This is a genomic window from Pseudanabaena sp. Chao 1811 (assembly GCF_027942295.1).
In the GTDB taxonomy this organism is placed as follows: Bacteria; Cyanobacteriota; Cyanobacteriia; order Pseudanabaenales; family Pseudanabaenaceae; genus Pseudanabaena.
Genome location: NZ_CP101416.1, coordinates 1,812,843 through 1,870,513 on the forward strand (window position 1 = coordinate 1,812,843; position 57,671 = coordinate 1,870,513).

Consider the following 57,671-nt stretch of genomic DNA (forward strand, 5'->3'; position numbering starts at 1 on the left):
CGAATTGATTCTCCACCAAAATCTTCAAAGGCAATACAGCGAAACCGTTGATATTTGATAAAGCTGTAGGCTTTGACTACTCCCTCAATCTGACTGAGCCGACTACAGATTTCATATTCTAATTTGTACCTCGCGATCGCCTCAGGGGTTGGGTACTCTAATTTAAGGATTTTCAGAATGATCGGTTGATAATCGTTAGTTCGATATCCTCTATACACTAGCGATAATTCGCTTTCATAAATTAACGAATTAATTTTGTAGTCAGGAATCTCAAACATGACCTCGATTACCTCTCAAGCTTTAAGGATAAATTTTATAGCAGGTTTTTAATGGATGGATGTGCGTTGGCAAACTAACATAAGTATCTGGATGCAATTAAATCTCCCCCCCAAACCTTTAGTGCAGAAGCCGCAAATGCCACAGGTTTTCGCTCTAGTTTGTTAATTATGCCCAACTATCAATTAATTCTGCCTTTAACGGGAATTCGATAATGCCATTTGCGCGGCGCGAAGCGCCGCGCAAATGGCATTATCGAACTGACCTGCCTTTAGTTACTGCGGGGTTGGACACGCACATAAAACCTATTGCTTGGGGAAAGAGTAGGATTGCTAATGGGTTGAATTGTGTAATTGGGAGATTCTAAAGAAAACTCAAACCGATGTAATAGCGTCGCCATTGTGAGCATGATTTGCACTTCCGCCAAACCATTGCCTAGACATAAATGTGCGCCTGCCCCAAAGGGAGCAAAAGCTCCATTTTGCTTATGTTCATTTCGAGGTGGATGAAAGCGATCAATATCGAATGTATGAGGATTTGGGAAATATTGTGGTAAAAAATGCGGCACAGTCGTGGCAATGATCACATGGGTTCCTGCATCCACCCGAAAGCCTTTAAAGGCAAAATCGGCGATCGCATACCGTTGAATTGCCGTCGCCACAGGATACATCCGCAGTGTTTCCATCGCAGCCCCATGCAAAGCGCTCAGACCACGCAATCCTTCAGCATTGGGAATACCATCTTGAAATAGCCCATCAACTTCCTGTATCACTTTTGCCATGATCTCAGGAGATTTGAGTAAAGCATAAAGCATGAAGGAACAGGTATTCGCCACCGTGTCCAAACCTGCGAGATAGGGACCCACGGCGGCAGCAATCATTTCCGATTCCGATAGCAAAGGATGCGGTTGTTGGCAGTCAGTTAGTAACTCATCGATTAAATTCGGCTTTTGTCGCTTAGTCTGAGACATCCGATTTTTTTTGATCGCCAGCTTTGCTAGTTCTAGCACTCTTTTTCGCGATCGCTGATAGGAGGGCAGCCATAGCAAAAAAGATGGCAATTGCTTTACCACTGTCACATTTAAGGCAGTCTGTAAAAATCTGACTAGGTCGCCACGATAGTGACTTGGGGAGCAGTCCGCTAACAACATCCCCAATTGCTCACAGATGATTTGTTGAAAAAAGGGTAAAACTTGGACTCTTTGCCCCGATCGCAAATTTGCAGTCAGCTCAACTATTAATTGGATCGTCTCTGGAAAAGCATGAATGATTGAATTGCGCGAATAACTAGGCTGTAAAAAGCGGCGCTGTTGTAAATGGCGATCGCCATCTAAACTGACCAGCAAGTTATCCGTACCTAACTCTTTGCAAAAATCTTGCCAAAAATCTTGAACACTGAGAAACTCTGTTCCTACCTGATTGACAAATTGGTTTGCCTCAGTTCCTGCGATGACGGTGAATTGACGATTAAGGGCGCGAACTCGAAAAATTGCACCGACTTCATGGTACTGCTTGACAAAGAACCCAAGGTTATCTTTAGCGAGTTCTAAACTACTCCCCAAAATTGGGAATCCTTTGACTAAAGGTGGAAGCGGAATATTATTAACTTCCCGTGACCATAAATTATCAATCATTGTTTTGATTCCTGAAACCTTGGTTATAAAGGATTAACCACGTAGTTGTAGCTAACCCTAAATTCATTCCCTAACACTTCCTAAAATAAGAACTGTGTTCGTAACACTGCTCCCCAAACGGCGGGATTACTACTAAAGTTATTCGCATTAAATGTCCCAAACAGCGAAGGCACAAGTGTCATAAATTTCGTGATGGGATAGGAATAGGTTAATTCCAAATCATATTGTGTACCACCATCCCCATTCCCTGACACCAGAAAGTTGCGCCCAGACAGCACTTGAAAGGGAATCATAAAAGCGACAGTAGCTACAGCCCCTTCCTTACCTAGATCAGGAAAAGCTAAGCCTAATTGAAAGGCTTGCAGATTTACATTCCCCCCAGCGATTGCAGGATTTACAGGTGCAATCTGGTAGCTACTATAGGAATAACGACCAAATAAACCAAAGGATTGATTTAGCAACCAATCAAAGTTAAACACAAAATTGTCGCCTGTGCTGTCTTGTAGCCTACCGCCAAATCCATCATCCACAACACCTCTAGCTGAATAGGTCAAGAAGAAAGGGAAATTGGGTTGTCCCAAGGGAGAAGCGGGAGGTGCTTGGTTATAGGTACGACTGTAGAGAAATCGTAAATTTGTGGAATCACTTGGGGAATAGGTGAGTTCCGCTAGCAGTTGATTAGATCCACCAAACAAACCGCGATTGGGGTTATTAGCACTATCACCACCAAAATAAAGGAAAGAAGCATCGTTACGGGCTAGATAACCTGCTTTAAGCAGCAATTGATCGGACATGCGCCAACTAGCGATCGCGCCTGCTCCCGACAAACCAGTATTAGCAAGGGTACTCTGATAGGAGTTTAAGCCTCCTGCGCCATTAAGCACTGACGTAAAGCGATTAACATCAAACTGTCGAAAAGACAGGATTTTGGGGCCAATTTGGAGCCTCACCGTATCACTAATGGGGAAACTATAGAACAGCTCAAATAAACCAATGCTGTTGGGGGATAAAGGTACAACGGGATTGGAGTCAGCATAGGGAACTCCAAAGGTGCTAGAAAAACCTGCGGAACTATAGGCACTAGCTGGCGGATTGCCATTACCCATCGCCAAAATTAAATTCAGCGTATCTTTACCTGTAAACGAAGAGGTCAAGAGCAGATAGTTAGAATAGCTGAAAGTGGTATTTGGCTTTTCTGTAATTGTGCCGACAATAGGACTTCCTGTAAATGGGTTGCGGGTAGCAAATCGAGCGACAGGTGTACTTCCCGCAATTGGGAATCCTTCTGCAAGGATGTTCCCATTACTAAAAGCACTACTGAGATTAAAGGAACTCAGAATATTGAGTTTGGTCGTGGTGGAGAACTGCTGTGATTCTATTTGACTAGTTTTCGCCTCTAGTGCATCGATCTTTCCCCTTAAGACCGACAATTCAGCCGCAAATTCTTCTTGGAGTTTTTTGAGGGTTGCTAAGTCTTGTTGACTTACCTTGTCGGCTAAACCTGCACTCACGATTTCATTAATTTTATCTAAACAGGCATTCAGTCCTGCGGCAAATTCGTAACGAGCGATCGCTTGTTTGCCCTGATAAGTTCGGTTGGGATAGCCTGCAATACATCCATACCGTTCAACTAAACTTTGGAGGGAGATAAAAGCCCAGTCAGTTGCCTTGACATCTGATAGTTGTGATACAGAGGTAACTTCGGCGATCGCTTGCTTGGGTTCGTCTATGTAACTGCTAATGCGATCGCGTTGCTGAGAATCTAGTGTATTGGAAATAGAAGGCTCAATGAAAATTTTGCTCTCTTTAATTTCTTTTGTTTCTTTAACTTTTGGGACAGGTTCTAACGCCAAGGCTTGAGTACCAAGATCCGCAAAGATATTGAAGATGGCGGATAGTATTATCAAAGTAGCGTAAATCTTGGTATTCATGCAGTCCTCACACCCATCACACAATAATTGATTAATTGGTTATTAATAGAGGTTTCTACGATTTAATAAAGAACCAGATTCTTTATGCCACAGCTTTGCTGCACCCAAAAAATTGTCTTTTATTTTTCTACGCATCCCTCATATCGCAATCCTAAATGGTTTGTGGAAGCGCACCCCTTCGGGGTGCGCTTCCACAAACCTAAAAATCTACAAATGATTTAGGACTGCTATAGAATATTAAATAGCTTTTTTGGTTTATAGCCAAGTTATTGTTTTACAACTTTTATGATCATAGAACTAAGTAGCTGGGTGCAATTAAATCTAAAATCTACAAACCTGTAGTTCAATCTATACGTGAGCCACAGGTTTTGGGGCTGCTTTTTTAATAATGCCCAGCCACTTATTGAAAATATTGATGTCCCATACTTTAATACTTTAGTCGGGGGGCATTATTATGATCATTAACTTAGGATGATCACATTATGGATGGGGAAAGAAATTAAATCTATATTTAAAATTACATCTAAGTATATTTAAGATGAAAATAAATTCTGCCTTTTTAATTGCGATCGCTATGGCATCTATTGTCAATCCCCTTGAGATGCTTCCCCAAGTCTTCGCATCACCTATCCATCCTTCTATGCCACTCCATCAAACAGGAATGGAGCCGACAAATAAGGATTCTGAATGTAAAGCCTTTATAACGATTACGAATAAAGCTGCGGGAGCCGCAAACACGATGGATCTGGCGGTAATCTTACGTTATATCAATGAACTCAAACAAGATTTACTGGTATTGAAAGTCGAAGATAGTCAGCTCAAATCCTTGCAGGAGCGCTACTTGCAATTTTCTGGAGACATGAGTGAGCAATTGACCCAAGCTAAGCGGGATCAAGCACAGGGAGACTATGCTGCCTTTCAATCTGCCTCCGCGAGTTTGACTGCTACTGGTAGCAGAGGCATTGATTTAGAACAAGAGTTACAGCAATATTGTGGAAAATCTTAATCCTTCAAGTAGCTTGACATAATTAAAACCCAAAAGCCCAAAACTGTAGCGCACGCGCAGCGTGCGCTACAGTTTTGGGCTTTGATAAGAAGGATGGTGCAACATGCCACCTTTATTATCTAAAACTTAATCTGGTAATTGGTAATTCCTGTATTTCTAGCTACTGTCAAGAGTGCTGATGATGGACGCTGAGCAAGGTAACTGATAATTTGTTTGGCATCGCTAATTGGTGCGCCATTTAAGCTCACAAGGCGATCGCCTTTTTGTAAACCCATGCGGCTAGCCAGAGAGTTAGGGCGGACTTCATAAACAGTGAGACTATTGGTAAGCACTACTCCTAATAGAGGGCGTTCCGTCGAGGTAGCCGTTGTAGATTTAATGGAAGCTTGAGGAGAAGTGGAAGCTGTAGTTGGTGATGAAATCTGTGGAAGACTAGCGATGTTATTGGCAGCCTTGTTGGTGGGAATGAAGGCAGCACTGCGGGTAAGAAATTCCTTGGTAATAGGAGCGCTAGTTGCAAAACCAATGCCTGTATTCGAGCGACCATCGGGGCTGAGGATTGATTTGTTCACTCCAATAATTTCCCCACGGGAGTTGAGCAAAGGACCTCCAGAATTCCCAGGATTGAGTCGGGCATCGGTTTGAAGATCGCCATTAGCTGCTACACGGCTGAGAATGCCAGTGGTGAGGGTTCCTGACAAACCAAAGGGACTACCGATCGCAAATACTTTTTGCCCAACGAGAAGGCTGTCTCGATCCGCTAGGGATAAGCTAGGAAAGCGATCGCTGCTGATAATTTTTACTAGGGCTAAGTCATTTTTGCGATCAATTGTGAGAACTTGTCCATCATAGGTTTTACCATCGATATTGATTATCTTGACATTGCCATTCTTTGCGTCGTGAATGACATGCTCATTAGTAATGACTAGACCTTCAGGGGTAATGATGCTGCCTGAGCCAGTGCTAGTTGCGGTTTTAATGGTGACTACCGCAGGATTAGATGAACGATAAACTTCCATCGTGATTTTTTCTTCAGGATCAAAATCCTTGGGTGCAGCAGTCGCAGCTTTGCTAAAACTAGGAATGCTAACTAGTAAGGCGGATACAAGGCTCAAGGCGATCGCTGTAGATTTCATAGTCTTCTCTGTCGTCTGCATAATTCCTGTTATGGCAAACTTGACGGGAGTAGCGATCGCGCAGTTCCGAGAAGCATCTACGCTATTTATCGTAGATATGTAGTGCTAAGTAGCTAGGTATAAATGAATAAGCCCGCCGCAGAGCGGCGGAGAATTTACCCTTTAGCTAGATTAAAAAAATAGAACTAAAAGCTGTGGCGCACGCTGCGCGTGCGCCACAGCATTTGGGGTTTATATTTAATTGCGCCTAGCTACTTACTCCTCACAGGTTGCATAAATCGAGCGCTTCTTCAGATTTGTGGGTTAAAATGCTGTTGTAGCAAATAAGGCTTCTCTAAGCTATGTACCCCAAAAGATTTGTCGCGATCGCTTTTTTTTTTGTTGACCTTGGTAAGTTTTATTCTATTCGCAGAACCAGCGAAGACTAAGATCGTTGCCGATGCTAAGTTTACGGACACAAGCCCCAAAAGTGCTCAGGTGAAGCGCCCCAAACCTACAAACCCCACAAATCTTAAACAAAAATCTCAAGAACAAAAAGCTCAATATATTAATTACCAAACTATAAACTTCTCACCAGAAGTTAACCAATTTGCACCCGTCAAAGGATGCGATCTTCAGCCGCCAGCAAATCCGCCTGAGCCGTCACTACCCGCCGCCCTCACCTCTACTCCCATTACCTTAGAGCGATTTCGGAATTCCTTAACTACCGCTACCACAACTTCCACTTCTGCTCAGAAATCAATTGACTATACTCCTAGAGAGATAATTGCCTTAGCGGCATCCTCTAACTATGGCGATCGCTATCTCAAAAATTTATCAGGCAAACCTGTTAATAATTTACCCATTATCGTTCTTCATGAAACGGTTGGCTCTGCTAACAGTGTCGTCAGCTTCTTTCAGGAGTTCCATACCGATGAAGATAATCAAGCGAGTTATCACACTTTAATTTCTAGTGATGGCACGATTATTTACTTTGTCCCACCAGATAAACGCGCTTTTGGTGCAGGCAACTCTGTATTTATAAGTTCTTTAGGACAAGAAGCAGTCCAAACAAATCCTCGCTATCCTAGTTCTGTGAATAATTTTGCCTATCACATCTCCCTAGAAACACCTGAAGATGGAATGCACAATGGATATAGTCATAGCGGATATACGGAAGCTCAATATCAATCTCTGGCATGGTTAGTGGCGAAAACCGATGTTCCATTAGAGCGCATCACAACGCATAGAATTGTTGATCGGTCTGGGTCTCGCATCGATCCGCGCAGCTTTGATTTTAATCTGTTCCAAAAACTACTCAGTAACTACCCTAGAACTAAAGAAATTGCGATCGGTTGTGCATTGTCTACCCCAGAGTCAAAGAAAGTATCAAAGAAGTTAGGATCTAAGTAGCTGGGTGCAGTTAAATATAAAGCTTAAAAGCCTGTAACGAATGCTGTGCGTTCGTTGTAGGCTTTAATTCTGGGTTTTAATTATACCAAGCTACTTAAATAGTTTGAGAGATTGCACCTTAAGGAGTTACATTTTCTCAAACTATAAATTAGTTTGTAAAGTTTAGGCAAATGGCTCTCCACTTTTGGTTAGTTTATTGGTATATGTAGTTGGTTGATCAGTTTCCCAGCGCATTTAATTATGGGCAAAGCTAGTAAACATGAATAAGCCCAAGCAGCCAAAACACCAGTTTATTCGCTTCGATCGCGGGATTAGTCAGTACAATCATGACTACTATGCTGCCTTGGGCTTACCTATTATTAGCAACCCTATGTATATCCGCAATGTATATTTGCGGATCGCCCGCATTCTCCATCCCGATGTGTATGGCTTTTCGGCGGATGAGAAAATCTTGGCTACACAATATCTTGCCAAACTAGTGAATCCTGCCTATAACGGTTTGATGAAGGAGCAAGATCGTAAGGCATATCAACAGATATTTAAATTACTTGCGAAGCGCTTAATGCAGAGATCTCGCAATATTCAGATTCACTCAGAGAGTGCCTGTGAGTTAATTATGACTCCTAGTGATGATGTCTACGAGCGATTGGTTACAGAACTCGCTAAAGTCCAATATCAATCCCTCACTCAAATTCTCGATTTTACCGCACAGATTAGTGAGCTAAATTTGGTTTACATTCTGTGTAAAGAGGGTTATCGACATGGGGCAGCGAATATGCCGCCAGTACTTGCACCAATGGTGACTCCTAAAGGCACTAAAGCTCATACCTTAAATTTCCTCCCTCCCCCCTCAAAACCTAGTTATACCTATAGCCTTCAGTATTCATCTGAACAGTCTTCTAGTAATCTACAAGCTAAAGCTGATGAAACAGTATTTCAGTTGGGCAACGATGGTGATAACACCATACTTCAGTCTAGAAGTGATGGCGATAATACGGTACTTCAGTCTAGGGATGAGCATCCTGATATCAAGATGATTAATGATCGCATCAAAGTCTGTGAAGTCTATATATTGCAGAGTGAGTGGAAAGCGGCAATTCAAGAATTGCGAGCAATTTTGAGAATTGATGAGAACAATAGTAAGTGTCTAGCTCTACTAGGTGTGGTTTATATCAATACTAATCAACTTCAAATGGCAAAAGCAAGCTTTAAGCGATCGCTTTACATTAATCCTCAAGAGGCTATAGCCCTAAAACATCTTTTGGAATTGAGTGAACCTGATGCTAACCAAAGTGGGAAAAGCGCTCATAAATCAAATTCCTCTAAGAAACCTCATCTCAATGAAAAACAAGGTTGGTTAACTAACCTGTTCACATGGTTTTCCTCCTAAGTTTCTCTTGCATTCAGTAGTTAGGGGTAGTACTAAATAGGTAAGTATGGGCTTATTGAATCTGTGCTGTCAGTTTTGTCCGTTCATCAATGTCATTTCGACAACGCCATTTGCGCGGCGCTTCGCGCGGCGCAAATGGCGTTGTCGAACTCACGTTAAATTAGAAATAGTAGACTATTGTAGAATTGTGTCAGAGATTGATCACTGTGTAATCCTCAAGTGAAGTGATGCTAATACCAAACAGCATTTATATAGATTTGGCGATTAATCCCCAACCCATCATCGTTGCCCCCGATGTATCACTATTTGATGTTATTTGTTTAATGAATCAATTGGTTCATGCTGTCAATTTAAGTCAGCCCATGGACTATAGATTCTTAGAGTCGCGAACAAGCTGTGTTTTAGTTGTTGACAAGGACAATCTGCTTGGTCTATTTACAAAGTGGGATGTGCTGAATCTAGTTGCAGAGCAAAAAGATACGCAGAAATTAAAGATTGGAGATGTGATTACTCCACCTTCCATTGTAATTAAGCGATCGCAGATTCAAGATTTGGAGTCAATGCTCAGGCTCTTAGAAGAGTTTCGTTGTTATCAGTTACCTATAGTCAACGACTTTAATCAAACATTTGGTGTTGCTACGCAAGAAAGTATTCTCTTTGCTAAGGATAAGCAAACTGAAGACACTTTAAATCAAGTTGAAGCTCAAAAAAGAGCAGTTTTAATGGCAATTCCAGACTTAATCTATCGTGTAAGTGCCAATGGAACTTACTTAGAATGCTTTTCTAGTAATTATGTCGCAGATTTGCTACCCGCTGACATGAATATAATAGATAAGCAACTGTCTGACGTTTTACCAGCAGATCTAGCCTTTCGCAAATTGCAGGCGATTCAAAGAGCGATCGCTACTGGGATAATTCAGACCTTTGAGCAGCAATGGAATATTGATGGAAAAGTGCAGTACGAAGAGGTGCAAGTCGTTAGAGTTAGTGATCAGGAAGCTTTAACAATTATCCGCAATATTAGCGATCGCAAACAAGCTGAAGAAGCTTTGCGAGAATCAGAAATGCGCTTTAGAAGTGTATTTGATACAGCCGCAGTAGGTATTTCGATTGCGGCTCCTAATGGTAATCATCTTGCGGTTAATCAAGCGCTATGTAATATGTTGGGGTATTCTGAGGAAGAACTACGAAAATTGACCTTTCAAGATATTACCCATCCTGATGATCTCGAAATTGATCTCTATCATCATCAAAAATTACTTAGCAATGAGATTGATAGTTTCCATATTGAAAAGCGATTTCGTCATAAAAATGGTCAATTCATTTGGGGACTGATGAGTGTCTCCCTTGTATGGGACTCACAAAATCATCCCCTGTATGATATTGCTTTAATTCAAAATATTAATGATCTTAAAAATACTCAACAGGAATTATCAAAACTCAATCAAGAATTAGAAGTTAGAATTCAGCAAAGAACTGCTGATCTAGCAGAAAGTGAAACTCGCAAACAACAGTTAATCAATGCAATTCCCGATTTGTTACTAAGACTGAAGCGTGATGGCACATGTATCGACTGTATCTTGCCTAATACTCCCGATAAAGAAGCCTTTGTTCCTATTCATAATCATATTTCCGAACTTTTATTACCCCATGTTTTAGAAGAATTACTTCAAGTATTTAATCGGGCGATCGCTACAGGAGAGGTGCAATTTTATGAACATCAACTCCAAAAATATAACAAATCAATTTATGAAGAAGTACGGATCAGTCCCTGTGGTGAGGATGAGGTATTGGTCTTGGTACGAAATATTAGCGATCGCAAACAAGCAGAAGCTGAACTCCAGTTGAGTAACGAAAAGCTAATATCAGCTAACCAAGAGTTGGAAAGGGTTACGCGCCTCAAAGATGAATTTCTTGCCACAATGAGTCATGAATTACGAACTCCTCTCAATGCCATTTTAGGGATTTCGGAAGGACTGCAAGATCAAGTTTTTGGAGAACTCAATCAAAAGCAAAAAAACTCATTAGCAACCATTCAAAAAAGTGGTCAACATCTCTTAGAACTAATTAATGATATTTTAGATGTTGCCAAAATTGAATCAGGAATGTTTATTCTAGAGCTAACGTCAGTATCACTAACCTATTTATGTGAAAGTAGTCTGAGCTTTGTTAAACACCAAGCGGCACAGAAAAATATTCAATTAAATCTCATAATTCATCCCGATGTCCCCTATGAGATCGTGGTAGATGAACGCAGAATGCGTCAGTTATTGATTAATTTATTGAGTAATGCCGTGAAGTTTACGCCTAAAGATGGCAAAGTAACGTTAGAAGCTAAATTAGTCCATTCACAACCAGAAGAATCCCCTGAATGCTCTATAGAGCAATTGAGAACTGAACTTTGCTTTGTTGTATCGGATACGGGGATTGGGATATCTCAGGTAGATATTGGGAAGTTATTTCAACCCTTTGTCCAAATTCATAGTAACCTCAGTCGTCAGTATGCGGGTACTGGACTGGGGCTAAATTTAGTCAGAAAACTTGCAGAGCTGCATGGGGGCTATGTAAATGTTGAGAGCAAAGTCGGTGTAGGTAGCTCCTTTACTGTTAGTCTGCCCTATGATGCAACCTAAATGGATAAAGCATTTGTTGCCAATAAGTATTAGGTACAGTCTCATCAACTCCATAGGTCTGAGGCATCTTGTTTTTGGGTACATAGTAAGTGCCGAACATTAAATCGATAAGCGGAAACCCAGAGAAATTCTTATCACGAGCTTCTAAATCATTGCTATGATGCCAGTGATGGAAGTCGGGGGTGGCAATTATGCGATTGAGAATAGGAAATTGAAATCTGGTATTAGCATGATTCAAAACTGATAAAACTGTACCAAATACAAGATAAGCGCCGAAGGTTTCTCTAGTAAATCCTAATAGGAATAGAGGAATACCTACGGCAATATTCACCACAATTGTTTCTACAGGATGTAACCTTGCAGATGCTAACCAGTCGAGTTCGGCACTACTATGATGAATGGCATGAAATCGCCATAACCAAGGGACTGTATGGGCTAGGCGATGTACCGTATAAAATGCAAGTTGAGCAATCAAAAAAGCTTCGGCAAATTGGAAGAATGCGGGTTGACTCCTGATCGCTGTTTGTAATGATGGAGAAATCCAGCCTTTAAAAAAGATATATAGAAATGCTACGACTAGATATGTGCCTACGTTGGCAAAAATGTGATTAAAGAAAAAATGGGCAACATCCGTAAGCCAGCCTTGACGAAAGTGTTTCTGCTCTTTTCTAAGGGGAAAGAACCATTCAAGTGTGCCGAATACAAGCCAGAGCAATAAAAAGGCGATCGCAAATTTCATGGCAATGTCTCCACATTCTCCAATCTATGCAATCTAATTGTAACGTGGTTCGATAACGCCATTTGCGCCGCGCAAATGGCGTTATCGAACTGACGTTAATTGTATAGCCCTTGTCTCAGAAATTCGGCACGCTGTCTTGCTTAGATATTTTTAGCGATGTCTGACTAAAAAAGATGGTAAATCAACCTTGGATGAGGGAAAAGGCGATCGCGCAGGTACAGGTCTTGCTTCGGCTATTGGTTCTCGTTCTAGTACATATTCCTGTTCAGCTTGTCGATCATGAATTTGAGGTGATGATGTCGGTGTTAAATGCTTAACGGGTTTTTCTGCTAGTAAGCGCTCTAACGCACCACTTAGTTGCAGCGCATGATGTTGATGACGCACTGACTGTTCTTTCCAATGTTGGATAGCGGCTTCATATTCGGAAGCCTTAGATGCTTGTTGGAGAACTTGATTTTGTAATTCTTCGATTTGCTGTTCTAGGTCTTGGACTCGGTTGAGATCACTAACATATTCATTTTCTAGACCACGCAAAGACTGATGTAATTGCGCTTGATTAGAGAGATGTTTAATTAATTCTTCTTCAAATTGATCGCGTTGAGCTTGTACTTCTGATAATTTTGTTTGGGCAATTTCTAGAGTTTTAGTTGATTCTTTGAGGAGTAATTGTGTCGCTTCTAACTCTTCGGTTAAGGTTTGTTGGGAAATATCAAGGGCAGTATTTTGACATTGCAATTGATTAATCAACTCATTTTTATCGGTAATTTCTTGTAAATATTGCTGAGTAATTTTTTGCGTTTCAATTTCCAAGGCGATCGCTAAACGATGCTGAAATTCTTCCTCAATTTGTAAAACATGAACGGCTAAGCGATCGCTTAATATTTTGTCATCAACAGGTGGATTGGCGCTTAGTTCAGTAACTTGTTTTTGTAGTTGTTCTAATTGCTTGGTGAGTTCGGCGACTTGGCGATCTCGATCATGAGTGACGCTAGTAATTTCTTGTTCTAGCTGATCGACATATTCACATTCAAATTGATGTTGCGATCGCAGTTCCTCTAACTCATTGTGCAGGCGATCGCGATCAGCAATTACTTCATGGATGTTTGGTTGCTGAATATCCTGAGTCCCATGACCATCCGATAGCCAATCATCGGAGAAGGCATCAAGATTATCAAGATTACCGAGCATATTCGTAATTTCAGCGATCGCTTGTGCGTCTAGCAGTCCGCCATCTAAGAGCGCATCTAGATCATCGTCATCATTAACGGTTTCTGCTTTAACCAAAACTTCTCGTAGAGCTGCTTCGCGTTTCAATTCACTCACGGACAACCTCACCGAACAATACCGAGGTATTTTTACAAGACAAACATTAACAGACTTTGTCAAGTTTGCAAGTTTTTTTCTTAGTAATTCTCATGGCTTGCGGGGAAGGTTGCGAATAAAGGTTTGGATTTCCTTGTAAGGGTTTTGAGCAACTATTTCCTTATCAGTCTTTTTGAGGACAGTTTTGTCAGGTAATTTTTTGTTCTCAAATTGCTTACTCACAATGACTGCGGGGATCGTGTTGTCAATTACATCCACATCACATCGCACAGTAAAGGCAGGAATTTTTTCATTGGTTCTTTCGTTGATATAGTCTCCCTCCCGAAAATTAAAACAGTTGATCTGTACAACTGTCTTTACTTCAGCAACTGAGTTGGCATAGAGTTGACCCAAGGCTGCACGATCTTCTGGGAGAAATTCACTCTTGTTGTTGGCTCGTTTATAGACAAAAATCACTTTTCCTTTAATATAGGGTTGATCTACTTCTTGCACTGGTGGGGCAAGAGCGGCAAATTTGTCACTTTGGGATTCCAACTCGTCTAATGCTTTTTTCTTTGCTTGCTCTGCTTGAGCTTTTTTATCTGCAAGCTCTTTATCCAGTTTTGCCTTAGCGGTTTCTTCGGGCGATTGACAGCCTGAAACGATAGTTAGGCAAAATAGTGAAATTAAGAGAAGCCATTGGTATGGGGTATTTTTGAGAGGCATTTTCATGGGTTTCTCTAAAATTGGCTTGTTTGGATAAATTGTTTAGGTAATCATGATGCGATCACTTTAAAGCGTGGAAAACTAATTGCCCAAATATATCAGAATAATTAAATAGATTAATATAATATTGCTCGACAAATGATTAGTATTCAGTCAAACAAGAATCACCATGTTTACAAAACTACGCATTCAGAATTTTAAGTCATGGGCAGATACAGGAGAATTTCGGATGGCTCCTTTGACTAGCTTTTTTGGTACAAATAGTTCTGGAAAAACGGCGATCTTGCAATTTCTAAAATCTGTTAATGATTAAACTAACTGTTGTATGATTCCATTTAACCGTAACAACTATAATAGATTAGCAACGATGTAGCTAATAATATTTAGGTCATTCTAGATCAATATATGTTAAATAGAATATACATAGATAATTTTCGCTCTCTTGTAAACTTTGAGATTTCATTTAATTCTATTAACCTATTCCTAGGAGGAAATGGATCAGGTAAATCCACAGTTTTTGATGCGATAAATAGAGTTAAAGATTTAATTTCTGGTGTATTTAAGGTAGAGAATCTATTTACCATCTTTGATTGCTGTCGTTGGCAGACACTTAAGGAACATAACTTTGAGATCGAAATAGATGGTAATGGAGGTAAATACAAATATGACCTTGCAATACTATATAACGAACAACAGAAGCCATTTATTGCTCATGAAAGATTATGGTTTAATAATCAACCATTATTAAAATTTGAATTAGGTGGTGTATATATATATGATGATGATTATTTGGAAATATCAAAAATCTCCTACTTTGATTCTTCTCAATCATTTCTATCTCTTTTACCACCAACTAATACTAATAAGAAGCTAACTTGGTTTAGAAATTGTATATTGCGTCTCTTAGTTATACAGATTACTCCTTCTCTAATGACTGGAGTTAGCGAACAAGAACTTTCTTACATATCTCCAAGAATGGAAAACTATGTATCTTGGTATCGTCATCTTTCACAAGATCAAGGTAAGGTTCTTAAGATTACAAATGTATTGCGAGAGGTTTTAGATAAATTTACATATTTTAAATTTGATAGGTTTAGTGAAACCAACTATGGATTAAAGCTAATATTTGAAAATGAGATTGACAATAAAAAACCAATTGAATACTACTTTAATGAATTATCAGATGGACAGAAAGTTATTATTGCTTTATACACTTTAATCTATAGTACTCAAGATGAAGACTATACATTATTTATTGATGAGCCAGAAAACTTTTTAGCATTACCAGAAGTACAACCTTGGCTAGATCAGTTGTACGATCTTTGTAGTGAGAAAAAACTGCAAGCTATTCTCATTTCTCATCATCCTAAACTTATTAATTTTCTAGCTGCAGATTCAGGTTACTGGTTTGAGAGAAAGGGCAATTCTCCAGTGCGAGTTAAGAGAATTAAAGACGAGGATGATACTGGATTACCTATATCTGACCTAGTAGAGCGTGGTTGGCTTTATGACCCAGAATAGACAAACTATCGTAATTTTGTGTGAAGATCGTCAACAATATGTCTTTGCTCGTTACTTTCTTCAGAAAAAAGGATTAACTGGAAATTTTATTGATAAAAGTTGTCCTAGTGGTAGGCAAGCTGGAGAGCAATATGTTCGCGAACGTTATGCAGCAGAAGTTAAGGCTCATCGGAGTAAAAACTATCTTAATATTTGCTTGATAGTAGTTATAGATGCTGATAGAAACACTGTAGCCGAACGCATAAAACAGTTAGACTCAGTTCTTGAGGAAAAACGTCATCGTAAAGAAAAAATTGCAATATTTGTTCCGAAGAGAAATATTGAGACTTGGATACATTATCTACAGTCAGGAGAACCTATTGATGAAATTGTTGCGTATAGCAAACTTGCAAACCAAGGAGAATGTAAACCATTTGTTGAAAAGCTTGCCGATCAATGTGTACTAGGTTTACCTACCAATGCACCGCCATCAATGCATGATGCTTGCATTGAAATAAAGAGAATCATTGAGTAGTTATTTGGTTCTTTTGGGACTTAATATATTTATATATCTTTCCAAAGCACCTAAAACCTTTTCAGCAATTAGTAAAATAAAATCTTCTTTATTATTCTCAGATTGCACCTTTTCTAAAGCATCATAATAAGCCATCCGACTATCATAATCACCACCAATAATTGCTAATGGAAAACCATATTGCAACAGAATTAAATTCATAATTAAGCGAGCAGTCCTACCATTACCATCAATAAAAGGATGAATATTTACTAACCTTTCGTGCATTTCGGCTGCTAAAACTACTGGATGTAAATGATCTTTCGATTGAATATAAAATTGGAAATAGCCATCCATCAAATCCTGCAATAAATAGGGTTGTGGAGGTAAATGCTTACTTCCTGCGATAGCTACAGGTAACTTACGATAAACTCCTGCATTTTCGCGATCGATACCGTACAGGACAATTCCATGAATTTGTTTAAGGACATATTCTGATAAATCTACCTTTTGAGAAACAAGATCATCAATAAATAAAATAGCCTCTTTATGATTAATTGCTTCTAAATGCTCGCGCATACTTTTGCCACTAATCGTCATTCCCTCATTAATGACTAATTGAGTTTCACGCAAAGTTAAAGTATTACCTTCGATGCGATTACTTTCGTACAAAAACTCAACTTCTAACGCTTCTTTAATCGTGGCATTGTCTAAAGATTGGCGCAAAATATCTAGCTCTGCTTTGAGTTGATCAATATCAGCAAGGATTGATTCTATTGTTCTCATAAATTGAATGTAAATTAAATTGCGCCCAAAGCCTTTAACAAAGCTGCAAACTTAATCGTGGTTTCACTTTGTTCATTTTCCACTTGCGAATTTGCCACAATCCCTGCACCCGCAAAAATTCTTGCCCGATCGCCTTGAATATATCCCGCTCTAATCCCCACACCAAAAGTTCCTTCACCATTACCATTTAGCCAACCAATGGGGGCAGCATACCAACCGCGATCGCAGGCTTCCCATTGCTGCATGAAACAGACGGCGCGATCCCTTGGCTCACCACCGACTGCGGCAGTTGGATGTAACTGCTGCAAAATATCTAAGGCAATCAACCAATCAGGATCATCAATTTGAGCAGTAATCGGTGTATGTAAATGCTGCACATTCGACAGTTTCAACAGGCTAGTATTTACATGTGGATCGACTGAAGCCCCCATACTTTGCAAGCGATCGCAGATCGAGCGAATTACAATTTGATGTTCGCGCATATCCTTTTCACTATTAAGTAATAGCTCACCCAGCATTTGATCTTCCTGTACCGACTTACCCCGCTCGATCGACCCCGCAAGGGCATCACTGCGTAACCAAAGGCGATCGCTTTGGGCTTTAAATTGCAACACCACTTCAGGAGTCGCACCCAAAAAGGTTTTACCTACGCCATAGTCAAGTAAAAAGGAAATACATTCAGGATATTCGCACCGTAATACATGCAGTACCTGAAATGGATCAAAATCGCGATCGGCTAACACATCTAAAGCTCTAGCCAAGACCACCTTTTCAAAATGCCCTTGATGAATCAAAGTTAAGGCACGCTCGACGATCTCTGTCCAGATTTGTTGTCCCTGTACCTCAATGATTTTATTAACTTCATGGACTGTGGGGGATTCATAATGGGAGCTTTCGGACAAATGCGATCGCAAATTTAGAATACGATCCATGACCTCATCAGCATGATCCCAAGGTTGAATATAGTCATTGAGAGTCAAGGTACAAGCTTGTTGCGTATACCTGACCATCCAACGGGGAATGAAAAATAGTAAAGTCGGAAATTCGATCGCTGGCTGATAGTCCTGTTGATATTGAGATTGATAGTCACTAGGTACAGCTAAATCAACCCACTCGTTAGGGTTGCTACCATTTCGATAAAAAGAAAAAGCACCGAAAATATGTATAGAAAGTTCAGAGCGCTGTAGATCAAGTTCTGGATGCTTCGCGATGATTGCATCCTCTAGATGTGTCCTAATAAACTTTTTGGCACAATCAAAGCGATCGCTCAAATCATGATTTGGCACTGAGACTTCGGCAACCGAACCCGCCGCCGCTAATACCAAATCGGCATTCGGTTGTTCCCAATAAAACTTTGGTTGTTGGGGATCAGACTTACTTGCCAACAACAATAGAGGATTCATGCACTCCCAACTCTGGGAGTAACTAAATAAGATCGGTGATCCCGTGACCTGCGCTTTAGCGATCGCTTTAACAATCCAATCGTGCAGAGATTTAGAATCGATGCTGCTATAGGTGACACTCTGACGAACTTGCATGGTTATATTTTATAGCAGTCGCCAGCACAGTTAATGTCTGAATAAAATATAAAAAGTTATTTGCTTATTCGCTTAGCTAATCAAAATTTTTTCTATGATTAATTGTAGAGTGTTTGTAAAAGTAATCTTCACTCTACACGCACTAAAATACAGCATTAAGTAAATTACGTGAGTTTTAGATAGTGAGATTTAACATTGGGTTTACACTATTAGGTTTATTGGGTTTAGCGACCGCTTTAAACGGATGTTTTTCTGCGTCTCAGTCTAAATTAACTACAAACATCAAAAATTACCAGCACATTGTCTCTAAAACTCAAGCAGTAGCTATTTCAACAAGTTTGTCAAGTAAATTGGGTGAAAAATGCTCCGAACCCAGAAACAAATCACCGCTTCAAAAATTCAAACTGCGAAAATGTAGGCTCGATCATCAATTTAAAGACATATTTATTCTTGAAAAGGATAACAAGGAAATAGCTAAATGGAATGCGGCTACTTACTCTATGGGGTTCAATGCGTTTGAAGCGGATTTGGATGGAGATGGGAGGCAGGAATTAATCGTTGCAAGTCATAATGGCACTAGCAATGGACTAGGAGTTTCCTATTGGACTATTTATGTTCTTGCCGATCCATCGGTTTATCCGATTCAAACACCAATGCGTTTCTCAACTCAGGATTACGGTGGTATACATGGAACTTTTGTGCCTGATGGCGAGCAATTTGAAATATGGACGACAGCATGGGAATGGACGGGTACTGATAACACTCTTGGGATTATCGGACAGCAATGGCGATATCAAGAAGGAGAGTTAATATCAACTACCCACCCAATCTTAAAAAGGTGGTATTCCTATAACTTTCAGTCCGAACGCTCTAAAACTCACGATAATCCACTCATTCCTTACTTATGGTTAGCGAATTCAAAAGTACAAGCCTATGAAGAACATCCACTATTTCAAACAACTACAATTCTCAGTATTGAGGATGGAACTATTCAGAATATTAATGAAAAATGCACCGATGATTTTACTTGTCAATTTACGGTGGATTTGAATCCAAATCAAGGCGTTTTTCAAACCTATATTTACTTTGAGCAGAAAACTGGGTTACCACAAGAATCGGATAAAAACAAAAAATATTTCTCTTATTTTGGTGATTGGTCGAGTAAGAGAATTTATCCAACGGGTTATCTACCATCAGATCCAAACAAATGGCTGAAAAATAAGCAGTATAAAGTTATTACATATACAGACAAATACTCTAGTAAATTCAAAGTACTGTGGATAATGTAAAAATATTACAAAAAATGAGTCAAGCTAAGCATCAAACTTCATAACATTTAGCTAACCAGATCATCACCTGTAGCGATCGCCAATTCCTGCAAGCGCTCCTGTTGATCCTTAGAAATACAGCTTTGAATTACTTCTTCGAGATCACCTTCTAAAATCGGCTGCAATGTAAAGTTCTGACCTAAACGATGCTCAGTTAAACGGCTGTCTTTGTAATTGTAAGTGCGAATTTTTTCAGAACGAGAACCTGTCCCTACCTGCGATCGGCGCATTGACGTAATTTCGGCTTGCTGTTCCCGCAACTTTATTTCATAGAGCTTAGCCCGTAAGATCTGCATGGCTCGCTCTTTGTTTTGGAGCTGCGATCGCTCTTCCGTACAGAAAATTCTAATCCCCGTCGGTTTGTGAAATAGGTCGGCAGCCGTCTCCACCTTGTTGACGTTCTGACCACCAGCTCCGCCCGATCGCGCCGTAGACATTTCAATATCTTTCGGATCGATGTGAATTTCCACTTCATCGACCTCAGGCATGATCGCCACTGTTGCTGTCGATGTATGCACACGTCCCTGTGATTCTGTCGCAGGAACCCGTTGCACGCGATGCACGCCCGACTCAAACTTGAGTTTGCTATAAACGCGATCGCCCTGTACTTCAATGATTGCTTCTTTGAATCCGCCCATTTCGGCGAGGGTCTCACTGACCATCTTCACGCGCCAACCCTGACGCTCGGCATAGCGTGTGTAGAGGCGTACTAAATCTCCAGCCCAAATACCAGCTTCATCACCACCCGTACCCGCACGAATTTCCAACATGATGTTCTTGTCATCATTAGGATCTTGGGGCAGTAGCAGGATCTGTAACTTTTGCTCTAATTCTTCTAGCTTGTTAGATAACTCTTCGACCTCTAGAGCCGCCATCTCCTTTAGTTCAGGATCATTGGACTCTTTGAGGATTTCTTGAGCTTCCTTATAGTCTTGTTCTGCCTTGCGAAAAGTATCGTAGGTTAGAACCGTCTCTTCCAAGGACGCACGCACCTTCGCAATGCGCTGAAACTCGCCGTGATCGGTCGCCACGTCAGGATCACCCATCCGACGAGTCAGTTCATTGAAAGTCTGTTCAACAGATTCAAGTTTCTTAATTAGATAAGCAGCAGGCATGGGTTTGGAAATACCACAAAAGAACGTGAAAAATTAGTAAGCCAACAAAATAATGAATTAATCCTAAAATTAATTCTAATGTGGCTATAACTATGCGTCTTTAGCGTTTTCATCAAACATGCCGTATTTACGCAAGAAGCGCTCTACACGACCTTCGGTGTCAATAATCTTTTGTGTGCCTGTATAGAAGGGGTGGTTGCCCGACCATACGTCAACATTAATTTCAGGATGGGTAGAACCAATAGTGGCTACCACTTCGCCGTTGCAAATTACCTTTGCTTCAGGATACCAAGTCGGGTGAATTCCAGCTTTAGGCATAGTCTTAGCTATAAAAATCAAAAATTAAGCTTTTCTAGACTAACACAGAATTATGCAATCTGAAACAAGATGTAGAGCGAAGCTCTACATCTTACTTTATGGATACCAAAACATACCTTTGATGCCTTCGGGATCGGCGTTGAAACCTAGCTGATTGTAAAACTCGACCACATGGGCATCGGCGAAAAGACTAATATTACTAATGTCAGACTTTCGTAACTCACGGATCATTTCTTCCATGAGGGCTTTGCCTAGACCCCTGCCTTGAAAATCGGGGTGAACTACCACATCCCATAATGTCGCGTTAAAGGCATAGTCAGATGTAGCGCGGGCAAAACCAATCAAACGCTTAAAGCCGCCACGATGCTCCCACATGGAGAGGACGACAAAACTATGCTGTAAAGCAATACGAACCTTACGAATTGGTCGCCTCGCCCAACCAACAGAGTCACATAATTCTTCTAGTTCGTAGAGATCAATATCCTTTTCAGTGCTAAAGAAAATCTGTCCGCTTTGGTTTGGCACTTGGCGAAGTCTTGTTTTTTTTGTAGGTTCGAGGGTGTCAGAACCAAATAAGTTTTTCCAGAACCCCATTTGCCCCATTGGTTGTATACAGCAGCGATCGCCCTGTAGATGACAGAGCTATTACAGATACTTTAAGCACCTATTTATTGTATCTGCATTGTATATGCTTTTGTTGAAAGCAGGCGATCGCAAATACTAAAATAAAATCCCAAAATAGTTTTAATCAAGGTTGGTCTTAGCCTTAGCTCTGACCTTATGTTGGTAAAATTAGAAACATCATTGCGAGATTTTGCTTAAGCTTTTAGTAAACCAAAAATATTAGCCCTTATTTTTTCACTCCTAAGACCTGCAATGTTCAAACCGATCGCGCTATTTCGAGGCTATAAGCATTTAATGTTGATCGAGACATTTTGGATGTGGAAATCTAACCGTGAATACTCAGCAGGAGGTTGTCAATGACATTTGGTCTAAAAACCTCAACGATCGAATTACTAAAACGTTTTAATACGAGTTTTCCACAATTTTACGAGCAGTTTGTTAGTAGTGACATTCAACTGCAAAACTTGCGCTTGGCTTATCAACTTTATCAAACCAAAGAAGCGGTCATTGAACTCAAGTCTGAGAGTAGCAAAAGCGTCCTGTACTTTGCCTATCGAAATCAGTCGTTTCTATTAAATGATATTTTTGGAGTCCTAGCCGCCTATGGTTTAACGATCCATAGCTTGAGCTTGTATGGACAGATCCATACGCCAATGTTGGTATTTATTAAGCTGGTAATTTCCCGTGGTGGGAAAGCTTTGCCGCAGAAGACTGCTGAAAATGTACGGAAGGCAATCAAAGAGACTCTATTAGGGCGCTTTGAGGTTGAGGAAATGCTAGCTCTAGAGTTTAACCTCGATAGTGGACTCAAGAAAGTAGAAACGAATTTTTATGTCGATCGCGTGTTTCATTTGCCTGCATTGCTCGTCGAAGCAGATAGCCAACCGGGGTTGTTTTATAAGGTGATGAATGCGATTTGGCAGGAAGATCTGTTGGTGGTGAATGCCAATTTATTAGTTTGGCGCGGACGCACAAGGTTGATTTTGTACTTATTAGGTCCCAACGAAAATTTAATTCCTGAGTATTTAGGGGTAAAAATTGCTGAGAGTCTGAAACAACGCTTGTCTGATTAATTTAAAAGCGGCGCAAAAGCGGCGCTTTCAAATTTATTTCAAAATATCTTTCAAGGTTATAACGACTCGTTCCTGTTGGTCTTCGCTTAGTTCTGGAAACATGGGTAGAGATAAAACCCGATCGCAAATATCTTCAGTAACAGGAAAATCTCCCCTGTGATAGCCCAAGTTTTGGTAAACGGATTGTAAATGGAGAGGTAGGGGATAGTAGATCATCGTGATGATGTTTTGTTCGCGCAATTGAGTTTGGACATCATTGCGCTTACCATCACCGATACAGATGGTGTATTGATTCCAAACGCTTCCAGGGCAGTGGTGAGGGGGGACTAAATGCGAAATATTTGCCTCTTTGAGCAGATGGGTATAGCGATCGCTAATTTCTCGACGTTGATGGTTCCATTTATCGAGATAGGGCAACTTCACTTGCAATAGGGCAGCCTGTAAACAATCAAGGCGTGAGTTCATCCCAATATATTCATGGTAATAGCGCTGAGGACTGCCATGTTCACGCAAAATCCTGAGCTTTTTATCAATTTCTGGATTATTGGTGGTCATCATCCCCCCATCGCCACAGCCTCCCAAATTTTTGGTCGGATAAAAGCTAAAACAGCCTACATCACCAATATTACCGACTTTTTCGCCGTTGGAGATGGCTCCTGTGGCTTGAGCGCAATCCTCGATTACATAGAGATTATGCTTTTTCGCGATCGCCATTAGCTTTGGCATATCCACAGGACGACCGAACAAATGTACGGGCATAATTGCCTTTGTGCGATCTGTAATTGCTGATTCAATTAACTCAAGATTGAGATTAAAGCTATGCGCCTCAATATCTACAAAGACAGGCTTTGCCCCAGCCATGCTGATTGTCTCGGCACTAGCAAAAAATGTGAATGGTGACGTGATTACTTCATCACCCTCTCCAATATCTAAGGCTCGCATAGCCAAGTACAAAGCATCAGTACCTGAGTTACAAGCGATACCATGCTGTGAGCCAATATATTTGGCAAACTCACTCTCAAACTGACCTACAGTTTGTCCGCCAATATATTGCCCCGATGCTAGTACGTCTAATGCAGCCTGATTTAAGAGATCGCCAATTTGTTGATACTGCTGCGATACATCAAAGGGAGGGATTTTGTTCACGTTGAAACGATTCTAGATTGCCTTAATTATTTTAAACGTTATCAAGCAACAATAGAAATTTCTAGAAATTTTGAGAAATCTTCGAGGCAGTATGGAGTTTTCTCAGTGTTTGCGATCGCATCTTTCTCCTTTGTTGTTTAAATTCAGCATTATGACGCTTGCATCCAACGATATATTTAAACTTTATTCTTACCTATAGCGTTTCCCAGTCTAGTGAAATAACTCTGTACTCTGCTCACTTGAAAAGTGCTATAGGTTCCAAATTATTTATAGATTTTAGGATTTGTAGAAGTGATCCTTCAGAATACTCTTCGATAGATAATTTAGGATTTCCATAGGGAGATTTCTGTTATTTTCCATTTTGTTGAAGTACGGTTTTTCTCGGTAAAGGTGAGAATAGGAGGCTTAGCTCTCCTACTAATTAAGAAATGCTATATGACTGCGAAACCGCTAGATTTATAGCCTTTGCAACGTTATTGATAATGTCTATAACATCTATATAACTTCTATATACCTTTTCAGTAACGAATTGTTCTCAAAAATGCTTTTTAAATCATTAAAACTGTGAATAATATCTATATGAGTAATTTACAGATACTCTCTCAAACTTAACCATCTCAAAATTTTAGGTTTTGAGAACTGCTATACAATATTTGGAAGAATGAAATTACCATGTTCTGGACAGCAGATCGAATTTACTCTCAAGGCATTGAACAAGCTCAGCAAAGAATTTATGAATTCTTTTTAGAAACTGTACGTCATAAATCTCCAGATGCAGTACTTATAGACTTTAAAGACTTATTTATCAACTTTAACGATCAACATAATCTAGAAATTGCCGCAGCATTCGATCAAATTTTAACTGCCTATAACGAAAAAGAATTTTTTTATACCTTAAAGCGCTGTTGCTATATTCTCATTAACAATTGGACTGTTAGTAATCATCGAAGTTATGTCCAATCATTGATTGATCTTTTTGATGATGATTCAATTCACAAAAAACCTAAATCTATCAAGTTGAAAACTTTGAGGATTTGGCTACAAATTTTTATTAAGAGTGAGGATTTTAAATCGTTAAAGTTGTTTGCCATTAGTGTTAATCCATTGTCTGGTGTAGATCAAAATTGGAGTAATCGTTTTGCTTCCTACTTATTAACTGATCAATATACAAATCCTCATAGTTCTTTAGAGCAAAGACAAGCGGCTAACATACTTGCTCAAGAAATGAAGGAAAAGTTTCAGTTTGATTTAGCTATGTACACAGCAAGATTAGGGCATCAATTATCAACACCAAATCCCCATAGCAATCCTACTAGCTTAAGTGATAATGTTCTCAATCTTGTCACACTGATGTTGACAAAAAATAGTATGCTTAATTGTCAAGCACAGGCAGAAAAATTTCTCGCAAGTATTGAAAATTCAACCTACTATGAATTCAAAGTTAAGTTGTTGCAGTATTTAGATTTTGCGATCGCCGATCCAGAAGTGTCTGAAACATTACAAACACAGATATCTGATGGTTTATTTAACTTAAAGTCAGAGCATCATGATCATCTTACTAATCCATATTTGATTTTAAAAACTTCTAAGTACTTAATCTCCCAATTTACAAGTAGTGATCATGAGCATTTAACAGAGCTATTTAACATTTTACTACACCATACAAATCCTTTGAATTTTGTAGTTCTGCTGCTAAAACTATTACTAATTAATGGTTCTGTTCGCTCTCATCTGGAACTCAAAATTGCTTTAATTATTAAGTATTACAGTAAATATAGTGAAGCAAAATGTAAATCGGTAATAGCCTTTATCGATATGCTCAATATTGCCCTTGCCATCTATGCCGGGGAAACAAGATATAACCTTGTATGTATGTATCCCTATGCTGATTCATCTTCGCAAGATCTAGATGTTCGGCAAGATCTACAGATTTCCCAATTTGATAAAAAAAATTATCGAATTTTTTCACAGCTTCGATAAGCTATAGCAATGTCAGTTTTGCTTAGAACTGGTGTTACGTGGAAGCTTCTACAGCCCTCACCCCTAGCCCCTCTCCCGCAGGAGAGGGGAAAAAGAGATTTTGCTCCCCTTCTCCTGCGGGAGAAGGGGTTGGAGGATGAGGGTTGCATGTAACATCAGTTAGAACATAAAGCCCAAAAGATGAGGGGCAGCGCTTTGCGCTGCCCATTCTAGATTAGCAATTATTTGATAAATTTCTTTAAAGCATCGAGAGTCATGGTGTAGGGAGGATAGCGAAACTTGAGATCGAAGCGGAAAGAGTTTTTGAGGATACTCTTGCGGTGAGAGAAGGTGTCAAAGGTTGCTTTGCCATGATAGCTACCGATACCACTATTGCCAACGCCACCAAAGGGAAGTGCAGGATTTCCTAAATGCATAATCGTATCGTTGAAACAGCCGCCACCAAAGGATACTTCTTGGAGAATCTGTTCCTGTTTCTGTTTGTTATTGGAGAATAGGTACAGAGCGAGGGGATTAGGGCGACTGTTGATCAAGGCGATCGCTTCAGAAATATGTTCATATTCTAAAATTGGCAAAATTGGTCCAAAGATTTCCTCTGCCATAATTTTCGATTGGAGCGAAACTTCATCAATGATTGTGGGAGAGATAAAAAGATCGCTTTTATCGCTGTTACCACCAATCAAAATTTTACCTTCATCAAGTAAACCCACAAGGCGATCAAATTGGCGATCGTTCACGATTCTTGCTAAGTCTGGACTTTGTTGAGGCTTGTCTCCAAAAAAGATGTTGATATAGGCGATTAACTTCTCAATTAGTACAGGTTTAATACTTTTCTGAACTAAGAGATAATCAGGTGCAACACAGGTCTGTCCCGCATTGTAGAATTTACCCCAAACAATACGCTTAGCCGTTATGTCCAAATCGCATTCTGCATCAACAATACAGGGACTTTTACCACCAAGTTCCAATGTTACAGGAGTCAGATGTTTCGCCGCAGCTTCCATCACAATTTTGCCGATCGCCGTTCCACCTGTGAAGAAGATATGATCAAATCTTTCGGCAAGTAGAGCTTGATTAGTTTCGATACCGCCTTCAATGGCAAGAATAAAATTAGGATCGAAGTTATCGTTGATAAGTTTGGCGATCGCACTGGAGGTGTGGGGTGTATGCTCAGAAGGCTTGAGAATTGAGCAATTACCTGCGGCGATCGCACCGATGAGAGGTTGAATTGTGAGAGCAAAGGGATAGTTCCAAGGTGCAATGATTAGGACTATACCTAGAGGCTCAGCATAGATATAACTAGAATTTGGAAATAAATTGATGGGAGTACCTACCTTTCGTGGTTTCATCCAAGTTTTGAGATGTTTGAGCGTATATTTAATTTCTGCTAGAGTGATTAAAATTTCACTGCCATAGCCTTCGATCGCAGGTTTTCGGAGATCCGCATAAACAGCATCGAGAATTAACTGCTCATTCTCTTGAATCAAATCTAAGAGTTTATGGAGTTGCGCTATCCGAAAATCATAGCTTTTGGTCTTTCCTGTGGCAAAAAAAGCGCGTTGATTAGCGATCGCTTCTTGAATATTGACATTGCTAATGAAGCTGGCAACCATAAATTTGTAAATTCCGTAAAATTGAGTTTGATCTATCAGGCTCCTATGCTAATTTTAATCCATAGCAAAAGCTTGTAAGTACTGCAAACCTATGGCAATTTTTGGCGGCATTCTCATTGTAATTGGCATCATTCTCTTCTTTGTGCAGAAGAACTACAGCACAAAGTTACAAAGTATTCGTTTAGCAACTTCCTCAACTATTGCGGAATTACAACGAATTGCCAGTGAAATTGCTGGGGAAATCGGAAGTGGGAATTTACGAGAATATGTGAAGGTGCGTGGCATTATTCGTAGCGATCGCCCATTGATTTCAGAATTAAAACAAGAACCCTGTGTGCATTACACCATGCGCGTTGTTAGGGAATATGAGGAACAGCAGACAGTTACAGATAGTGAAGGGAAAAGACGTACTGAGACGCGCCGTAGTTCTGAAACAGTTTCTAGTAATACTCAATCAATTCCCTTTACTTTGCAAGATTCTTCGGGCGAACTGATCGTCAATCTTGATGGTGGCAATATTGATACTGTCCAAGTGTTAGATGAGTTTCGGAAAGAGAATGCTAACGGCTCATCGATATCTTTTGGAGGATTTAGTTTAGCCATTGGTGCAGGTATTGGTGGTAGGCACACGATTGGCTATCGCTATACCGAGTCAATTTTGCCTTGCGATCGCGAGGTATTAGTAATTGGTACGGCAGCAGATGAAGGAGGTAAGTTAACACTTCGTAAACCGATTCAATCTGACAAAAAATTTATCATTTCCCTCAAGAGTGAGGAGGAACTTGCTAAGTCCACCGCAAATGCAGCAAAAGGCTTTTTCTATGGCATGGTTGGGTGCTTTGCAGTAGGTGTAATCTTATTAATTATTGGTTTAGTTTTGAAGAAGTAAGTAGTTAAGCACACCCATATTTCTGTATCTTCCTCCTAGCGGGCGATACAGAAATACATGTTTATAACTATGCCGAGCTACTTAGTTGCTTATTGCTACAGTTTACAAAATTGGCGCGATCGCGAAAAAGCTAATTCTCTAGTTTGCCAACCAAAAGAAAAATGACTAATGGAGTTAATGGCAGCAAATTCTTGATGGATTGCTTGCATCTGTAACTCTAAGGATGGGCGATCGCGAAAAGATTCGTTCCATTGTCCTAGCAGGATTGGAGAGATTTCTGCTCCCTCAGGGGCATATTGGAATACACGACGGATTTGAGCCACGATACATTCTGGCTTGCCACAGATCGCATAAGCCATCGGTCGCCACTCATAGGTTGTCGGTAATAGATGCCAAGGCTGCATCCGCGAATCAAAGCCATCCCCGACAGGTTGATTGCCATCGGAGAAAAAGGCGACACTAGCAGGAATACCTTGCTGCAAAACGGGCTTAGAGACAATCTTAAGATAATGGATAACCCCCATAAAGGCATGACCAACCACCAGTCGCCATAGTTCATTTTGCCAATAGGCGATCGCAGGATTTTTGTCAGAGATACTTTTGCCAGTGGGACGGCGACCTTGCCATAGGGGTTCTAATTCTTCGGGATAGAGCTTTTTTACCGCTTGGAGATCCGTCGGTGTGACATAACCCTGTTTGAGAAATCGATTAATCAGTTCTCTGCCCTGAAAATTCTCAGCGCGATCGCGTAATGCTGCTAATGAGGCTTGCCCATAAATCCATAGGTAGCGCACATTACTGACTACTGAAGCTGCTCCTGCACCACGCTTGTAGCGTACATAGTCAAAGGCTACGCCATCGGGTTGCCGCTTCGCCACTTCATAGGCAGCTAAATATAAATCGCTCTGAGCTTGATAATTATAGGGATCGATAAATAGTTGATTCTTTGTTGGGACTTCCCCATTAGGATTTTTGCCTAGATTTTCAACAATAGATATGGTGCTGTCTCCATTACCATTACGAGCGAGTGCCTGTTGTCGCGCTACTGTTTGCCGTGATACCCCGTTGCGCTCAAAACCTTGTCCATAGCCAATACCAACATTCATTGTAAATAGCCAAGCATGAACCTTGATTCCCCTTTCTCTTCCCTTATCGATCGCCAATTTCAATAAATCGGCATTTTTATACTGTTCTGATTGGACAAGAGAGTTCCATGCTGTAGCATTAGATGTCATTGGTAAGAGAATCGTGCCATTGGAAATAACTTCTACAAATACTTGGTTATAGCCCCGATTGACAATTCGATCCATCACTTCCTCTAGCTTTCCCGATTGCAGATCACAGGGATAGAGACGTAGCCAGATCCCTTGAGTTTTTAGCCAAGATTTTTGACGACAGGTATTGAGATCTTGGTTATGCTGTTGGACAAGCGCCTGATATTCCTTCCTTGCCGCAATTTTGTCACTATTCCCCCTCTTGTCATTTTCTTGAAAAGCCGCCATTCGCAACTGGTCTTTATGCGCGATCGCCTCCTTTTCAAATTGACAATATTCTCCCACCTGAGCAAAGGCTGGCTGGGTAAAGATTCCTGTTAAAGTAAATAGGGTGAGGGCTAAAAGACGAGAGATACGGTTTACTGGCATAGAAAAACTGCGATAATATTTGTTGGTGATGATGTCCTGTGCGGATTGTGGAATACCATCAATTCCTATAGATGAAATTGCGACAATGTTTTGGGGAAATATGGTATTAAATTTTTGACATAGCGCCAAGCACTGTAGCAGAAATCCGACCACCTATCTGAATATTTGACTGTAATTGCCATGAGTGATGCTAGCCGTTCGATCAGCCCATCCGTTGATTCTCCCGAAACCTATGTGCAATTTGGCGATCGCTATCTTGCCTCTAGCAATATTCCCCTCGCGCTGAAAAATTATCAACGGGCTTTAGCGATTAATCCAGATTTTGCGGCTGCCCATGAGCGTATTGGCTCAATCTATCACCAGCAAGGTAATTTCATGGAGGCGATCGCTAGTTTTAGTAAAGCCTTGCAACTCGATCCGCAATCCTTAGAATCTCAATTAGGTTTAGGAAATGCCTATCAACAAATGGGATGGAGCGAATTAGCAATTACCCATTTTCAGAAAGCCCTAGAACTACATCCTGATCGCTTCATCGCCGAATATCATTGCCGATTGGGGGATAGTCTCAAGGAACGGGGCAGACTTACCGATGCGATTGCTAGCTATGAAAGAGCAATTTCTACAAATCCTGATTACGTTGATGGTTATCGAGCGATCGCCCAATTATATTTCCAACAGAACCAGCCCGAATTAGTCCATGCTATCTATGAACGGGCTGAAAACCACAATTTAGAACTATTACAAGCCAAGGATTACAATGCTCTAGGTGTGGCGTATTTGCAAAAAATTACGTTCATTGACTCGGATGACCAATCTCTAAAAGAAGATTTAGAAACTAAAGCGATCGCCTGTTTTGAAAAAGCAATTCAGAGCGATCCCACCTATGCCGATGCCCATTGCAATCTTGGCAGTACCTTCATTCGCAAAAATCAACTTAAAGATGCAATTTTAGCCTACAAAGAAGCGATCGACATTGACCCAAATTTTGCGCAACCCTACTTCAATCTTGGCATTATTTTAAATAATATTGGCAAGGTTGACGAAGCGATCGCCTGTTTTCAATCCGCCGTTGATCTTGTTCCCAATTGGGTTGAGGCAAAACAATATCTCGGTAAGCTTCTAGAACGTCAACTATAACCCATTGCCAATCACCACAAAGGCAGACCAGAAATAAGGGTGATTGTAATTTATTTCACGCTCTTTCATCGGTCGGCGAATCATGCTGAGTTGGGCATCTCGCAGTGCCGCAGAAGTTGCCATATTTCCCTTTTGCACGTTCTTATAGAATTCCTGCATGAGTAGCTTTGTACCATCATCGGATACTATCCATAAAGAAGCAATAGAAGCTTTTGCCCCTGCGCGTTGGACTTGATAGCCAAAGCCTAAGATTTCTGCACCCGTGCCTAATGTACCACCGAGTCCTGTCTGACAGGCACTTAGCACTACTAACTCTGTATTCTTTAAAGGTAAGTCACTAATCTCGGCAAGGGTGATTTTGCTGCCATCACCAAATAGCACATAGGAATCAAAAGGGTTGTCAGAGTTGAATAAAGCATGGGTGGCAAAGTGAATAATCGTGTTGCCAGCTACTTTTTCCTTAGTTGTTTTATCAGTGAAATTTTGTTCGATATATTTTTGACTATTGGGAAAAATAGAAGTTATCAGTTCAACTTCAGGAATAGAAGCGGGAAGCGTATTTTGCCCAAATTTTCTCTCCCCCGCTTTGCCGCCAAATGCACCAGCATAGATGCGGACGTTAGAGATTGCTTTTTGATTGCCGTCAAAGAGGCTATAGGCGATCAAGTTATTAATACGGTATTTCTCTACTAAGTACTGTTTGCCATCATAGAGTGCAGCAAGAGGTATATAGCGTAGAAACCTATCAGGGGCATAGAGAATAGTCATCGTATTGGACTGTTGGAGTTCAGCTTCGATAGGTTTGATCAGGAGGTCGTAGAGTTTTTTACCTGATGTTTTGATGTCTTCAGAACCATAATCTTGTAGAGTACCCCGAAATTCATTTACTAGTTGTTGGAGTTCTTCTTTTTTAATGGGAATGGTGCGATTGATTGGTAAGGTGTTGGGGGTATAGATGATTAGTTCGAGACGATCATCAAGAATAAATGGATAAATTAGGGCTGTGCCTTTGGGGATATTTTGGAAGTATGGGGGGACTTTGTTGATTTCTGATTTGGATAGTTGTTGAATCTGGCTAGCTAGTTGTTGATTTAGTTCAGGAATCTGCTCCAAGCTAATAGCTAATAGCTTATTGCTAATAGCCTTTTCTGGCTCTAAAAGTCTCAATCCTTGTGCAGTGATGTCGTTACCTTTGATATTTTTGAGATAATCTTCAAGTTCTTGAATTTTTAGCAGATCTAGAACTTGTAATGCTTCTGTGATACGTCCTTTTTCGATGAGAAGATCAGCTAAATTCAGATAGGTATAGGTAACAGTACTAGTAAAAGATTGCTGACTTTCTTGAGTGAGATTCTTAATATCTTTGCGAATTGCTTCATAAGTATTGACAGATTTTTTGTAAAAGAGGATTGCGAGTTCTGGTTGTGATTGTAGAAAGAGAACAATGCTCATATTGGCTAGATTATTAGCCTCACTATGGCGATCGCCAACTTTTTGATTAATAGCAATAGCTTGCTGATAAGACTCTATCGCCTTGTTATATTGCTTAAGCTCTCTATACGTGATACCAATATTACCGAGGGTAACACCTTCACCATCGACATCACCAATTTCCTTGGAAATTACAAGAGCTTGCTGGTAAGCATTTAAAGCTTGATCCGATTTTTTAAGATTCCTGTAAGTCCAGCCAAGGTTATTTAGGACTGTACTTTCACTAGAGCGATCGCCAATTTTCTGCGCGATTACAAGGGCTTTTTGATAAAAATTTAGAGCTTGATCATACTTTTCGAGATTACTATAAGCCGAACCTATGTTGGTGAGAGTTGAGGATTCAGCAGCAAGATTTTTAACTTGTTTGTTGATTTCTAAAGCTTGTTGGTAAATATTTAAGGCTTTAGTATACTGACCAAGGTTTTCGTAAATTGAGCCAATTCCATTGAGAATTATGCCTTCAGCATTGCCATCTTTAATTTCCTTAACGATTACAAGAGCTTGCTGATAAGACTCTAAAGCTTTGGCATATTGTCCAAGTTGTTTGTAAGTTGATCCAATATTATTAAGGACAATACTTTCACCAGAGCGATCATTAAGGGCTTTTTTGACTACAAGAGCTTGTTGGTAGAACTCTAGCGCTTTTAAATATTGTCCAACACCTTCGTAAACTACACCAATATTGTTTAGAGTTGTCCCTTCTCCAGATTGATCACGAACTTCTTTCCTAATTCTTAGAGACTGCTGATAAAATTCTAATGCTTTGTTGTATTGTCCAAGGCTGTCATAAACTAAACCAATATTGTTAAGAGAACGCCCTTCTCTAAAGCGATCATTAATCTGTTTGCTAATAGATAAAGCCTGCTGAAAGTTTTCTAATGCCTTCTGGAATTGCCCTTGACGATATTGTTGAAGTCCTTGTTTATTTAACTTCTCAATCTCAGCCTTGCGATCGCTTACTGTTTGTGTCCAGCCATACTCTTGTCTTACCCCAAATATAGGTAAACCAGACAAAAAAATTCCTAACCCTAATAAGCCCAAAACTCTCCGCATAAACATCCTTCCTTAAACCAAATTCAAAGGCGATTTACGATATTTTAAATTAAAAATAAACGTAAATATCTTGAAATAATGTATTTGTTATCCTCGAACCATAGTCAGACTGAAAGCCTTGCTAAAATATGGCAAGATCAACTAACTCAAGATAAAAATCAAGTGAAGACCTATGCAAAAAACAATAACTATCAACCTAACCCCTGAAGGAAACTTACAACTTCCCCTAGAGATTCGCGAGCAGTTCTCTAATGGTGAACAGTACTTGGTTATTACAAGCGAAAATACAATTACATTTAAAAAAGCCACTAAGTTTAATTGGGATGTATGGGAAAGCTCTCTTGAGCAATCAGGAAGTGATCTTAACGAAATTACTACAGAAGAAATTTGTGAACTTGTAAGAGAAGTACGCAGAGAGAACAAAATATGAAAGTGGTTTTGGATACAAATGTCTGGGTGTCAGCTTGGCTGTGGCGAGGATTACCTAACAATCTAATTCACTTAGCTAGAAGAGAAGAGATTCAGATTTGTATATCTGAGTCTTTATTAGCTGAACTAGAAAACACGTTGTCTTACAAAAAACTTCAGCAAAAAATACAATCACTTAATTTGACAAAAGAGCAATTATTGATAGGAACCAGAGAAATTACTTATATCTATCCAATTGAAGAATTAATTGTTCCAGATCTGCGAGATCCAGATGATACTGTTGTTTTAGCTACGGCGATCGCAGCTAGCGTTGAAGTCATTATTACAGGCGATCGCGATTTGTTGATCTTGCAGGAATACCAAAACATGCAGATTATGACTGCTACAGATTTTTTGGAACAGTATTTTAGTTTGTAGAGATGGCGATTGCCATCTGCTTAAAAAGGAACAGGTATTTGCAAATGGATATACTCTTGCGATCGCGGATGTTTGAACGTTAACTCCCGCGCATGGAGATGTAGGCGACTTGTTGCTGCATGACAACCATACAGGCGATCGCCTAAAATTGGTACACCTAAACCTTGAGGATCAGCAGAGTGAACTCGCAATTGATGAGTTCGTCCTGTTAAAGGAATAAATTCTATCCGTGAATAATTCCCGACCTGCCCTAGCAAGCGAAACTTGGTCACGCTAGGCTTACCCCTCTGCCAGTCTACCTGTTGATAGGGGCGATTTTCGGGATTACCCCACAGAGGTAAATCAATTGTCCCCTGCTCACGATCAATCTTTCCTGATAGCAATGCTTCATAAATTTTGTGGATTTCTCGCTTTTGAAATTGTTTACTCAAAGAGCGAAGAGCTTCCAAATCACGGGCAAATAATAAAACACCTGAGGTTTGGCGATCGAGGCGATGTACTGGATAAATGGGAACATCTGTACCGAAGGATTGCCGTAATCTACTTAGCACGCTGTCTTGAGTATCGAAATACCGTCCAGGGATAGAGAGAAGTTCGGTCGGTTTCGCGATCGCAATTAGGTACTCATCTTCATAGATGATTGACAAAGGCTGCTTCGCAGTCTTTGTCGCAGGTGGGATAGTTGAGGCTCTTCTTCCTGACAATAAAAATCCCATTAATGGCTGACATCTCTCTACACAAGCACCATAAAACTCACCTTGGATTTTATAACCATCGGGGGAAGGGTGTCCCCACCAAAACTCTGCCATTGCCAAAGGTATCAGGTCATGGGTTGCGGCATAGTGCAGTAACTTTGGAGCGCAGCAATCTCCCATTCCTGTGGGCATTACTCCTTCCGTAATTAATTCCCGTAGCGATCGCGTTTCTCCTGCGAAATTAGTTAACACATAGGCATTGTGCATTTGGGTTTGCAAAGTGCGCGATAACTCTCGCCGCTGTTGTTTAAGAATTTGCATTTTGCTGTCAGCCTCTACAATCATTGCTTTTAAGGGCAACAAAACCCGATCGCGATCGCGTCTAAAATCGCGCCTTGTTATCTTTTCTTGTTGACTTTCCCTATCCAAATCCTTGAGTGCAATTTCCAACTCTTTTCCTGTTAAGGATGCTAATAATTGCGATCGCTTAACTTGTCGTTCTTGTTTAGAAACTTGATGGCGATCGCGCAAAGCTTGCAACTGGACGGCATATTCCTGAGATTTCTGCTCATATTCTCGACGTTCAGGAATTTCACTTAACTCGATTAATTCCCGTTTAATTGCCGCTAATTTACTTAAAGTAATAGATTCCTCAATGGCAACTTTCTCTCGACCTGCAATGGGAGGAACCCATCCTTCGAGATGGCTTTTGCCATTTAACAACCCCGAAAAAGCCTTTAGAACTAATCTTTCACCCCTTGATGATTTTGCTAGTAGCACTCCATACATTTTCCCTTCTGCATTTTTGGGAGAAATGTGACCAAGTTCCTGCATCAGCCTTTTAGCGATCGCCTCCGCTTGCAAAGTTCGTGGTAAACGCAATAATTCACCGCTATAGGGGCAAATTCCTTCATACCAATAGCTTACCTGATCGCCCTCTGAACCAAGTATCATGGCAGAAGCATCTAATATTTCTCCGCTTATTTCCTCGATATGAGTCACCCTAGCAACCCTTTCCTTAATCTCAACTACGAACCTGCGATCGAATCCCTAGCAGACTATCACGATGTCGTTACTGCTGCCGAATTTCCACTTCATAAATTGAGGTGGCGTAATGATGATATTTTAACAACTCTAGGGCTTGAAAGCTCACGGGTAAGTGATGATGACTTTATCGAAGCCTTTGGGCATTTTCGGGCTGTACGCCCATTCTTAGCCCTACGTTATCACGGCTATCAATTTGGCGAATATAATCCCCAACTCGGCGATGGGCGGGGCTTTATCTATGGACAGGTGCGTGGCATTGATGGTGAACTCTATGATTTTGGAACTAAAGGATCAGGTCGTACTCCCTATTCCCGTACTGCGGATGGTCGGCTCACCCTTAAGGGAGGTGTGCGTGAAATCATTGCCTCAGAAGCCCTCCATCGGATGGGTGTCAAAACTTCTCGATGCCTTAGCCTCGTTGAGACTGGTGAAGAACTCTATCGTGGCGATGAACCATCACCTACTCGATCATCGGTGATGGTGCGCTTTTCGCGATCGCATATTCGTTTCGGTACATTCGAGCGATTGCGCTGGATTGGACGCGATGATCTTGCACGGAAACTACTCGACCATGTTTTGCAGGTTTACTACCCCCATATCTGGGGCAAAGAAAATCAAGATAGTATCTTTTATCTGGAACTAGTGGAACGAGTTGCTAGGCTTTGCGCTCAATGGATGGCAGTAGGATTTTGCCATGCAGTTCTCAATACCGATAATATGTCGATTACGGGTGAAAGTTTTGATTATGGGCCTTTTGCCTTCATTCCCACCTACGATCTGCGTTTTACGGCAGCATATTTTGACTATGCAGGACGCTATAGCTATGCCAATCAACCTGCTGCTTGCTATTGGAACTTAGAAAAGCTACAAGATCCTCTCAGTATGGTGATGGATAAGGATGACATGCAATCCTCATTACAAAAATTCAAAGACTTCTATCGGGAAGCCTATTGCGAAATGATGCTGAAGCGATTGGGTTTTGCCAGTCTCTCTGAACCTGAAACCGAAGATTTAATCGGCGCAACCTTAGAACTATTGTCAAGTGTGCAAGCGATCGGTTATAACCAGTTCTTCGTCAAGCTCCGTCAATCTTTTCAACCCAATTGGCGCGAAGATGCAGGTAATATTTTTGCTGATCATGATTGGGAACTTACGGAGGCGCAGTTACCTTTGTTAGAGAAATGGCGCGAGGTTTATCATCAACTACTGATCCGTCAACCGATCACCGAATTAGAAAATATCGCCAAGCAACTCCAGCAAGCTAATCCTACAGTTATTTTCCTCCGTCCCAAAATTGAGGAGGTTTGGGAACGGATTACCGTTGATGATGATTGGCAACCTTTTTACGATGCGATCGCCCAATTAAAAATTTAGCGAATCCGCAAAACCCAAAAAAGAGTTGCGACGTTTTGCATCGCAACTCTTTTTTGACTTTCTTACTGGCATAGCGATCGCTATGCAAGTAAGAAAGTCAGGTAGATTCTTTTGTGGCGGGTTAGATCTGAATTTGCTGTAAATCGCGACTCTATCAAATAATTTACAATCCATTTCCGATCGCAAAGAAAGCAGACCAGTATTTAGGATGGCTAAATTTCTCTGATTTAATTAAACTAACTTGCGCCCTATGGAGTGCTTCAGTAGTTGAGACATCGCCTTTTTTGAGTTCCTTATAAAAAACTTCCATTAAAGCCTGTGTACCTGCATCATCAACAGACCAGAGTGAGGCGATCGCCTGTTTTGCCCCTGCCTTCTGTACTTGATAACCAAATCCTAAAATTTCTACGCCACTACCAAGTTTGCCTACACCAGTCTGACAAGCACTGAGTACAATCAATTCCACATTAGGGATTTGCCAATCAGTAATTTCACTCAAACGGATTTTATCACCATTGCCAAAGATGATAAATGAATCGTCGGGTTCACCAGTATTAAACTCGGCATGGGTAGCAAAGTGAAGAATATTATGATTTTTGAATTTAGCTTCAGTGCTTTGACGGCTAAAGTTATTTTCTAGCAATGTTACTGCATCGGGGAATGAACTGGCGATCGCTTGTACTTCCTTAATCGTGGCAGGTAAACCCGCTTGTCCCAACTTTCTTTCACCAGCTTTACCGCCAAAGGCTCCTGCTAGAATACTCGGCTGCAATTTGGGCTTAGGGGCAAAGTCAGACAGAGTATAGGCAACCAAGTTATTGATTCGATACTTCTCGCTAAGCCACTGTTTACCATCAGAGAGTGCCGCAAGGGGAACATAGCGAAGAATACCATCGGGAGCGTAGAAGATAGTTTGCGCTTGAGCTTGGGCTAGTTCTGACTCAATCGGTTTAATCAGCAAATTGTAAAGAGCAATGGCTGATACTTGATAATCCTCTGAACCACCATCAATCAGTGTTGCTTTAAACTCACTTACCAAAGCTTCAAGTTTTTCTTTAGTAATTTTAACGGTACGACTAATTGGCAATGTGTTTGGTGAAAAGAGAATCACCTCAAGCCGATCATCCAAGATCAAAGGATAAATGAGAACAGTGTTTTTTGGGATTTTCTGGAGGTAATCAGGAACTTTGTTGATTTCTGATTGAGGAAGCTTTTGGATCTGATTGGCAAGTTGGCTATTGATTTCTTGGCTATTGTCAAAGCTCGCTGATAGTTTATCGCTAATCGCCTTCTCTGGTGCTAATAGGCTTACTCCCTGCGCCGAGCGATCGCTACCTTTAATATTTTTAAGATAATCTTCCAATTCTTGGACTTTCAGCAAATCGAGAACCTGTAAGGCTTCCATGATTCGTCCTTGTTTTAGAAGTAGATCCGCAAGGCGACGGTAAGTAACCTCGACAGTATTTAAGTAGGATTTTTGTTCTTCTTTGGTAAGTCCGCGAATATCTTTACGAATCGATTCGCGGACATTAATTGACTGTTTGTAAAAAAGAATTGCTAATTCCGTTTGATTGAGGTTAGAAAATGTATAGCCCAGATTACTCAGCGATATACCTTCCTTACTGCGATCGCCAGTTTGTTTAAAAATACCTAGAGCCTGTTGATAGAATTCGGCTGCTTTAGAAAACTGATTGAGGCTAATATAAGAATTACCTAGGTTGCCAAGGGATATACCTTCACCATCACGATTACCATTGTTGCGATTAATTGCTAAGGACTGCTGATATAGCTCGATCGCTTTGGGGACTTGTCCTAAACTACGATAGATATTACCAAGATTATTGGATGCCTTAGCTTCGCCCTGTGTATAGCTAAGTTGCTTAGATATGGCTAGGGATCTTTGATGAAAGTCGATCGCTTTTGGATAATCGCCCAAATTACTATAGGAAACGCCGACATTGTTTAGCGATTTGCCCAGCCCTTCACGATCGCCTATTTTTTCAAAGAGCGCGATCGATTGCAAGTTGAACTCGATGGACTTCTTGTAGTTACCAAGGTACTCATAGGTGCTAGCCAAGTTACCGAGTATCTTCGCCTCACCTTGCTGATCACCCTCTTGCTTTTTCAGCGCTAAGGCTTGTTGATAAAACTCAATTGCTTTTTGATATTGACCGAGACTGTTGTAGCCATTTCCAATACCAATCAACGAATTTCCTTCACCGTTGAGATCTTTAACCTGCTGTGCAATTACTAAGGAACGTTGGTAAAAATCAACTGCTTGTCGATAATTCCCTACGATCATATAAGCAGTTCCCAAATCGTTGAGCAAGTTTTTTTCACTATTGCGATCGCCCAACTTGCGCACAACGGCTAAAGCCTTTGTATAGGAATCAATTGATTGCTGATACTGTCCCAAACTACGATAAACATCTCCTAGATCGCTAAGAGCATAGCTTTCGCCTTGCGGATTACCAAGTTGCCGAAACAGGGCTAGCGACTGCTGATAGAGATCAAGCGCTTTTTGGTACTGTCCAAGATTTCTATAGGTACTGCCTAAATCACCAAGCGCACCACTTTCACCATCGCGATCGCCAATTTGTTGAAACACAGCTAAAGCTTGCTGGTAGAAATCGGCTGCTTTTTGATATTGCTTGAGATTTCTATAGGCACTCGCTAAATTATTGAGTGAAGTTCCCTCAGCCTTGCGATCGCCAATTTGCTGTCTAATCACTAAAGACTTCTGAAAGAAATCAATTGCTTTTTCGTATTGTCTAAGGCTGTTATATGCCGCACCAATGTTGCTAAGGGAAGTCCCTTCCCCTTTGTGATCGCCAATTTGCTGTTTGATCACTAAGGATTGCTGATAGAAGTCAATCGCTTTCTGATACTGTCTCTGTCGGAAATGGCTTAACCCGATATTATTGAGCATTACTGACTCAGCACTGCGATCTCTAAGCTCTCGATAAATCTGTAGTGCTTGTTCGTAAGCTTGTAAGGCTTCTGGATAACGGTTGGTGCGAAATAGTTGACTCCCTTGAGTTGCCAATCGATCTGCGTCCATTTGGCGAGATTGGGTAGATTGCGCTTGAGCTAAATCTGTTAATACCATCGGCACAGGAAACCCCAATGCCAAAGTCAAAATTGCCGCACTACAAATCTTCTTCATAAAACAAACCTCTAACTCAACTTTTACTAACGATTTCCCTTACTCAAAGCCGCCTCAATCCGACTGATGCGGACTGCATAGTTCTCAATGCCTCGACCACGGCGATCTTTGCGTCCTGCGGCATGAAGTCCCACAATATGATAAGCACCATCGATTTTACTAATCAGAGCTGAACCTGAAGCCCCAGAATTAGTATCGCAATCATGAACGAGCATTCCATCGGTTTCTCCCAAGATACTGCATTGCCAATGGACACCTGCGGTGTTGCCCTTACCCGTGGTTAGATTGCGGTAGACTTTGGGATCAGGGTAGTCGCCTGAATAACCTGCCACAGATATTTTATTCTTGGCATTCTTTAAAACTGCTAAAGGAAGCGATCTCCATTTGAGAAAGCCATACTTGTTACCTAAAGGCTTATCCAATTCCAAAATTGCCCAATCATCTTCGCTTTCAAGGGCTGGATTTTTGGTTCCCGTGAAAATATTTTTGACTATTGCAACATCAGCCCTTGTGCGTAAACGACCATTGATCAAGTTTGGTAAAAAGAAAATTCTGCCAAAAAATTTATTTTTTTCATAGACACAGTGGGCATTGGTTAGTACCAGCGATTTACTGATCAAGGTTCCTGTGCAGGAATACTCTTTGCCCAGTTCACCAATCATTACAATTTTGCCTACCGTAGACCAAGGGTATTCACGGCTGAGCATGGGCAAACGTTGATCTACGCCAATTACCGCCCGATCTTGTCCGATTGGAGACTCCACCTCCTGCAATTTGGTGGGAATAAATCCATCGAGATTTGTCTGTATCTCCTTAAGGTCATTAATCTGGGTGGGGGCGATCGCCTCCTTGGGTAACAAATCTGAAAGAGGCTGTGCCACAACAGGAGCATAGGCTAGCCAGTTTAATAGCCCAGCCATCACCATTCCCAATACCAATCCGATCCCAACTTTCCACTTCCTGATTTTCATCACTTTAAGCTCTGTTTCTTTTCAGTTAGTTATTGCTTAGTTTAAGCCAAGACTGAAAAAAACAAATTTAGGTTGCAAATTTTGCAACCATCACAAATATGCAATCTGATATAGCTATAGTCACTTGTATAGGGAGTGGCGGCGTAAAACGCCGCCACTCGTCTTCTGGGTTTGTGGCTTAAGACTGGCGACAGCTATACTTTCAAACCGATAAAAGCGCCCCTAAAAAGTTGCTTTCGTCAGTAACCGTCCCTGAGATGTCAGCATTGCGTAAATCTGCCCCACGTAAGTCTGCTCCACGCAAGTCTGCCCATTTTAAATCTGCATGTTGCAAATTTGCCCCGCGCAAGTCTGCCCCACGCAGATTTGCATGTTGGAGATTGGCATGACTGCAATTGGAGCCATTCAGGGCAGCACCACTAAAATCTACCTGCGACAATTCGGCTTCCACAAGATAAGCACCTCGCAAGTTCAAACCTGCAAAGTTACGCTGTCCAATTTGGTATTGATTGAGCAAGGTATTGGCAAGGTTTGGAATAGGGGACGCGGCGAAATTAGCGATCGCATCGGTTCCTGATGACACTATTGCAGATGTTGTCGATGGCTCAAAATGCAATCCATTCGATAAAATGTGAGAGAGGCGATCGCCTAATTCTTCAATAATTCGTAATACGCCAATAATCTTGCCCTCAGCATCATGGACGAGGACCGTGGACATACTAATGCTGATCCAACTACCATCACGAATTTCAATATCCATCTGCACCCGATCTAGGGGTTTACCAGCCAAGGTATCAAGGATCGCGGCTTGTAAGCCCATCACCTGAGAGTCAGAATTACCTTGAAATGGATAACCCAAAGTGGCGATCGTATTTAATGAGAAGAGCTTTTCAGCCGCCGCATTACATAACAATATTTTCCCCTCAGGACTTACAATATCGATCGCCACAGGCACTGCCTTAATTACCGCTCTCAATAGTTCATTAGTGCGTTGCAAGCTCGATTCAGCTTCACCTCTTTCACTAATATCAATACATACGCCATCCGCCAGCACATCCCCTGAGTCTGTACGATAATAGCGCGTGATATTTTGCACCCATTTCACTTCACCAGAGAGTGTAATAATCCGAAACTCATGGCGGAAGGTCGCTAGTTTATCAAAACCTGCCTGAATCAGAGCTTTAAATTGATCGAAGTCTTCAGGATGAATGAAATCCAGCAGTTGGTAGGGATTAGAAATCGCATATCGGGGTGCAATGCCAATCAGATCGATTAAGCCATCATTAATAAATGGAATCGCAATAGTTCCATCAGGTTTCATCGCTAGACGATAGATAGTCGCAGGCATACTAGAAGCGATCGCATCTAATCGCAGATTACTTTCTTGCAATGCTGACTCTGTACGCTTTCGTTCTGTAATATCGCGGGAGTTAATCACTAATCCCTGCACATTCGCATCCTGCAAAAGATTACAGCAAACTGACTCTAGATAAACCCAATTACCATTAATATGCTGATGGCGCATCACAATCGGCGTAGATACAGATAGAGAATCAACTGATTGGGCCAAAAATTCTTGAAAAATTGGGAGGTCTTCAGGATGGATGAATTTGATAAATTTCTTGTCCATCACATCTTCAGGGGCATATCCTAAGGTTTTAAAGATCGCAGGACTACAATAGTGAATTGTTGTATCAATATCGAGAATATTCACGATATCTGAAGAATGCTGCATCATTGCGCGCAGTTTTGCTTCATTACGGGCAAGGTTGCGAGAAATACGTCGTTGTTCTTCTCTCTCTACCCGAACTTGACGATCCATCAGGTTGAGTTTGGCATTCATTTCTGCAACCCGAATCTCTAGGCGTTGATGTGATTGCTGGATTTTGTCAGCTTCCTGTTTGCGTTGGGTCATGTCTTGAATCCACCAACGCATTCCAATCACTTTGCCATCAAGAGCGCGAATGCTAATAATCGTAAAGCTGGCATCAAAGGGTTGACCTGTCGGAAACTGCATCCGAAAGTCCAAGCTTTTAATATTTTGTCCTCTTTGCAACTGTCCAATCAGGCGTTGGAATTGCTCTTTATAGGAAGGATAAACGAAGTTTTCTAGGTTTTTGCCAATCGGTTGCGAACCAAACATCAAGGTTGCGGCACGGTTAGCAGCAGTGATATCGCCATTCGCATCGGTGACAAAATAGCCATCAGGGGCAAAGTCAAAGAGTTCACGGTAGCCCTCTAATTCTCCTGCCAGTGATCGATAGGAATTTTCTAGTTCTGTTAAGCTAGATTGCAGAACGTTAATAGTGTTGCTAAAAGAAAGATTTTTCTCCTCAATTTCGATAGAAGATGTTGCGGGTAATGCTGCAATATTCTCTAGCTCATGCAGTTGCTGAATCGAGTTTGCAAGTAATTCAAGACTAAGGTGCATTCCCATATACGATCCATCTTTTAATCAGTCTTCTAAGACTTATAGTATAGCAATATCAAATCTCAAGATTAGAAGGAGTCTTTGTCCAGAGCCTTACAACATTTTGTGATGAAGTCAACCCCAAACTTTGATTAGAAGTGCCACCAAGTGGCATTTCCTCCCAAAATCTTCGGCTCTATTCTGAATTAACGTAAGTGCGATATAGCCATGCCCAAAGTGGTAAGCATCACTTTGCGATTCTTACCACTTTGGGCAAACTGACGTTGATTAGGAATTTTTACTTATTAAGGTATGTATGGATGGTGTTTGGCATCATCCATACTCAACCTGTTGATGCCTAACGATTGCGATTATGGTGAGAATCTATATGCTCGGATCTGTTGGCTTGAACAGGCTTGGCAACAGCTCTACTAGATTGTTTCTTCTGTGGTTGATTAGGTGATTTGCTTGGTGCAGATGACGTTGATTTGGCGATCGCACTATCCCTTTGTCCACGACGAGGTTGATGCTTCTGTTGCCGTCCCATAATGATTGGCTCAGGCTTAGCACGAGGATCAGGATCAAAGCCATCAACGACTTCTTGGGGTAGCGATCGCTTAATGAGCTTCTCGATATCTGCCAGAAACTTACGCTCATCGACACAAACCAATGAGATCGCCTCCCCTGACAAGCCAGCACGTCCTGTACGACCGATGCGATGCACATAGTCCTCTGGCACATTGGGCAACTCATAGTTAACCACATGGGGAAGTTCGCTAATGTCTAAGCCCCGTGCGGCGATATCAGTGGCGACTAATACTTGCAAGCTACCATCCTTAAATTTACCAAGGGCACGAGTCCGAGCAGCTTGACTCTTGTTCCCATGAATCGCCATCGCGACGATGTCATCTTGGTGCAATTGCTTCACAAGGCGATCAGCTCCATGCTTAGTGCGCGTAAACACTAAGACCTGATACCAGTTATTAGTTTTGATCAGATGGGTGAGTAACTCACGCTTGCGATCGCGATCGACAGGGAAAATTCGCTGCGTCACTAAATCGGCAGTGGCATTCTGACTAGCAACTTCGACGAGAACAGGTTGATTGAGTAAGGTACTGGCAAAAGCTTTAATCTCATTGGAGAAAGTTGCCGAGAAGAGGAGATTTTGGCGTTGTTTTGGTAATAGTGCCAAAATTCGCTTGATATCACGAATGAAGCCCATATCCAACATGCGATCGGCTTCATCTAATACTAAGATTTCGACCTTGGACAAGTCCAATCGTCCTTGCTGGACATGATCCAAGAGACGGCCGGGGGTGGCGACTAAAATCTCCACCCCACCTCTTAGGCGATTAATTTGAGGATTAATATTCACCCCACCATAGATCACCATCGATGTGAGGGGCAGATGTCTGCCGTAGGTCTGGACACTTTCTTCGACTTGGGCAGCGAGTTCACGGGTAGGCGTGAGGATCAGAGCGCGGATCGGAATTTTGCCAGTTGGCGATCGCTTAACTGCTTTGTTAGACAATAAATGCAAAATTGGCAGTGTAAATCCTGCGGTTTTGCCCGTACCCGTTTGAGCGCCCGCTAGTAAATCTTGCCCTGAGAGAACAACGGGGATCGCTTGCGACTGAATCGGTGTGGGCTGGGTATAGCCGCGTGCAGCGACAGCACGGACAATTTGCTCAGATAAACCTAGAGCTGAGAAACCTTTGGCTGATGCGGTTGGGTCAGAAGATTTATGGGGTACAGAAGATTTCTTGACAGGAAAGGTAATTGAAGAAGAAGACATAGAACTCCAAATTTTTGATTCGGTCTGTCGCTGTTAGCGTTGCCATTTGTAGTCGTACCAATTCCTAGAGGTGTTGCGACATTTCTAAGAATCTAAAACCTTACAGAAAAATTAATCAGGGGGATTTTAAAGCTTCAACAGGAATGCTCCCATTGTTGAAAATTGGTGTCAGACGGATCAGAGACAGAAATATATAACGTGTCAGCAGTATCAATAATTGGGAGCCGATACTGTAGATTTAGATTTTAGCAGAGGTTTGGGGTTTATAGTGACTTTGCTGCATCATCTGCCACGATTTGACGTTCAGGAAAATAAAGAACTGATTTTTGTGGCACGGCGAAGCCGAGCCACAAAAATTAAAGCTTTTTAGGCGATCGCATTAGTCTGCGTGATTTTGAGGAGAGCCGTAGTGAGTTCCTCAATGCGAATTGGCTTACTAATGTAATCATTCATTCCTGCTTCTAGACAGTCTTCCCGCGCTTCACCTACAGCATGGGCAGTCATCGCGACAATCCAAGGCTGGGACTTGTAATTAAGACGGATGATTTTTGTTGTTGCTATTCCATCCATATCAGGCATTTGGATATCCATAAAAATTACATCATAAACCTTTTGATTGAGCTGCTCTAAAACTTCCAATCCATTGCTAGCGAGGTCAATGTTGTAACCAATCTTTTTGAACATAAAGAGAGCCAACTTTTGATTTACTTGGTTGTCCTCAGCAACTAAAATCTTTAAAGCTGATTTCTCAGCAGTAGCGATCGCTAATTTTGCCCTTTGGTATGGAGAATCAAAGGGGGATGATAATTCCGCAGCATCCATCAAAATCCTGAAGTAGAATGCAGAACCCTGCGCTAAGTTTCCATTTGAAACCCAATTTAAAGGTGGATTGCCCCCAATATTACCAAGACTCTCCACCCAGATTGTTCCTTCCATCAATTCCACTAAGCGTTTGCAAATCGCCAAACCGAGACCAGTACCACCATATTTACGACTAATCGAAGCATCGGCTTGGGTGAAGGGTTGAAATAGTTTATTTAAGAGATTACGTTCGATCCCAATCCCCGTATCCGTAATCGCAAATGTGAGTTCTTGTTTGCCCTGTGAATGTTTTTGGCTACTAACTGCGATCGCAATATTACCTTGCTGCGTAAATTTAATCGCATTCCCAACCAAATTCAGTAAGATTTGGCGCAGGCGGGAATTGTCTCCCAGTAAGGTGTTAGGAACATTTTCGTCTATATGGTAGCTAAGATTAATCTCTTTTTGTTGAGTTTGTCCAGTGAGAAGGCTGCATACAGATTTCAAGTTATCTTCTAGCCCAAAGACACGTTCTTCTAGCTCTAACATTCCTGCTTCAATCTTAGAGAGATCGAGAATGTCATTAATTAGCGTCAAGAGAGCATCACTACTATATTGAATAGTCTGCACTAAATCCTGCTGTTCCTCCGTCAAAGTCGTCATTGACAGCAACTGGGTCATCCCCATCACCCCATTCATCGGAGTCCGAATTTCATGACTCATATTCGCAAGAAACTCACTCTTGGCTTTGGTGGCGGCTTCAGCATCTTCTTTTGCCTGAGCTAAAACAATCTCAGCAGCCTTGCGATCGGTAATATCGCGAATCAAACCCACTCTAATCCGTTTCTCTCCGTCTTGAATAAAGGATTCTGAGAGTAAGGCAGGGAATGAACCGCCCTGTGCTTTCTGCATCACAATCTCGGACTCGATCGCACAGTTTTGTCCCCGACATGGATCGCCTATATCGACCTTTAGGTCTGGTTGTCCCAAGATCTGCATGGTTTGTCCTATGAGGTCTTTGTCCTCAAGGTTACAAATTTGTTTAAGGGATTCATTAATAAACAGTAATTTCCCTTCTAGATCAGCAATATAAATGCTGTCTTTGGCACTTTGCATCGCATGATTGAGAATTCGTAACTGCTCCTCTGATTGCTTACGGACAATTACCTTCGATACAGTAGCAGGCAAAATTTTGAGGTACTTGAGTTCGGGGTCTTTAATCAAATAATCATAAGCACCTTCATTCATTACTTTGGCAGCAGTTTCCTCATCACCAGTCCCTGTAGCGATGATAAACGGGCAGTTTTTTGCCTTAAGCAGATCAAATAGTTCTAGCGATGTTCCATCCTTTAAGGAATGATCAAGGATGGCAATATCAAAGGAATGTTCCGCTAAAATACTCTTGGCTTCCGATAGAGAACGTGCTGCTACATAGTCATAGGGCAATCCCTCTTGCTTGACAATTCGGGCAAAAGCGAGGCGATCAATCTGATCATCCTCAACGAGGAGCACCCTGATCAGTGGAGATAGTGAGTCATTACAATCTGGGGTCAGCATTTTTACCTTGTCTTATGACATAGATAGAGGTATCCATTAGTGGTAGTCATGGTTAGGCAGTACAAAACACTACCTAACCCTAAAATTCTCTTTAGCTCTATACAATTGAGAGTGGAGACTCGCTCAAACTCCAGTATTGATATATTACCTTCAGATGTTCGACAAATTCAGGGTAGCTTAATGGTTTGACAATATATCCTGCTACACCTAATGCAAAACTTGCTAAACGGTCTTGCTCTTCTTGAGAAGTTGTGAAGACAACAACGGGAATAATCCGCCAATGGGGATCATTTTTAATAATTTGCAGAAATTCAATACCATTCATCCGTGGCATATTCAAATCCAGAAAGATGAGCGCTGGTTTCGGTTCTTTGGGGTCTCGTAAAAACTCTAGAGCTGCTTCACCATCATGCCTCACATAGAGTGGGTTATGGACATGAATTTCTTTTAACCCACGTTTGAGGGTCATGATATCAATGAGATCGTCTTCTACTAACAAAATCGGGTCGCAACTTCTCATTGTTTTAGCCTTAATCCTTAGTATGTATCAAGCAATCTGGGTATTGTGAAGAAGAACGTACTACCTTTACCATACTCTGAAGCTACCCAAATTTTACCACCATAAATTTCGATGATCTTCTTGACGATCGCTAGACCAACACCTGTACTTTCAGATGAGTCACGGGTAGTCAGCGTTTGAAAAATTTGAAAAATCTTATCAAAATGTCTTGCTTCAATGCCAAGCCCCGTATCGCTAACGTAAAATTCCCAGAAGCCCTGTCTTTCAGTATGACCCAGCCGAATTTTTCCCTCTGGCTTACCCATATACTTGACAGCATTACTTAGTAAATTTTGAAATACTTGTTGCATTTGCGTCTTGCCTGCGAACACCATTGGCAACTCTGTTTCGATCGCAATCTCTATGCCAACGGGCAGTGCAATTAGATCAATCACCTCTATAAGCAAATCTTGGAGATTGACGACACTTTTCTCTTCTTGCACCCTGCCTACACGGGAATATTGCAAAATGCCATCGATCAGGTCACTCATCCGTCGCACCCTTCCACCTAACAGATGCAACATCTCTTGTCCCTCTGAGTCAAGGCGATCGCCATAGTCCTGTTCTATCCAAGTGGCGATGGAAGCTATCCCCCTTAGAGGAGCCTTGAGATCATGGGAGACAATGTAGGCAAAGTCTTTGAGTTCTTGGTTAGCTGTGGCAAGCTCAGACATTAGTTCGAGTTGGCGGTTTTCAAACTGTTTGCGATCAATGGCATGGAGAATTGCTCGCTCCAATAAAATTGTGCTGAGCATATGTCCTTTTTCGAGATAGTCCGATGCGCCACTTTTCATCGCCTGTTGATCAATCTCGTGATCACCAAGTCCTGTGAGCAACACAATCGGCTTATTACATCCGATTTTAATTGCTTCTTGCAACAGTTCTAGACCATTCTCTTTCCCAAGACGATAATCGAGCAGATAGACATCATGCTGATTTTTGCTAATCTCTTGCAGTCCTAATTGAAAGTTGTCTACCCAGTCAAGCTGGAAATCAAACTGTTCTGCCTCAACTAAAAAGTCACGAGTAACAACATAGTCATCCTCGTCATCATCTACTAATAAAACTCTGCACTTTGCTCGCACCATAGTTTTTTGAATAGCTATAGCCCCATAAGTGAAGCAATAAAACCGAGAAGAGAGTTGCGGCGCTTTGCGCCGCAACTCTCTTCTCGGTTTTGGTTTTGTCTTAACATAACTGGCTACTACTATATCTCTGCTATTTCTAGTTTTTATCGGGCAATTCCACAATCTCAAACCAATATTTCCCAAGTGCTTTAATAATTTGCACCATAGACTCAAAGATCACGGGCTTGGCAATAAAGGAGCTGACACCAAGATCGTAAGTGCGGAGAATGTCCTCCTCAGCCTTTGATGTGGTCAACACCACTACAGGAATTTGTCTTAGTGCGGGATCGGACTTAATTTCTTTTAATGCTTCCCTGCCGTCTTTGCGGGGCATATTTAAATCCAACAAAATTAAACTGGGTCGTGGGGAAGTTTTGGGATCGTGATATTGACCACGATGCTGTAAATAATCCATCAGCTCTTCCCCATCACAAACAAAATGGAGATCGTTTGCAAGGCGATTTTCTTCTAGGGCATCTTGCATCAGCATCCGATCATCTTCATCGTCTTCAGCAACCAAAATTGTGACTGCTTTGCCTTTTTTAGTCATAATCTTCTATTGTGGCTTGTTTGAGGGGTAGGGTAATAATAAAGGTTGCGCCTTGGTCGATTTGGCTTTCGACTGAGATCATACCACCATGCCGTTCGACGATTTTTCGACAAATTGCCAGACCAATTCCTGTACCTTCGTAGGCATTGCGTCCATGCAGACGTTGAAACATCTGAAAAATGCGATCGCTATATTTTTGGTCAAGTCCGATCCCATTATCAATAACACGGATCTCGCAAGCATCCCTATCATCTTGGTGAGTTTGGCTAGCACGAATCTGGATAATCGGAGCAACATTTTCCTTCCGAAACTTGATTGCATTACTAATCAGGTTTTGCAGCAGTTGCCGCATTTGGCTTGGCTCCGCTTCAATCACTGGTAATGAGTCAAACTCCACAATTGTTCCTGTTTGCTCGATCCTTACCTCTAGATCCGAAAGCACGCCTTCGAGGATCTCGTTGAGGTTAATCGCCACAAAGGACTGTGCCTTAGTAGTCACCCGTGAAAAGGCTAATAGGTCATTGATCAACACTTGCGCTCGGTTAGCGGCATTGAGCATCCTTGCTAGGTAATCTTTTCCTTTGTCGTTGAGGATATCTCCGTTAGTGGTTTTGAGCCGATCGCCAAAGGCTTGAATTTTGCGGAGTGGTTCCTGCAAATCATGGGAGGCGACATAGGCAAAGTCCTGCAACTCTCGGTTATTTAGCTCTAAGCGCTCGGTCAATAACCGCATTTCTTGCTCTGCCCGTTTGCGATCGCTAATGTCTTGGCTAATTGCCAAAAACTGATAGGGAACACCTTGTAAATTGAGTAATGGCACAATCGTGGTATCGATCCAATATAGTGATCCATCTTTGGTGCGATTACGGATGTCTGATCGCCAATCTTGTCCACTGGTAATGGTTTGCCACATCTCGGCAAAAAACGCTGGGGGATGATATCCCGAATTGAGAAGGCGATGGTTCTGACCGATTAATTCTTCACGGTTGTATTTAGAAACCTCACAAAATTTATCATTTACATAGGTGATTTCACCTCTAATGTCGGTAATAGCAACAATGGCACTGCGATCGAGGGCATATTTCATGTCCTGCAAATTGAGCAAGACGGCATCGAGGTAGCGACTCTTCTCCCGTAACTCAAGCTCTACAACCTCTAGCTCCATCTGTTTATAAGCTCTGAGTTGACCAAATACCGCCGCAAAGTTATTGCCTAAAAAACCGATTTCATCGCTGGGTAAATCTGGTAGAGCAAAGTCTTCGGTTTGAGTACTTTGGATGATCGCTTCGTTGAGATTGGCTAAAGGACGCAATACTAATTGTTGAATCAACCAAACGAGAAAGAGCAAAATTATGCCCGTACCAATTGCCATCGTCAGTGTAGAAGATAGAAAACTCTGTCTCGTATCCTGCTCCATTTGATTGAGATCCATAATGGCGATCGCTACACCTCGCTTTCCCTTTTTCCCAAATAGCAAACTACTAAAGGGTAAAACCTCCACCACGACAGGTTTACCCTGTAAGGTGGTGCGCAGATGCAATTCTTTACCCAGTTGTGAGGATTGGTTGACATCCGCTGCGAGGGATGGGCGCATCTCAGCATAACGAGTACCCATACTAAAGGACCGACTATGGGCGATTAAAATCCCATCGGGATCAACAATGGAGACTTCAAGCACCGTGGGCAGCGTGGCATAGTTTTGGACAATCCGTCCTAATAAAATTGTTTCCTTGATTTCAATTAATCCCTCAGAGGCAAATTCTAGTCCTCGTGTAATCGATTCGGCACGTTGTTGTACCTGTTTCTCTAAATCCTGCCGCAGAGATGAGTAAGTTACCCACAATGTCCCTAACCCAATCGTAACTAGAGACAAGCCAAAACCAATCAACAGTTTTTGCGCTAAATTTCGTTTAATGAGGGACGGCAGCTTTTTCACGATTTTTCGATGATGTTGGTTATGTTTGCCAAGGGGCGATCGCTGTAGTCAGTGGTATCGCATTAATTGCCACAAACATAGCAGAAGTTTGTAATTTACCCACGCAAAACTACAGACTTTAAATCGCAGTTGTCTCATGAAAATAGTTGTAATCTAGATAGCGATGTCCATCTTTGCCCATGTGAATTACATCCACAAAACGGCGATCGCATAAAATTTGCGATGCTGAATACATATGCCGCGCATGAATCGTTCCCTCAATCGTTTCATCAACACCCGTCAGCGAAACCAGAACTTGAGCATTTAATCGCAACATTGTTTCCTTATCCATACTGTAGAGAGGACTAGTTTGGTCAATGGTATGCATTACTGTCCATGACAGCAAAAATACAGGGGAATGATCGCGAACTAATTTCAGTTCATGTAAGCGTCGCATCATTTGCCCCTCCGCCGTGATTTCATCAATCATCAAATAAACTCTTAATCTCGCCTCTAGAATGTTATTACGCCGTTCATTAGCAGTGCGGAACATGAGTGTCGGAACGCCATTGTAGTTATGAATAGTTACTACATGGCTAAACATCACGCGGGAAGAGGATTTGGCAAATCGAGTAAAGGCAATTCCCGTAATCACAGCAAACAACATTAAGCTAGCGATCGATTCTAAGGTGACAATGAGATTGGCATAAAGAGTTTGAGGATTCATTACTCCATACCCAATGGAAGCAAGGGTCTGCACACTAAAGAAAAAAGCTTCCCCAAAATTTACTTCTTTCATACCAGCGATCGCATTTCCATCTAGTAAATAGAGGACGGCAAATACAGCATTAAGAAAGATGTCAAATCCGACCACGATCCCCAAAAAGCCAATCCAAGGAACTGTCAACAAAAGATGATAGGGATCGCGCAAATAGGATGACCAATTATTACCACCGACAACTTGGAGAACGCCATCACGTTGTTCTAGTTTGAGTAAAGGTCGATGCAGCTTACGTTTGATTCCCATATTCTGAATTGCCTCCAGAGGCTAAGTAGAACTCACACAACCATGTTAAAGCTAACAATGAGAAGTGGCACAATATACCACCTCCCAAAAACCATATTGTTGTGCCATTCGAGTAGCAGGTGGCACAACAATATGGGTTTGGTTGATAGCTATGCGGAGACACTTAATTTATTTTGATTTATTTTGCCTTCTGCCTGTGGGGCAAAATGGCTTTGTTGTCCAACAGAAGCGTTGGGTAGTTGAACGTACTTTTGCTTGGTTTTCTGGCTTTTGGAGGTTGACTAGGGAATCTGAACTTTTAAATGATGTGAGGCGCTTTGCGCCTCACATCATTATTCTTCCTAAAAGAAAAGGTCTAATCCTGATTCTGTGCAGGCAGTTTCTAACAACTCGCTGCTGAGGTTGAGTTCCATTGCCCATTTTTATAAATAATCAAAATCTAAGCGATCGCCTTGTAATTTCAACACACCCAAAACATCGCGCCATTGTCTCTGTGACTCATTCTTAGTCATGCGATACCAGACTAATTTTTGTAAAATAATATCTTCTGGGGTTGGTAACACCAACATTTGATCTGGATTTTGTCTGACTAATTGAGATCGGCGACGTTGAAACTCCATTTGAGGGAAGGGGCTATCTTGAAGAATAAAAAGATCTACTTTGCCGAGAGATTCATTATCAATCAAATTAAATGAGCGTTTGAATCTAATTGCATCCCGAACTGCGTTTTCAGAGACATAAAATCTTGGTTGTAGAGATTGTAGCAATGGAACTACTTTTTCTATTTCTAGATCAACAAAAATATCAACTCCTTCAGTAGATCTTATTTCACCAAATAGCACACTTGCTAATGAGCTACCGACAAAGTATTGAATATCTAGTTTCTCAAGAATTGAAGTGATCTCTAGAGCTAGCTCAATCGGATTGAGTAGATTGAGAAATCTTCTATTTTGAGCAATATCATGATATGTAGAATTTGGAAAAGCTGATTTTAGGGTAGCTCTAGCAAATTCATAGCGTAGTGTCTCAATGCTTGCATCGGGACATCTCTGCTGGATGCCGCCTAAACAAATTTCTAGAAGTCTTTGATACCAATTTGTAAATCCTTCAACTCTTTGCACTAGCGTCAAAGACTTCCGCAAATTAAATAGATATATTTCTGCATCAATACTAGTATCGATAGATTGAGCTTCTTTATAGCCAATAGGTAATGACGCAGCTTTATCGAGCATAGACTTTAGAAGGTACTTATATATTCAGCGATCGCCTCTGGATAAATGATATGTTCTTGAACTTGGATGCGTTTTTGTAAATCTGCGAGAGAGTCTTCAGGGAGTACAGGAACTGCTGCTTGTTTGAGGATTTTGCCACTATCGACTTCGAGGCTCAGCAAATGCACTGTACAGCCCGTGATTTTCACACCATAGTTAAAGGCTTGCTCGATCGCATGAATACCTTTGAAACTTGGTAACAAACTGGGATGAATATTCAGAATTCGTTCGGGAAAGGCATCGATTAACACTTGGGTGACGATTCGCATCCAGCCTGCCATAATCACTAGCTCGACATTGTATTGCTTGAGAATATCGATGATTGCCAGATCGAGAGCTTTGCGAGATTTGTAATCGCGATGATTGACTAGAATCGCAGGAATACCAAACTTTTCTGCACGTTGACGCGCAAAAGCATCAGGTTCGTTATAGATCACGACAGCAATTTTGGCTTTCAGCTTTCCATCATGGATGGCTTGCGCGATCGCCTCCAAATTACTACCACTTCCCGAAGCTAATACGGCTAACACCTTTACGCTCACAAATCTTCGATGCCTCTAAACAAGTCCAAACAAAAAATGCAGACACAAGTTTATACCAATTCATGAAAGTGTGGTCACACTTTCATGAATTAAAAACCAAACCTATAGCAGTCTTAAATCATTTGTAGATTTTGGGGTTTGTGGAAGCGCACCCCTTCGGGGTGCGCTTCCACAAACCATTTAGGATTGCTATAGTCAGCTTTGGTACTATATAGGAGCAGAGCTTCATTTTTAGCTGCCACTATAACGCTTTGATCTTGCCATGACTACCCTATCGGAAATGCCAATTTCTACACAGAAATCAGGCGATCGCCATCCTACTTATCCCCTCAGCATTGCGCCTATGATGGATCGCACCGATCGCCATTATCGATATTTCATGCGCCAGATTACGCGACGAACTTTGCTCTATACGGAAATGGTGACGAGTGCCGCAATTAAGCATGGCGATAAAGACTATCTTTTGGGCTTCTCGTCTGCGGAAAATCCCCTTGCCTTACAGGTTGGCGGCGACAATCCTCAAGACCTCGCTGAATGTGCGCGGATTGCCGCAGCGATGGGCTATGACGAAATTAATTTGAATGTGGGATGCCCAAGCGATCGCGTCCAGAGTGGACATTTTGGCGCTTGCTTAATGAAAACTCCCCATCTAGTTGCGAAATGTATTGAGGCAATGGTTGCGGCGACGCAGATTCCTGTATCGGTCAAGCATCGGATTGGGGTTGATGATTTAGACGGCTATGAGGATATGCAGAACTTTGTACGCATTCTCTCAGAAGCTGGTTGTCAGCGTTTCTCAGTCCATGCGCGAAAGGCATGGTTACAGGGGCTTAGTCCCAAGGATAATCGCGAAATTCCACCTTTGCGTTATGCCGATGTGCATCGATTAAAGCAAGAGTTTCCACATTTATTTATTGAAATTAATGGTGGGTTTACGACTCTAGAGCAAGCCCATGAGCATTTGCAGTACGTTGATGCGGTGATGATTGGTCGCGCTGCCTATGACAATCCTTATCTCTTTGCAACTAGCGATCGCGAGTTCTTTGGTGATGAGTCACCGATTCGTAATCGAGTGGAAGTTGCTGAGGCAATGATTCCCTATATCGATGCATGGACTGGTAGGGGCTTGAAGTTAAATAAAATCACGCGCCATATGTTGCAACTGTTTCATGGTCAAGCTGGTAGCCGCCTTTGGAAACGCATTCTCACCGATAAATCCTGCATTACTGGCGCAGGTTCTGAGGTAATCCGCGAGGCAATTAGAGCAGTTACGGATTTAGATTCATCCTCCCGCGTAGCGGGAGGATGAATCTATGCTTAAAATCCATTGCCAATTAGAATAAAGGCTGACCAGTAATAGGGATGATTGAATTCAGATTTGGGACTGCGAATTAGAGATAGTTGCGCTTGGCGCAAGCTCTCCACTTTGGAGAATTTCTCTTTTTGTAATTCTCCATAAAAAATATCCATCAGGGCTTGAGTACCGCCATCGGAAACAGTCCACAACGATGCGATCGCGGCTTTTGCCCCTGTTCTTTGCATTTGATACCCAAAGCCTAAAATCTCTTCGCCGCCGCCCACTACGCCGCCTAAAGCCGTTTGGCAAGCGCTTAATACCACTAAATCTACCGCAGGCATTTTCAGATTTTGGATTTCGCGGAGACTGAGGCGATCGCCATTGCCGAGAAGAATAAAAGATTCTTCGGGTTTGCCACTGACAAATGCTGCATGGGTAGCGAGATGGATAATGTTGTAACTGCTCTTTGGTTCGATGATTTCATTGCGCTGAAACGATGAGTTAAATAACTTGGTCGTATTAGGAATAATCGCACCTAAATTTTCAACTTCTTTCCCCGCAAAGGGTAAACCTGTAAAGGCAAATTTTTGCTCGCCGACATTAAACTCATACTTGCCTTGACTAAAGGCAGCCGCAATTACATTGGGCTTGAAGGCAGTTTGCGAACCGAGGCGGAATAAATTAATTGCCGTGATGTGATTAATGGCATAATTCTCAATCAACCATTGCTTGCCGTCGTAGAGAGCGGCTAGGGGAATATAGCGTAACTGTCCATCGGGGGCGTAGATAATTGTTTGGATTTGATGTTT

General features: G+C 41.4%; 47 protein-coding genes and 1 pseudogene (2 of these 48 cut by a window edge). 18 read left to right on the forward strand and 30 right to left on the reverse strand.

What is annotated here, in order from left to right:
* The 3 genes from NMG48_RS08470 to NMG48_RS08480 all read right to left on the reverse strand — a co-directional run.
* Window positions 1-278 carry the 5' portion of a trifunctional serine/threonine-protein kinase/ATP-binding protein/sensor histidine kinase gene (locus tag NMG48_RS08470; RefSeq protein ID WP_271254816.1) on the reverse strand. 5,065 nt of this gene lie to the left of the window's left edge, so 278 of the gene's 5,343 nt are visible here — the first part of the coding sequence; it begins with the start codon at window positions 276-278; its stop codon lies off the left edge, out of view.
* A gap of 269 nt (window positions 279-547) precedes the next feature.
* Window positions 548-1,909: a cytochrome P450 gene (locus NMG48_RS08475; RefSeq protein ID WP_271254817.1), complete on the reverse strand. Its 1,362-nt coding sequence runs from the start codon at window positions 1,907-1,909 to the stop codon at window positions 548-550.
* Window positions 1,910-1,989: 80 nt separating this feature from the next.
* Entirely contained in the window at window positions 1,990-3,840 is a 1,851-nt protein-coding gene (locus tag NMG48_RS08480; RefSeq protein ID WP_271254818.1) for an iron uptake porin, read from the reverse strand.
* 538 nt (window positions 3,841-4,378) lie between these two features.
* Here NMG48_RS08480 and NMG48_RS08485 point away from each other — a divergent pair.
* The gene (locus tag NMG48_RS08485) at window positions 4,379-4,846 is read left to right on the forward strand and encodes a hypothetical protein (protein WP_271254819.1); all 468 of its coding nucleotides are present in this window, start codon (window positions 4,379-4,381) and stop codon (window positions 4,844-4,846) included.
* A gap of 119 nt (window positions 4,847-4,965) precedes the next feature.
* Here NMG48_RS08485 and NMG48_RS08490 read toward each other — a convergent pair whose 3' ends face one another.
* Complete coding sequence (locus NMG48_RS08490; protein WP_271254820.1) at window positions 4,966-6,003, reverse strand: S1C family serine protease; 1,038 nt, start codon at window positions 6,001-6,003, stop codon at window positions 4,966-4,968.
* Between the two features lie 366 nt (window positions 6,004-6,369).
* Between NMG48_RS08490 and NMG48_RS08495 the strand changes: the two genes are divergently transcribed.
* The 3 genes from NMG48_RS08495 (at window position 6,370) to NMG48_RS08505 (ending at window position 11,397) form a co-directional block, all read left to right on the forward strand.
* The gene (locus NMG48_RS08495) at window positions 6,370-7,374 is read left to right on the forward strand and encodes a peptidoglycan recognition protein family protein (RefSeq protein WP_271254821.1); all 1,005 of its coding nucleotides are present in this window, start codon (window positions 6,370-6,372) and stop codon (window positions 7,372-7,374) included.
* Between the two features lie 259 nt (window positions 7,375-7,633).
* Window positions 7,634-8,764: a molecular chaperone DnaJ gene (locus tag NMG48_RS08500; RefSeq protein WP_271254822.1), complete on the forward strand. Its 1,131-nt coding sequence runs from the start codon at window positions 7,634-7,636 to the stop codon at window positions 8,762-8,764.
* 227 nt (window positions 8,765-8,991) lie between these two features.
* On the forward strand, window positions 8,992-11,397 hold the full coding sequence (locus tag NMG48_RS08505; RefSeq protein WP_271254823.1) for a PAS domain S-box protein: 2,406 nt from the start codon (window positions 8,992-8,994) through the stop codon (window positions 11,395-11,397).
* On the opposite strand, the gene NMG48_RS08510 is transcribed toward NMG48_RS08505, so the two are convergent.
* The 3 genes from NMG48_RS08510 to NMG48_RS08520 all read right to left on the reverse strand — a co-directional run bounded on the left by NMG48_RS08510 (window position 11,372) and on the right by NMG48_RS08520 (window position 14,170).
* Window positions 11,372-12,136: a sterol desaturase family protein gene (locus tag NMG48_RS08510; RefSeq protein WP_271254824.1), complete on the reverse strand. Its 765-nt coding sequence runs from the start codon at window positions 12,134-12,136 to the stop codon at window positions 11,372-11,374. The genes NMG48_RS08505 and NMG48_RS08510 overlap by 26 nt on opposite strands.
* A 150-nt stretch (window positions 12,137-12,286) precedes the next feature.
* Window positions 12,287-13,459, reverse strand: coding sequence for a hypothetical protein (locus NMG48_RS08515; protein WP_271254825.1), 1,173 nt, complete (start codon window positions 13,457-13,459; stop codon window positions 12,287-12,289).
* A gap of 90 nt (window positions 13,460-13,549) precedes the next feature.
* Window positions 13,550-14,170: a hypothetical protein gene (locus tag NMG48_RS08520; RefSeq protein WP_271254826.1), complete on the reverse strand. Its 621-nt coding sequence runs from the start codon at window positions 14,168-14,170 to the stop codon at window positions 13,550-13,552.
* Between the two features lie 163 nt (window positions 14,171-14,333).
* On the opposite strand from NMG48_RS08520, the gene NMG48_RS08525 reads away from it, so the two are divergent.
* The 3 genes from NMG48_RS08525 (at window position 14,334) to NMG48_RS08535 (ending at window position 16,199) form a co-directional block, all read left to right on the forward strand.
* Complete coding sequence (locus NMG48_RS08525; RefSeq protein ID WP_271254827.1) at window positions 14,334-14,477, forward strand: AAA family ATPase; 144 nt, start codon at window positions 14,334-14,336, stop codon at window positions 14,475-14,477.
* 92 nt (window positions 14,478-14,569) lie between these two features.
* A complete protein-coding gene (locus NMG48_RS08530) occupies window positions 14,570-15,685 on the forward strand; it encodes an AAA family ATPase (protein ID WP_271254828.1) in 1,116 nt (371 codons plus the stop codon).
* Window positions 15,672-16,199: a hypothetical protein gene (locus NMG48_RS08535; RefSeq protein WP_271254829.1), complete on the forward strand. Its 528-nt coding sequence runs from the start codon at window positions 15,672-15,674 to the stop codon at window positions 16,197-16,199. The genes NMG48_RS08530 and NMG48_RS08535 overlap by 14 nt, the downstream gene beginning before the upstream one ends.
* Here NMG48_RS08535 and NMG48_RS08540 read toward each other — a convergent pair whose 3' ends face one another.
* Window positions 16,200-16,964, reverse strand: a complete 765-nt coding sequence (locus tag NMG48_RS08540) for a Fic family protein (protein ID WP_271254830.1) — start codon at window positions 16,962-16,964, stop codon at window positions 16,200-16,202.
* A 14-nt stretch (window positions 16,965-16,978) separates the two neighbouring features.
* Window positions 16,979-18,502, reverse strand: a complete 1,524-nt coding sequence (locus tag NMG48_RS08545) for an isochorismate synthase (RefSeq protein WP_271254831.1) — start codon at window positions 18,500-18,502, stop codon at window positions 16,979-16,981.
* A 182-nt stretch (window positions 18,503-18,684) separates the two neighbouring features.
* Here NMG48_RS08545 and NMG48_RS08550 point away from each other — a divergent pair, with 182 nt between their 5' ends.
* Window positions 18,685-19,791, forward strand: coding sequence for an FG-GAP repeat protein (locus NMG48_RS08550; protein WP_271254832.1), 1,107 nt, complete (start codon window positions 18,685-18,687; stop codon window positions 19,789-19,791).
* 47 nt (window positions 19,792-19,838) lie between these two features.
* Here NMG48_RS08550 and prfA read toward each other — a convergent pair whose 3' ends face one another.
* The 3 genes from prfA to NMG48_RS08565 all read right to left on the reverse strand — a co-directional run bounded on the left by prfA (window position 19,839) and on the right by NMG48_RS08565 (window position 21,857).
* The gene (gene prfA, locus NMG48_RS08555) at window positions 19,839-20,945 is read right to left on the reverse strand and encodes a peptide chain release factor 1 (RefSeq protein ID WP_271254833.1); all 1,107 of its coding nucleotides are present in this window, start codon (window positions 20,943-20,945) and stop codon (window positions 19,839-19,841) included.
* A gap of 90 nt (window positions 20,946-21,035) precedes the next feature.
* Window positions 21,036-21,263, reverse strand: a complete 228-nt coding sequence (rpmE, locus tag NMG48_RS08560) for a 50S ribosomal protein L31 (protein WP_126389807.1) — start codon at window positions 21,261-21,263, stop codon at window positions 21,036-21,038.
* Between the two features lie 96 nt (window positions 21,264-21,359).
* Entirely contained in the window at window positions 21,360-21,857 is a 498-nt protein-coding gene (locus NMG48_RS08565) for a GNAT family N-acetyltransferase (protein WP_126390489.1), read from the reverse strand.
* A 386-nt stretch (window positions 21,858-22,243) separates the two neighbouring features.
* On the opposite strand from NMG48_RS08565, the gene NMG48_RS08570 reads away from it, so the two are divergent.
* A complete protein-coding gene (locus NMG48_RS08570) occupies window positions 22,244-22,960 on the forward strand; it encodes a hypothetical protein (protein ID WP_126389813.1) in 717 nt (238 codons plus the stop codon).
* Window positions 22,961-22,993: 33 nt separating this feature from the next.
* On the opposite strand, the gene NMG48_RS08575 is transcribed toward NMG48_RS08570, so the two are convergent.
* Window positions 22,994-24,106 (reverse strand): DegT/DnrJ/EryC1/StrS family aminotransferase, encoded by a 1,113-nt coding sequence (locus NMG48_RS08575; protein WP_271254834.1) that lies wholly within the window; start codon window positions 24,104-24,106, stop codon window positions 22,994-22,996.
* A gap of 672 nt (window positions 24,107-24,778) precedes the next feature.
* On the opposite strand from NMG48_RS08575, the gene NMG48_RS08580 reads away from it, so the two are divergent.
* The gene (locus NMG48_RS08580) at window positions 24,779-26,086 is read left to right on the forward strand and encodes a hypothetical protein (protein WP_271254835.1); all 1,308 of its coding nucleotides are present in this window, start codon (window positions 24,779-24,781) and stop codon (window positions 26,084-26,086) included.
* Between the two features lie 221 nt (window positions 26,087-26,307).
* Here the strand turns inward: NMG48_RS08580 and NMG48_RS08585 are convergent, their stop codons facing one another.
* Entirely contained in the window at window positions 26,308-27,699 is a 1,392-nt protein-coding gene (locus NMG48_RS08585; protein WP_271254836.1) for an aldehyde dehydrogenase, read from the reverse strand.
* A gap of 91 nt (window positions 27,700-27,790) precedes the next feature.
* On the opposite strand from NMG48_RS08585, the gene NMG48_RS08590 reads away from it, so the two are divergent.
* Window positions 27,791-28,588 carry an E3 ubiquitin ligase family protein gene (locus tag NMG48_RS08590; protein WP_271254837.1) on the forward strand — a complete coding sequence of 266 codons (798 nt, stop codon included), beginning with the start codon at window positions 27,791-27,793 and terminating at the stop codon, window positions 28,586-28,588.
* Window positions 28,589-28,683: 95 nt separating this feature from the next.
* Here NMG48_RS08590 and NMG48_RS08595 read toward each other — a convergent pair whose 3' ends face one another.
* Window positions 28,684-30,360 carry a family 10 glycosylhydrolase gene (locus NMG48_RS08595; RefSeq protein ID WP_271254838.1) on the reverse strand — a complete coding sequence of 559 codons (1,677 nt, stop codon included), beginning with the start codon at window positions 30,358-30,360 and terminating at the stop codon, window positions 28,684-28,686.
* Window positions 30,361-30,411: 51 nt separating this feature from the next.
* Between NMG48_RS08595 and NMG48_RS08600 the strand changes: the two genes are divergently transcribed.
* Window positions 30,412-31,368, forward strand: coding sequence for a tetratricopeptide repeat protein (locus NMG48_RS08600; RefSeq protein WP_271254839.1), 957 nt, complete (start codon window positions 30,412-30,414; stop codon window positions 31,366-31,368).
* On the opposite strand, the gene NMG48_RS08605 is transcribed toward NMG48_RS08600, so the two are convergent.
* Window positions 31,363-33,912, reverse strand: coding sequence for a CHAT domain-containing protein (locus NMG48_RS08605; protein ID WP_271254840.1), 2,550 nt, complete (start codon window positions 33,910-33,912; stop codon window positions 31,363-31,365). The two genes, NMG48_RS08600 and NMG48_RS08605, sit on opposite strands and share 6 nt — an antisense overlap.
* A gap of 172 nt (window positions 33,913-34,084) precedes the next feature.
* Here NMG48_RS08605 and NMG48_RS08610 point away from each other — a divergent pair, with 172 nt between their 5' ends.
* The gene (locus NMG48_RS08610; RefSeq protein WP_271254841.1) at window positions 34,085-34,342 is read left to right on the forward strand and encodes a hypothetical protein; all 258 of its coding nucleotides are present in this window, start codon (window positions 34,085-34,087) and stop codon (window positions 34,340-34,342) included.
* The gene (locus tag NMG48_RS08615) at window positions 34,339-34,758 is read left to right on the forward strand and encodes a putative toxin-antitoxin system toxin component, PIN family (protein ID WP_271254842.1); all 420 of its coding nucleotides are present in this window, start codon (window positions 34,339-34,341) and stop codon (window positions 34,756-34,758) included. Before NMG48_RS08610 ends, NMG48_RS08615 begins: the two co-directional genes overlap by 4 nt.
* A gap of 20 nt (window positions 34,759-34,778) precedes the next feature.
* Here NMG48_RS08615 and NMG48_RS08620 read toward each other — a convergent pair whose 3' ends face one another.
* Window positions 34,779-36,407: an RluA family pseudouridine synthase gene (locus NMG48_RS08620; RefSeq protein ID WP_345961253.1), complete on the reverse strand. Its 1,629-nt coding sequence runs from the start codon at window positions 36,405-36,407 to the stop codon at window positions 34,779-34,781.
* A 39-nt stretch (window positions 36,408-36,446) separates the two neighbouring features.
* Here NMG48_RS08620 and NMG48_RS08625 point away from each other — a divergent pair, with 39 nt between their 5' ends.
* On the forward strand, window positions 36,447-37,874 hold the full coding sequence (locus NMG48_RS08625) for a protein adenylyltransferase SelO (protein ID WP_271254844.1): 1,428 nt from the start codon (window positions 36,447-36,449) through the stop codon (window positions 37,872-37,874).
* A 163-nt stretch (window positions 37,875-38,037) separates the two neighbouring features.
* Here NMG48_RS08625 and NMG48_RS08630 read toward each other — a convergent pair whose 3' ends face one another.
* The 3 genes from NMG48_RS08630 to NMG48_RS08640 form a co-directional block, all read right to left on the reverse strand.
* Entirely contained in the window at window positions 38,038-41,040 is a 3,003-nt protein-coding gene (locus NMG48_RS08630) for a CHAT domain-containing protein (RefSeq protein ID WP_271254845.1), read from the reverse strand.
* A 26-nt stretch (window positions 41,041-41,066) separates the two neighbouring features.
* Entirely contained in the window at window positions 41,067-42,011 is a 945-nt protein-coding gene (locus tag NMG48_RS08635; protein WP_271254846.1) for a trypsin-like serine peptidase, read from the reverse strand.
* Between the two features lie 202 nt (window positions 42,012-42,213).
* A complete protein-coding gene (locus NMG48_RS08640; protein WP_271254847.1) occupies window positions 42,214-44,448 on the reverse strand; it encodes a PAS domain S-box protein in 2,235 nt (744 codons plus the stop codon).
* Between the two features lie 188 nt (window positions 44,449-44,636).
* Here NMG48_RS08640 and NMG48_RS08645 point away from each other — a divergent pair, with 188 nt between their 5' ends.
* Entirely contained in the window at window positions 44,637-44,783 is a 147-nt protein-coding gene (locus NMG48_RS08645) for a hypothetical protein (protein ID WP_271254848.1), read from the forward strand.
* Here the strand turns inward: NMG48_RS08645 and NMG48_RS08650 are convergent.
* The 7 genes from NMG48_RS08650 to NMG48_RS08680 form a co-directional block, all read right to left on the reverse strand.
* Window positions 44,780-46,216, reverse strand: coding sequence for a DEAD/DEAH box helicase (locus NMG48_RS08650; RefSeq protein WP_271254849.1), 1,437 nt, complete (start codon window positions 46,214-46,216; stop codon window positions 44,780-44,782). The two genes, NMG48_RS08645 and NMG48_RS08650, sit on opposite strands and share 4 nt — an antisense overlap.
* 366 nt (window positions 46,217-46,582) lie before the next feature.
* Window positions 46,583-48,574 carry a response regulator gene (locus tag NMG48_RS08655; protein WP_271254850.1) on the reverse strand — a complete coding sequence of 664 codons (1,992 nt, stop codon included), beginning with the start codon at window positions 48,572-48,574 and terminating at the stop codon, window positions 46,583-46,585.
* A gap of 97 nt (window positions 48,575-48,671) precedes the next feature.
* Window positions 48,672-49,094, reverse strand: a complete 423-nt coding sequence (locus NMG48_RS08660) for a response regulator (RefSeq protein WP_271254851.1) — start codon at window positions 49,092-49,094, stop codon at window positions 48,672-48,674.
* A gap of 17 nt (window positions 49,095-49,111) precedes the next feature.
* Window positions 49,112-50,221, reverse strand: coding sequence for a hybrid sensor histidine kinase/response regulator (locus NMG48_RS08665; protein WP_271254852.1), 1,110 nt, complete (start codon window positions 50,219-50,221; stop codon window positions 49,112-49,114).
* 136 nt (window positions 50,222-50,357) lie between these two features.
* Window positions 50,358-50,810: a response regulator gene (locus tag NMG48_RS08670; RefSeq protein WP_271254853.1), complete on the reverse strand. Its 453-nt coding sequence runs from the start codon at window positions 50,808-50,810 to the stop codon at window positions 50,358-50,360.
* Window positions 50,803-52,746, reverse strand: coding sequence for an ATP-binding protein (locus NMG48_RS08675; protein ID WP_271254854.1), 1,944 nt, complete (start codon window positions 52,744-52,746; stop codon window positions 50,803-50,805). The genes NMG48_RS08670 and NMG48_RS08675 overlap by 8 nt, the downstream gene beginning before the upstream one ends.
* Window positions 52,747-52,864: 118 nt before the next feature.
* Window positions 52,865-53,752, reverse strand: a complete 888-nt coding sequence (locus NMG48_RS08680) for an ion channel (protein WP_271254855.1) — start codon at window positions 53,750-53,752, stop codon at window positions 52,865-52,867.
* 208 nt (window positions 53,753-53,960) lie between these two features.
* On the opposite strand from NMG48_RS08680, the pseudogene NMG48_RS21690 reads away from it, so the two are divergent.
* Window positions 53,961-54,152, forward strand: a pseudogene (locus NMG48_RS21690) (hypothetical protein); the annotation flags it as partial.
* A gap of 22 nt (window positions 54,153-54,174) precedes the next feature.
* Here the strand turns inward: NMG48_RS21690 and NMG48_RS08685 are convergent.
* Window positions 54,175-54,984: a hypothetical protein gene (locus tag NMG48_RS08685; RefSeq protein WP_271254856.1), complete on the reverse strand. Its 810-nt coding sequence runs from the start codon at window positions 54,982-54,984 to the stop codon at window positions 54,175-54,177.
* Between the two features lie 5 nt (window positions 54,985-54,989).
* Entirely contained in the window at window positions 54,990-55,565 is a 576-nt protein-coding gene (purN, locus tag NMG48_RS08690) for a phosphoribosylglycinamide formyltransferase (protein ID WP_271254857.1), read from the reverse strand.
* 262 nt (window positions 55,566-55,827) lie between these two features.
* Here purN and dusA point away from each other — a divergent pair, with 262 nt between their 5' ends.
* On the forward strand, window positions 55,828-56,874 hold the full coding sequence (gene dusA / locus NMG48_RS08695) for a tRNA dihydrouridine(20/20a) synthase DusA (protein ID WP_271254858.1): 1,047 nt from the start codon (window positions 55,828-55,830) through the stop codon (window positions 56,872-56,874).
* 8 nt (window positions 56,875-56,882) lie between these two features.
* On the opposite strand, the gene NMG48_RS08700 is transcribed toward dusA, so the two are convergent.
* Window positions 56,883-57,671 carry the 3' end of a CHAT domain-containing protein gene (locus NMG48_RS08700; protein ID WP_271254859.1) on the reverse strand. 2,394 nt of this gene lie beyond the right edge of the window, so the window shows 789 of its 3,183 coding nt (coding positions 2,395-3,183); its start codon lies beyond the right edge, outside the window; its stop codon occupies window positions 56,883-56,885.

Excerpts from the sequence above, each read along its gene's own strand:
- NMG48_RS08670 (WP_271254853.1), bottom strand. The coding sequence starts at position 50,810 with ATGACTAAAAAAGGCAAAGCAGTCACAATTTTGGTTGCTGAAGACGAT.
- NMG48_RS08510 (WP_271254824.1), bottom strand. The coding sequence starts at position 12,136 with ATGAAATTTGCGATCGCCTTTTTATTGCTCTGGCTTGTATTCGGCACA.
- NMG48_RS08615 (WP_271254842.1), top strand. The coding sequence starts at position 34,339 with ATGAAAGTGGTTTTGGATACAAATGTCTGGGTGTCAGCTTGGCTGTGG.
- NMG48_RS08520 (WP_271254826.1), bottom strand. The coding sequence starts at position 14,170 with ATGAAAATGCCTCTCAAAAATACCCCATACCAATGGCTTCTCTTAATT.
- NMG48_RS08605 (WP_271254840.1), bottom strand. The coding sequence starts at position 33,912 with ATGCGGAGAGTTTTGGGCTTATTAGGGTTAGGAATTTTTTTGTCTGGT.
- NMG48_RS08490 (WP_271254820.1), bottom strand. The coding sequence starts at position 6,003 with ATGCAGACGACAGAGAAGACTATGAAATCTACAGCGATCGCCTTGAGC.
- dusA (WP_271254858.1), top strand. The coding sequence starts at position 55,828 with ATGACTACCCTATCGGAAATGCCAATTTCTACACAGAAATCAGGCGAT.
- NMG48_RS08640 (WP_271254847.1), bottom strand. The coding sequence starts at position 44,448 with ATGGGAATGCACCTTAGTCTTGAATTACTTGCAAACTCGATTCAGCAA.
- NMG48_RS08545 (WP_271254831.1), bottom strand. The coding sequence starts at position 18,502 with ATGCAAGTTCGTCAGAGTGTCACCTATAGCAGCATCGATTCTAAATCT.
- NMG48_RS08650 (WP_271254849.1), bottom strand. The coding sequence starts at position 46,216 with ATGTCTTCTTCTTCAATTACCTTTCCTGTCAAGAAATCTTCTGTACCC.
- NMG48_RS08590 (WP_271254837.1), top strand. The coding sequence starts at position 27,791 with ATGGCAATTTTTGGCGGCATTCTCATTGTAATTGGCATCATTCTCTTC.
- NMG48_RS08505 (WP_271254823.1), top strand. The coding sequence starts at position 8,992 with ATGCTAATACCAAACAGCATTTATATAGATTTGGCGATTAATCCCCAA.
- NMG48_RS08600 (WP_271254839.1), top strand. The coding sequence starts at position 30,412 with ATGAGTGATGCTAGCCGTTCGATCAGCCCATCCGTTGATTCTCCCGAA.
- NMG48_RS08625 (WP_271254844.1), top strand. The coding sequence starts at position 36,447 with ATGAGTCACCCTAGCAACCCTTTCCTTAATCTCAACTACGAACCTGCG.
- NMG48_RS08485 (WP_271254819.1), top strand. The coding sequence starts at position 4,379 with ATGAAAATAAATTCTGCCTTTTTAATTGCGATCGCTATGGCATCTATT.
- NMG48_RS08655 (WP_271254850.1), bottom strand. The coding sequence starts at position 48,574 with ATGCTGACCCCAGATTGTAATGACTCACTATCTCCACTGATCAGGGTG.
- NMG48_RS08660 (WP_271254851.1), bottom strand. The coding sequence starts at position 49,094 with ATGAGAAGTTGCGACCCGATTTTGTTAGTAGAAGACGATCTCATTGAT.
- NMG48_RS08635 (WP_271254846.1), bottom strand. The coding sequence starts at position 42,011 with ATGAAAATCAGGAAGTGGAAAGTTGGGATCGGATTGGTATTGGGAATG.
- prfA (WP_271254833.1), bottom strand. The coding sequence starts at position 20,945 with ATGCCTGCTGCTTATCTAATTAAGAAACTTGAATCTGTTGAACAGACT.
- NMG48_RS08500 (WP_271254822.1), top strand. The coding sequence starts at position 7,634 with ATGAATAAGCCCAAGCAGCCAAAACACCAGTTTATTCGCTTCGATCGC.
- NMG48_RS08530 (WP_271254828.1), top strand. The coding sequence starts at position 14,570 with ATGTTAAATAGAATATACATAGATAATTTTCGCTCTCTTGTAAACTTT.
- rpmE (WP_126389807.1), bottom strand. The coding sequence starts at position 21,263 with ATGCCTAAAGCTGGAATTCACCCGACTTGGTATCCTGAAGCAAAGGTA.
- NMG48_RS08565 (WP_126390489.1), bottom strand. The coding sequence starts at position 21,857 with ATGGGGTTCTGGAAAAACTTATTTGGTTCTGACACCCTCGAACCTACA.
- NMG48_RS08610 (WP_271254841.1), top strand. The coding sequence starts at position 34,085 with ATGCAAAAAACAATAACTATCAACCTAACCCCTGAAGGAAACTTACAA.
- NMG48_RS08680 (WP_271254855.1), bottom strand. The coding sequence starts at position 53,752 with ATGGGAATCAAACGTAAGCTGCATCGACCTTTACTCAAACTAGAACAA.
- NMG48_RS08540 (WP_271254830.1), bottom strand. The coding sequence starts at position 16,964 with ATGAGAACAATAGAATCAATCCTTGCTGATATTGATCAACTCAAAGCA.
- NMG48_RS08685 (WP_271254856.1), bottom strand. The coding sequence starts at position 54,984 with ATGCTCGATAAAGCTGCGTCATTACCTATTGGCTATAAAGAAGCTCAA.
- NMG48_RS08535 (WP_271254829.1), top strand. The coding sequence starts at position 15,672 with ATGACCCAGAATAGACAAACTATCGTAATTTTGTGTGAAGATCGTCAA.
- NMG48_RS08620 (WP_345961253.1), bottom strand. The coding sequence starts at position 36,407 with ATGATACTTGGTTCAGAGGGCGATCAGGTAAGCTATTGGTATGAAGGA.
- NMG48_RS08570 (WP_126389813.1), top strand. The coding sequence starts at position 22,244 with ATGACATTTGGTCTAAAAACCTCAACGATCGAATTACTAAAACGTTTT.
- NMG48_RS08480 (WP_271254818.1), bottom strand. The coding sequence starts at position 3,840 with ATGAATACCAAGATTTACGCTACTTTGATAATACTATCCGCCATCTTC.
- NMG48_RS08665 (WP_271254852.1), bottom strand. The coding sequence starts at position 50,221 with ATGGTGCGAGCAAAGTGCAGAGTTTTATTAGTAGATGATGACGAGGAT.
- NMG48_RS08525 (WP_271254827.1), top strand. The coding sequence starts at position 14,334 with ATGTTTACAAAACTACGCATTCAGAATTTTAAGTCATGGGCAGATACA.
- NMG48_RS08475 (WP_271254817.1), bottom strand. The coding sequence starts at position 1,909 with ATGATTGATAATTTATGGTCACGGGAAGTTAATAATATTCCGCTTCCA.
- NMG48_RS08630 (WP_271254845.1), bottom strand. The coding sequence starts at position 41,040 with ATGAAGAAGATTTGTAGTGCGGCAATTTTGACTTTGGCATTGGGGTTT.
- NMG48_RS08580 (WP_271254835.1), top strand. The coding sequence starts at position 24,779 with ATGTTCTGGACAGCAGATCGAATTTACTCTCAAGGCATTGAACAAGCT.
- NMG48_RS08585 (WP_271254836.1), bottom strand. The coding sequence starts at position 27,699 with ATGGTTGCCAGCTTCATTAGCAATGTCAATATTCAAGAAGCGATCGCT.